A 55,941-nucleotide genomic window follows, 5' to 3' on the forward strand; every position below is an offset into this window, starting at 1 on the left:
CCACACGAAGACGATCACCAAAGAGCCGTTGACTTCGGAGCGCACTAGCGCACCCACCGCTGTGCCGAGTCCCAGGTATATGAGGGCAAACATGACGGTGGCTGTCACTGTGCGGCCCACGTCAACGATGTCGGTACGAAGCGCCAGCGCCAGAAGTGAACCGGCAACCGCCACGCCCGCCAACGCCAGAGACGACGCCAGCCTGGCCAGCACGACCCTCGTCGGGGAGGAATCCGTGGCAGCCAGTCGTCGATCTGCCTGACGGGACCCGCTGACGTGGAAGAACCCCGCCACGCCAGCCAGAAATGCTGAGGCCCAGCCGGCGGTCACCGCCTCCAACTGTCCGAGGCTGGCTTGCCCACCCAGGATCCGGGCGAACTCGGCAATCGTGTCCGCTGTCAAGGTCACAAACACCAGGGGCACGACGCCCAGTAGCACCAAATTTATTGGACGGCGGGCATACTCGACCAGATACCGCCACGTCAACGACACAGTGAATGGGGTCGTCATCGTAAGATCGTCCTGCCGTCGACCAGGTCGTAGATGCGGTCGAAGCGCTCGGCGTCAGTGATGAAATGGCTGATGATCAACAGACTGCGCCCGGACTCGCGCCGGTCTCGGGTCAACTGCCAGAACCGCTGGTAGGTGTCCCAGTCGAACCCGGCGTAGGGCTCATCCAGTAGCAGCAGGTCAGGGTCCGGAAGCAGCGCCAAGCCGAGGTTGAGCTTGGCCCGAGTCCCCCCGGACAGCGCCTCAACGCGAGCGTGCCTCCACGCGACAAAGCCCAACGTGGTGTAGATGTCGTCTTTGGACCGCTCGATCTCGTCGTCGTCCATGCGGTAGGCCCGACCGAACAGGTCGAAGTGCTCGTCGCAGGTCAGCCTCTCGTACAGGATCGGCTCCTGCGGACAGAATCCGATGGGCCCAGTGTGGCTAATGGTGCCGCTATCTCGGGGTAAAGCACCCACTAAAATTTTCATCAGAGTTGATTTCCCCGACCCATTTTCGCCCACTAGACCCACGATCTCGCCAGGTCGAAGCTCGATGTCCGCGCCGCGCAGCACGCGTCGGGTGCGCCGTCGTGGCCACCACCCGGTTCGGTAGGACTTAGCCACACCGTGAGCGGCCAACACCACCGTCTCCCCAATAGGGCTTTCAGGCAGGCCGGTAATTGGATCCTGGTCCGTCACATCTGCTCCTCATTCAAATACTGGTAATGATCTCGCAAAAAGATGAAGTTTGGAGTCACCTCCGATGAAGGTTCAATAAACATTCTGAAAGAGCACTCCGGGATTATGGCGGTGGCATTCTTCACATTCATACTTTGAGGGAGGCTCTGCCCAACTCCGGCCGTAACACCGCATACAGTCACATTGGATGCGAGCTAGAAAATCGCGGGCCACCCACCGCGGCGAGGAGGCTACCGATGTCCGACAGAACAGAAGAGGCGATGACCTTCCAGGCAGTGCATACATGGATCGCGTCCTCTCCCGCCGCCGGTGCAGCCACCGCTGCCGAAGTAGGGGTCACCGACGCGATGAGGTGCTCTGAGCTACACCACACCCTGGTGAGGTTGCCCCTCGGTCGCGGTACGGGTGGCACAAATCGGCAGAATTCCCACTGGGCAGGCAAGGACCACCCGCTCGCCGGCCTGCCCGCCAGCGGGCTCGTCGATCCGCTCGTCAACCTATTGCTTCGCTCGCAGCTCCTTGCGTGGGCCAAACCCAGCGGGCTCTTCGCGACCCTTCCCCTTGAAAGCGTCACCTCTCCCCTCCCGCGCCGATTGAGTTCTTGTAGCTCAAGACCCCCGGACCGGATGGCCAGCCCGAGCGACAAATCGGCAGACAGTCAACCGCGGGGGCGTCGATGACCTCCCCGCGAGCCGAAGGCGGATCCCCTGCGTTAACCGGCAAACCGTCCCCGCTTCGGATGTTATGGATCACCGCCGCCCTGGCTGCCTGCTTCCTCGGTATCAAATGGGGACTGCGCGATGCGCCGCTGCTGTGGTTTGCGGCCCTGCGAACGGCACCTACTACATCGGCGACCGATACGAATCGCTCATCATGGATTCATCGACGTTTGGTGTGCCGGTCGACTCGGCCGACGGCTACCGGCTTTCAGTCAACTGGGCCACCCAGATGTCCTACAGCGGGATCTACGTCCATGCCGCCCCATGGTCCGTTGAACAACAGGGCTTCACCAACGTCAGTAACGGCTGTATCAATGTCACCGACGCCTACGCCAAGTCGTTCCAGCACAGCAGCAACCGGGGCGACGTGGTCAAGGTCATCAATACCGTCGGACCGACGCTTCCCGGGACCGACGGGCTGGGCGACTGGAACATCCCGTGGGAAACCTGGCGTGCTGTAAATGCCGACCTAGCCTAAGAGGCCCTCGGCCAGGGTTCCGAACAATTGGTTGCGGATACAGACATGGCCGGGTGTTGGCCTGCGTTAATACGCGTCGCCCGTCTCTATGACGAACTGCTCGACTGCGGCAGCAAGGGCCTGGTTCGCGCTGCACCGCCAGCACGGTGAGCTCGTCTCCGCGCTTCCAAAGACCTTGCCGCCACGGCTCTTGCGCCCGCCTACTGGTCAATCCATACGGCGTCCGGGCGATCAGAGTGCAGGCGGAGTGAGCCGCGGACACAAGCGAACATCACCCTTGACCATTACCCCTACGGGGTATAGGTTCATTGGTGTTCGGATTGATCCGAGCCATCGGATGTCTCAACGAACTACACCCGTCAACGGAAGGAGCCGTCATGGCTACCAGCACCAAGGAGTACACCGTCCAGGGCATGACCTGCGGACACTGTGAGTCGTCGGTCAAGGAGGAAGTCGGCGAAATCGCGGGCGTCTCCATGGTGGAGGCCTCGAGCAAGACCGGAACGGTGTCGGTCTCCGGCGAGGGCTTCACCGACGAGCAGGTCGTCGCCGCCGTCAAGGAAGCCGGCTACACCGTCACCTCTTGACGCGAAGCGATCTCGCCAGCCCCAGCAGCTGGCGAGATCCCTGGCCCCGAGCACACCACCCGTTCACCGTGAAGGATTGATCCTCGATGACCCAGACTCAACCCTCCCAGATGCACCCCGCGGTGGATCTGATCGACATAGATCTGGGCGTCACGGGCATGACCTGCACTTCGTGCTCGGGGCGGGTCGAGCGCAAGCTCAACAAGCTCGACGGGGTGGACGCCACGGTCAACTTCGCCACCGAGTCCGCGTCCATCTCCTTCGACCCGAGCAAGGTCGACACGGACGCGCTCATCGAGACCGTGCGCGGTGCGGGATACGACGCGTTCACGATGAAGAATGACGACGACCAGGCTGTGGACGCAACTTCCGCAGGTGGCGGCGCCGGTCCCCGAGACCAGATCGAGGAGGCCAGGGAACGCGAGACCGCAGACCTCAAACACCGTCTGATTGTCTCGGCTGCACTCACGGTCCCGGTGGTCTTGCTGAGCATGATCCCGGCACTGCAGTTCACCAATTGGCAGTGGGCCGTGCTGACCATGGCCACCCCCATCTTCTTCTGGGGAGGCGCACCCTTCCACAAGGCCACCCTCGCCAACCTGCGGCACGGCTCGTTCACCATGGACACCCTGGTCTCCATGGGCACGGCGGCCGCCTACCTCTGGTCACTGTGGGCACTGTTCCTCGGCAACGCCGGCATGCCCGGCATGACCATGGAAGTGCATCTGCTGCCCACAAACTCCACGATGGACGAGATCTATCTGGAGACCGCCGCCGTGGTGATCTCCTTCCTGCTGCTGGGCCGCTGGTTTGAAACCAAGGCCAAGGGGCAGTCCTCCGCCGCACTCAAGGCGCTCCTCGACATGGGAGCCAAGGACGCCGCCGTCCTCCGCGACGGCGTCGAGGTCCGCATCCCCGTGGGTCAGTTGAAGGTCGGCGACATCGTCGTGGTGCGCCCGGGCGAAAAGATCGCCACCGACGGTCGCGTCACCGAGGGTTCGTCCGCGATCGACGAGTCCATGCTCACCGGCGAATCCGTCCCGGTTGAGGTCACGTCCGGCTCCACGGTGACCGGCGCAACCATGAACACCTCGGGAAGACTGCTGATCGAGGTCACCCGCACCGGCGAGAACACCACACTGTCCCAGATGGCCAAGCTGGTCACCGAGGCGCAGTCCAAGAAGGCCCCGGTCCAACGACTGGTCGACCGCATCTCGCAGGTCTTCGTGCCCATCGTGATCGTCATCGCGATCATCACCCTGCTCGTGCACTTGTTTGTGGTGGGAGCGGGACTGGCCACCGCGTTCACCGCCGCCGTGGCCGTGCTCATCATCGCCTGCCCGTGCGCACTGGGCCTGGCCACTCCCACCGCACTCCTGGTCGGTACCGGCCGCGGCGCCCAGATGGGACTGCTCATCAAGGGGCCCGAGGTCCTAGAGTCCACCCGGCGCGTCGACACCATCGTCATGGACAAGACCGGCACCGTCACCTCCGGAGTGATGTCCGTCAGCCAGGTCACCACTGCCGCCGGATTCGACCGGACGGATCTGCTGGTCAAGGCCGCTGCGGTGGAGGCCGCGTCCGAGCACCCGATCGCCCAGGCCATCGCCCGCGAGGGTGCAAAGAGTCTGGCGGGCGAGGGCCCCGTGGCCGACAGGGAGGCCGGATCCGCCATTCTGCCGGAGGTCACCGGGTTCACCAATACTGCAGGCCGTGGCGTCACGGGCACCGTCGACGGTGCCGTGGTGACCATTGGTCGCCCTGAGGGCTCCCTGCCGGCGGACCTGCGGACCGCGTTCGACGATGCCCAGAAGCAGGGCGGCACCCCTGTGGTCGCCCAGATCGACGGCACCGTCGCGGGCGTGATCACCGTCCGCGACACCGTCAAGCCCACCTCCGCCGAGGCGGTAGCCGGACTCAAAGCTCTCGGATTGACCCCGTGGCTGCTCACCGGCGACAACGCCGGAGCCGCACGTGTCGTGGCCAGCGAGGTCGGCATTGATCCGGCCAACGTGATCGCCGAGGTCATGCCCCACGACAAGGTCGCCCAGATCGAGAAACTGCAGGCCAAGGGCAAGAACGTCGCCATGGTCGGCGACGGCGTCAACGACGCGGCAGCTCTCGCCCGGGCCGAGCTCGGACTGGCGATGGGCGCCGGCACGGACGTGGCGATCGAAGCCTCCGACATCACTCTGATGAACGACGACCTGCGATCCGCCGTGGACGCGATCAGGCTGTCACGCCGGACCCTGGGCACCATCAAGGGCAACCTATTCTGGGCGTTCGCCTACAACCTCGCACTGATCCCCGTCGCTGCGATCGGACTGCTCAACCCCATACTCGCAGGCGTCGCAATGGCGTTCTCGAGTGTGTTCGTGGTGACCAACTCCCTACGCCTGCGCGGGTTCACCTCAAGCCACGCGACCCCCAACCACGACCAGACCAGGAGCCAGTCATGACGGATACCCCGGACCTCGCCATCGACCCTGCAGCCGAGCACGATGCCGAAGCCGCTGGCTGCGAGACCCACAGTCACCACGGCTACATGAAGGAAAAGGACCGCTACAAGGCCCGGCTCAAGCGGATCGAGGGCCAGGTGCGGGGCATCCACCGCATGATCGATGAGGAGCAGTACTGCATCGACATCCTCACCCAGGTCAGCGCCATCAATTCCGCACTGCGCAACGTCGCCCTCGGCCTGCTCGACGACCACATGCGCCACTGCGTCGCCGACGCAGTGAACGAGTCCGACGAGGCCGCAGAGATCAAATTCAAGGAAGTGGCCGACGCCATCGCCCGCTTCTCCCGCTAAGCGGGGGCGGGTAGGTGCATGGGAGGCCCCGGCAAGGTCGCGAGCAGGATGCTTCGCGGATGTAGCCGAGCCCCGAAATTCGGTGAACACGCCTCACCAACATACCCCGTTGGGGTATAGTTTGCGGGTGGGAAAGCCAATGAACTCGCACGGCAGAAACCAGGAGAGAACATGACATCTGATCGAATTCAGGATCCGGTCGACGCCGCCGGTTAGCTCGACGAACTCGCGGGCCCTATACCGGGCTGGCAACCCGGTTGTTCCAATCGTGCCAGGCCATCACCGCAGGTCGTCACCGAAAAAGCCTTCGGGTTCGAGCAATGTGGCTACGAAGTCGGGCCAAAGGCAGCTCACCCTGGCCCACGCCCTTGGGCGCCCGAAAGACCAGCAGCGGCGGAGGGTGCTTCCATCGTTCCGAGCGCCCTAGAAGGGAGCCGCCATCATCGTGGCGCCAGCCCGAACCACTCCCCTGACGAACATCTTGAGCAAACCTTCACACAATCTCCACCACAATCCGCTGGCTCACCCACGATCCTGACTGTCGGCCGGACCCCAGAACGCCAGGACGTGCGTCATCACCGACGGGAACGGCGATCCTGGGATGGGCGGTGTCACGAACGTGGTCGGCCGAGCACAGATGTCAGCACGATTCGATACCCTGCGGCGGTATCGGCTCGTGGCCCGGAGCAACTGCTACTTGGCCCCACGGGAAGAGATGTCCATGACCCCTAGAACACATCATGCGCTAGGGCTCACCGCTGTCAGGGAATCATGTTCTTGCTGTTTACTCCCTCGAAACTCCTGCATATCGAAGCTGCCGGACGCATGCCGCTCGAAGATCACGCCAACCAGGTGGCAATGGACAAGACGGAAGGGACCAAATGAATCAGTCGCACGATCATCATGACCACGCCCACAGTCACGGATCCGGCGGAGCCGCGGCCGGGCACCTCAACGAGCGAGACACGGCGGTAGCTGAGCACCATCACCCGGACGGGCCCCAGGAGACGACGGGCCACGCCCATGCGGGGCAGCATCACGCTGGCCATGAAGACCATGGCGGTCATGCGGGGCACGGAGACCATGTCGGGCAGTTCCGACGGCTGTTCTGGATCATGCTCGTTTTGGCGGTGCCGGTGGTCGGCTTCAATGACATGTTCGCCGACCTCATCGGTTACCAGCTGCCCGACGCCGGATGGGTGTGGTGGGTCTCCCCCGCCCTGGGCACAGTGATTTATCTCTGGGGTGGTCGGCCGTTCCTTACTGGCGCGGTGTCTGAGGTTCGCGCTCGGCAGCCCGGCATGATGCTGCTCATCGGCTTGGCGATCACCGTGGCGTTCATCGCCTCCTGGGGCGCAAGCCTGAGCTTGTTGGATCATGAGCTGAACTTCTGGTGGGAACTGGCGCTGCTGGTGGTCATCATGCTGCTGGGCCACTGGATTGAGATGCGTTCCCTGGCGCACACCACCTCTGCACTCGATTCTCTGGCGGCGCTGCTGCCTGATGAGGCCGAGAAGGTCGACGGCGACGACGTGGTCACCGTCGCACCGGCCGATCTGCTGGTCGGCGACGTCGTAATTGTCCGCCCCGGTGCTTCTGTGCCCGCCGACGGCAGGATCATCGACGGCTCGGCCAGCATGGACGAGTCCATGGTGACCGGCGAATCCAAGGCGGTCCGGCGTGAGATCGGCGAGCAGGTGGTCGCCGGCACGGTGGCCACCGACTCCGGCTTACGCGTCGAGGTCTCCGCAATCGGTGACGACACTGCCCTGGCCGGAATTCAGAAGCTGGTGGCCGACGCGCAGGCATCCTCCTCGCGGGCCCAGCGCATCGCTGACACCGCGGCCGGCTGGTTGTTCTGGTTCGCCCTCGCATCGGCCGTGATCACCGCTGTCATCTGGAGTGTTCTGGGGATGCCGGATGCGGGGGTGGTGCGCACGATCACCGTGCTGGTGATCGCCTGCCCGCACGCGCTGGGTTTGGCGATTCCGTTGGTGGTCTCGATCGCCACCGAACGCGCCGCCCGCGGCGGGGTGCTGATCAAGGACCGCCTCGCGCTCGAATCGATGCGCACCGTCGACGCCGTCCTGTTCGACAAGACCGGCACCCTGACCAAGGGCGAACCCACCGTCACCGGAATCGAACCGATCGAGGGACACACCCAAGACGAGGTACTCGCCCTCGCCGCGGCGGCCGAGAGCGACAGCGAGCACCCGCTCGCCAGAGCAGTGGTCGGGGCCGCAAGGGCCCGCGAACTGACCGTGGCGAAGGCGACCGACTTCTCCTCCTCGCCAGCTGTGGGCGTGAAGGCCACGGTGGAGGGCACCGTGGTCGAGGTCGGCGGCCCCTATCTCCTCGACCAGCACGATCGCGACGAACTCCCCGTCGCCGATCAGTGGCGTACCGAGGGCGCGATCATCCTGCACGTCCTCGCCGATAGCCGGGTGATCGGCGCGCTGCGGTTGGCCGATGAGATCCGGCCCGAGTCCCGTGACGCCGTCGACGCGCTCCATGCTGCCGGTGCGCAGGTCGTCATGATCACCGGCGATGCTCAGGCCGTCGCTGACACCGTCTCCGCCGAGCTCGGCATCGACCGGGTCTTCGCCGGGGTCCGGCCCGAAGACAAGGCCGCCAAGGTCGCCCAACTCCAGCACGAGGGCCGCAAGGTCGCCATGGTCGGCGACGGGGTCAACGACGCGCCCGCACTGGCCCAAGCCGATGTGGGCATCGCCATCGGCGCCGGGACCGACGTGGCGATCGGCTCCGCCGGCGTCATCCTGGCCTCATCGGATCCCCGCTCTGTGCTCTCGGTCATCGAACTCTCCCGGGCGAGCTACCGCAAGATGAAGCAGAACCTGTGGTGGGCCGCCGGCTACAACCTCGCCGCCGTGCCCCTGGCCGCAGGTGTCCTGGCCCCGGTCGGATTCGTGCTGCCCATGAGCGTCGGCGCCATCCTCATGTCGCTATCGACAGTCGTTGTCGCTCTCAACGCCCAGCTGCTACGCCGCCTCGACCTGAGTCCAGAATCCGTCACAAGAGCGATGGAGCGATGATAAACACGATGACCATCAGACACCACTCGCGGCGACGAGTCGCGTCCGCGTTCCTTGCTGCCGCCGCGTTAACTTTCGCCGGCTGCTCGACCGGGCCGTCCGAGAACGCTTCGACAGAACCACCCAACCCGTCGTTGGAGTCCTACGGCCTCGCCGGTCTCGACGCGCCCCAGATCATCAACAAACTCGACACCATGCCGGTGGCCGATAGGCCGGATGATCTGATCGCCTCGGTGCAGCCGACCGAACTGGTCTTGACCAGTAGCGATGAGGGCCTGGCAACGATGCCGATGCCAGATGACCAGTTCTATCTGTCAGTGGCGCCCTACAACACCAGCACCCACCCCTGCCAGTTCCACAGCCTGACCACCTGCCGCGGTGAGATGGCCACCGAGGAGGTGCACGTCACCGTCACCGATACCGCCACCGGAGACATCCTCATCGACGAACCACGCACCACCTACGACAACGGCTTCCTCGGATTCTGGCTACCGCGAGACATCACTGCCACGCTCACCATCGACTACGACGACAAGTCGGCCACTGTTCCGATCGCCACCGGAGACCAGGACCTCACCTGCCTGACCACCATGAGACTCACCTGACAACCCCCCTCCCCGCATCAACAACCCCCCGCCGGGTCGCGGCCCCCGGCCGGCAGGGAAGGCGGTGCGTCCCGCATGGACCACAGCACCGCCAGTCAGAGGTAGCGGCAGATCGTCTCGGCTTGGCAGGTCGCAGGGTCCACTGTGCGGCTGGCGGACTGGAGCTGGGCGACTGCCTGACGCAGCTGCAAGAGATCGGCTATCTGCTGGTCGATCTCGTCCAGTCGAGTCACCAGGAGCGTGTCGACGTGAGCGCAAGGTGCCTGTCCGTCATCGCGAATCCGGAGGATCTCACCGATGCGGGCAAGCGATAGTCCCGCGCTCTGGCCCCGCCGGATGAAATCGAGCCGGGAGATCACGTGCTCGGGGTAGTCACGGTAGCCGTTGAGGGTTCGTTGTGGGGGCGGGAGCAGGCCCACGGATTCGTAGTAGCGAAGGGTTTTCGGAGTGGTGCCCGCCGTGGCAGCCAGTTCGCCGATCCTCATTGGAATTACCGCTCCTTCGAGACCGCCTGGGTTGACCTTCCAGTGCGCTGGAAGGTCCATCCTAATGAGCGAAGAAAGAGAGGGGCCATCTGATGGAACCGGGTTTCGAATTCGATTTGGCGGTGGTGGGCTCCGGCGGGGCAGCCATGACGGCCGCTATCACCGCTCGCCAGGCCGGCAGGACGGTGCTGGTGATCGAGCACGGCACCATCGGCGGCACCTGCGTGAACATCGGGTGCGTCCCGTCCAAGGCGCTGCTGGCCGCTGCCGGCACCCGCCAGGTCGCACTGACCAATCCCTTCCCCGGGGTCCCCACCCTCGCCCGGGGCGTTGATCTGGGAGCGCTGGTCAAGCAGAAGGACCAGCTGGTCACTCGACTGCGAGAGACCAAGTACGCCGACGTCGCGAACGCCCATGGCTTCGAGATCCGCCGTGGGGAGGCTTCCTTCCTCGATCCCGACACTCTGGTGATGGATGGGGATCCGGTGGCGGCCGGTTCGGTGGTACTGGCCACCGGAGCAGAACCGGCACTACCGAAGGAGGTGACCGGGCTGGACGAGGTGGAGCATCTGACCTCGACCACCGCCATGGAATTAACTGAACTGCCCGACTCCATGATCGTCATTGGCGGTGGCTACGTCGGTATCGAACAGGCCCAACTCTTCGCCCATCTGGGCACCCGGGTGACCATCATCGGCAGGATCACCCCTGCTGCCGAGCCGGAGATGGTCGCCATCCTTCGCCAGGCCCTGGCTCAGGACGGGATCACGGTGATCGAGGAGCACGCCACCTCTGTCGACCGGCAGAACGCACAGGTCACAGTCCGTACCGCTTCGGGCCGCAGCCACTGCGCAGAACGGCTACTAGTGGCCACCGGGCGTCGCCCGTCCACAGACCGCCTCAACCTGCCAGCCGCAGGCATCACCACCGACCCGGACGGATTCATCCTCGTCGACGAGCATCAGCGCACCACCAACCGGCGCGTCTTCGCCGCCGGTGACGCCACCTCGGCACCCCAGTTCGTCTACGTCGCTGCTGCCACCGGGAAAGCCGCCGCGGCCAACGCCCTTCGCACCGATCCGCAGGGCCCAGGCGAGGTCGTCGACTACACCGGACTGCCAGCGGTGATCTTCTCCCGCCCCCACCTGGCCACCGCCGGGCTCACCGAGGCCGCAGCCCGGGCCGCCGGGCACCGCTGCCAATCCCGGGTGATGAGCTTCGAAGACCTGCCGCGCGCCTTAGTCGACCAGGACACCCGCGGGGCGATCAAAATGGTCGCCGAAACAGAAACCGGAAGAATCCTCGGACTCAGCGCAATCGGAGACCACGCCGGAGAAATCATGCTCGCCGCGACCTACGCCATCACAGCCGGGATGACCACCCGCCAGATTGCCGACACCTGGGCCCCCTATCTGACCACCTCCGAAGCCCTGCGCCTGGTCGCAGGCACCTTCCACACCGAACTACCCACCTCCTGCTGCGCCTGAACACCGCCTCCACATGAGGGGGCTTGGTCATTCGCGATCGAGGTATCCTGCCGCCTGGGCTTCGAGTCGAGGAGGATGACGTCATGCCAAAGGACGTTAATCCCGCTACTGAACCACCCCACCAAGGCGAACAAGGCGCCCGGGCGCGAACTGCTCTGGTCGTCTCGGTCACGCTGCTGGTCGCGGCGGACCTCGGAGTTAAAACTTGGGCGGGCGGAGCACTGGCCGACGGCCATACGGTGGACCTAGGACTAATGCAGCTGCGCCTGGGCTTCAACTCCGGGGTGGCGTTCAGCCTCGGCGATGGCCTCCCCGCCGGCGTCGTTCTCGCCATCACTGGACTCATCATCGGTGCGCTGGCGATCTTCACCTGGCGGGCCACCCGCACCGCAACGCGCACAGTACGACTGGCGCTGGCCCTGATCCTGGGCGGAGCTGTGGCCAACTTCATCGATCGCGCCACCGACGGGCTGGTGACTGACTACCTACACACCGGTTGGTTCCCTACCTTCAACCTCGCCGATGTCTTCATCACCGGTGGCGCCGTGGTGCTGATCGTGGCCACCCTCACCGGTCGCGACAAGGCCGAGGCCTTGGAGATGCCAGCAGCTTCGGCCCGGCAAGCCAGGGGACCTCATGACCACTGAGGTGGCCGTAGCAGCGTTGGCTCTATATTTGTTCGGCCTGGTGGCCGCTGTCGGGGTGCGCTCCTAGCGCCACCATCAGAGCACCGGTTCCACCGCTTGCGCGGCCTGAGCGGTGCGCGCCCGGATCAGTCGGGAGGTGGGGTGAGATCTGGTGGCGGGTCAGCGACGATCACGACGCGCGATGTCAGGACCTGCGCGCCTTCCGCGACAGAGAGTCCGAGTTGCACCGATATTCTGCGGCAGATGCCTGGCAGCGGCTGACCCGGCAGGTCTATCCCCTGCCCGCAGAGCGCGAGCCCGCTTGGTCGGCAGCCAGTCGATGACGTCGCGCTCGCCTCTAGTTCGGTCGTACCTGTCCGACTAGGTGACGACGCGGCCGTACCCGGCCGATGCGGCCCGGCTCTGTCTCTTCCACCGCACGCCACGACCGGTGGGCCGGACCGAAGCGCCACATTATAGACTCTTGGCTAGCCGTTGCAGTCCGAACTGCGCCGTAACTTTTCCACGCCGGTGCGGCGCTCCGTTTGGAGATAGGGGTTGTCTCGGTTCAAGTGCGTGGAGCTAGATGGATGCGAGTGAGCTATGCGTAGGACCCCCTTCGTCGCGGTGATCGCCGCGGTCGCCCTGGGCCTGGCCGGGTGCACCTCGGAGAACACCGAGACCGAGACGGAGACGACCGCAGCCGCGACCGCTGGCGCGGCGCCCATTGTGGTGGAGGATGCGTGGGTCAAGGCCACTGACGTCAATGGGGGTACTGACCACGGCGAGGTCACTGGTGACCCCGGTTCCGGTGATTCGAACGCGCACGGCGACGGCGGCGCGATGGCACCGGTGTTTGGAATCGTGCGAAATCAATCCGATGCGGATGTCCGCCTGGTCGAGGTGACCTCCGCGGTTTCCGGTGAGGCCGAGTTGCACGAGACCGTCTCGGGGGCGGCGGGTGGCTCGATGATGCGGGCGCGAGAGGGCGGCTTTGTCATCCCGGCGGGCGGAGAGCTTGTGTTCGAGCCTGGCGGGAATCACATCATGCTGATGGGAGTGCACGAAGCGATCCGCACGGGCCAGGAAGTCACCGTGACCCTCACATTGGAGAACGGCGATACGAGCGAGATCGTCGCCTCGGCACGGTCGTTCGAGGGGGGCAATGAGCAGTACCAGGGCGGGGAGTGACGGGACATGGGCGACCAAAACCATCGCTCGGCGTTGAATCGCAGATCCTTCCTGGTCGGCGGGGCCGCCGTCGCCGGAGGTGCGGCGGGGTGGGGAGTTGGTGAGCGTACCGCCACTGCTCGGACCCCTGATCGCGACGCGGTGGCCAACTCCCGGGCCGTCGGCGCGGCCACCGAGCCCTTCTATGGTGACCGTCAGTCCGGCGTCACCACGGCGCCGCAGGCGCATGCGGCGTATGTGGCATTCGATCTGCGAGAGGGTGTTCGCGGCACCGACCTCATCGGCGTACTGCGAGCCTGGACCCAGGACGCGGCCCGGCTCACGCAGGGGCGCGGCGGTCTCGCCGACCTGCAACACGAGTTGGCTGAAGGACCGTCCCGGTTGACGGTCACCATCGGTTTCGGCACGGAGCTGCTCGGCAAGGTCGGGCTTGGCCGCCGCACCCCGGAGTGGTTGCAGCCGCTGCCGGACTTCCCACAGATCGACCGGCTCGAGGACCGGTGGTCCGGCGGCGATCTGCTGTTGCAGGTCTGTGCCGACGACCCGCTCACCGTCGCACACTCGGCCCGAATTCTGTCCTCAGGTGTTCGCGACGCGGTCACTCAGCGGTGGGCGCAGCGAGGGTTCCGCCGTGCCGTGGGCACCGACCCGTCCGGGCAGACACAACGCAACCTCTTCGGTCAGATTGACGGCACCGCCAATCCCTCACCGGCCGATGCCGACTACGACCAGTTGCTCTATTCCGATGGCGCCGACCGGCGATGGATGCGGGGCGGCACCTCCCTGGTGCTGCGCCGTATCCGGATGACGATGGACACCTGGGAGGAGATCGAACGGAGCTCCCGTGAGCTCTCGATCGGACGGAAACTCGACTCGGGCGCGCCACTGACCGGTACTACAGAACACGACCCCGCTGATTTCGAGGCAATGGACCGCACCGGGTTGACCGTCATCCCCACCGAGCCACACATCGCCCGGGCCCGGCCACGGGTCCGGGCCGAGACGATCCTGCGACGACCGTACAACTATGACGATGTCCCGGAGTCCGGCCAGATCAGCAACTCCGGTCTGTTGTTCGCTTCCTACCAGGCCGACCCGGTACGCCAGTTCGTGCCGATCCAGCAGCGACTGGCAGAGCAGGACATGCTCAACACCTGGACGGTTCCGATCGGCTCCGCCGTGTTCGCGATCCCACCGGGGTGCCACGAGGGCGGCTACGTCGGAGAGAGCGCATTGGAGGGATAGCCGCACGCAACCACCGGGGGTCATGGTCACCGCCTCACCGCCGAAGCAACGGCTGCCCGATTATCATCCAGTGATCACGTCGGGGCACGCATGAGTTAGAAAGCGGACAATCTGTTGAGTAAGAATCTGAAGCTCTCGCTAGCGCTGATCACGGCTGCGCTGGTCGTCCTGGTGGTGGCCTTACTGGCTGCCGGGAACGATTCCGGCTCCGAGCAGGCACGTCCTGATGACAGTCCGGGCACCGGAGTGTTGGTGCGTGAGGACAGTCCCCGACTGTCTGAGGGCGGTGACGCCGTCTTCGTTGAGTTCCTCGATTTCGAATGCGAAGCCTGCATCGCGCTCTATCCGACAATTGAGGACCTCCGCGAGCAGTACGGAGACCGGGTGACGTTCGTGGTGCGCCACATGCCCCTGCACGACAACTCTATGGCGGCGGCCCTGGCCGCCGAGGCCGCCGCCGAGCAAGGCCGGTTCGAGGCCATGTACCGCAAGTTGTTTGACACTCCCGAGCAGTGGGGCCACCAACAAACCCCGCAAATGGACACATTTTTCGGCTATGCCGAGGAACTGGGGTTAGATATGGAGCGCTTCGAGAGCGCATACAACGACCCGGCCACCCTCGAGCGCATCGAGCAGAGCAAGCAGGACGGTCAGAGCCTCGGGGTCAGTGGCACGCCGACCTTCTTCCTGGACGGGGAGCGCCTCGAGCCGACCAGCGTCACCGATCTCGAGAACAGCATCAATGCTGCCCTCGAATAGCTCAGCCACCCCGGTCGCACACTCCACCAACGCCGGCCCGGATCAGTACCCCCACCGCAGGCTCGCGGTGGTGCTGATCGTTGGTGGGCTCATCGGCCTGGTCGCGGCGGTAGTGCTGCTGGTGGAGAAGATCGCGCTGATCGAGAACCCGGGCTACGTCCCGTCCTGCAGCATCAACCCTGTCCTGTCCTGCGGGTCGGTGATGACCACCGCGCAGGCCGAGGCCTTTGGCATCCCCAATCCGATCATCGGCATCGCCGGATTCGCCGCCACCACGGCCCTGGGTGCTGCGCTCCTGGCGGGGGGAGCATTTCAGCGCTGGCTGTGGGCCAGCATCCAAGTAGGCGTCACCTTCGCGGTGGTGTTCATCCACTGGCTCATCTACCAAAGCTTGTACAGCATCGGTGCCCTGTGCCCGTACTGCATGATCGTCTGGGCGGTGACCATACCGATCTTCTGGTACTGCACCCTGTGCAATCTTCAGCCACTACGCCGCAGCGATTCGGCGGGTCTTGCGCGCCTCATCGCCGTAGTTACCGAATACCGGGGCGCGATACTTACCGCCTGGTACCTACTTGTCCTGCTGCTCATCACGCACCGCTTCTGGGACTACTGGACCACCCTCGTCTAGAAACGCTCGCCGAACAGCAGATCGCGTTCCGCGAGTCAGTCCTCGGCTCACTCGGGGGCGGCACACCGCAGTCTGCGCAGGCGCTCCCAGATCAAAGCAGCGCACGCCGGATGGCTCTCGGACCCGGTCCCCCGCCCGCTGTCCAACTCCTCGTACAGCTATCGACTGCTGTCGCAGACGATCAGGCGCGGTTGCCTCCACGCGAGCTGCGTCGATACTCGGATGCGAACCGGTCACCGTAGCGATCACGCATGGCCGCCGCTACGAGCCGGTCTGAGTCCGCGGCCTCGTCCGATGGACCATCGTCTCCAACCGTGGCCGCGGGAGGGCCCGACGGGGCCTGCGACGCTGTGGTGTCCTGCCCGGGACCTGCTGCCCGGTTCCCGCCCTTGCGTGGCCGCGCCGCGGCGGCATCGTTGTCCTCGTCGTCCAGACGACGGCGCTGACGTATCTCGCTCCACACGAAGTAGCCCAGGCCGATGGGAGCGAGGACCCCGAAGGCCATCCACTGCAGTCCGTACGACAAGTACGGACCCGACTCGGTGGACGGCACTGGCATCGGTTCCAAAGACCCGGGCTGCCCACCGGCGAGCTGGAGATAATAGGGCGACAAGTCGGTGCCGAGGAGGTCCCCGATGACGGGGGGGGTCGATGTTGCGCACCATGTTCCAATCGTGCAGAACGATGGGTTGGGCGGGAGCATCCATCGGGATCCTGAGGCGGGCGATGATGGTCAGCTGGCCCGTCGGCGCGGACGGGAAGTCCGGGACCGCGTTGTCGTCGCCGACGCGGACCCATCCGCGGTTGACGAGCAGGGAGTCACCACTGTCGGTGCGGAATGCACGAAGTGCCTGGTACACGAGTTCACCGTCGACGGACTGCATCCGCAACAGGACATCCTCCATGGGCAGGTAACTTCCGCGCGCAGTAACCAGATGCCACTCGGAATCACCGAGAGATCCCTCCCGCCGGATCACTTCGTCCAACGGAACCGGCCCTGCCACGCTGCTCTCAACGAGCTGGCATTGCGTGCCTTGAGATCCTCGTACTTGTTCAACTGCCAGGGGGCAAGCATCGTGAAGCACAGGTAGGCGAAGAGGCTGATGAACAGAAGGGTGATCAACCATCCCGGCTTGAGCATGCGAGAGAACCGTTTCACCTGCCAAACAGTAATCGTGCCGGCTGTCCGATCACCCTGCGCATCACCACGGCGACGGGAGCCGGCTGCACGGGCCTGTCGGAAAACTGGGCTGACCGGGGGGCGCGCACCTCATTTACGACCTGTCCGGTGCCCTGGTGGTCCGTGATCAGCGTCGTCAGGTTTTCGACCTCCCGCCGATCGAACATGCTCGCCATCGAGCACCGCGCCCAGCGGCGCGCATGTTCATGCGGAGTAGTGACTACCGCTGCGTTCCCGGCCGAGGCCAGAGCCCCGGTGTGTTACGGGCCCGGCGTGGCTGCGCTGGGCGCCTACCTACTGGGCCGCCAGCACCTTCCGGTTGACCGGCGTTCCGCAGAATTCGGTGGTTCTGAAGCCATTCCGGGGTGTTCGCAACGCTGTGCCCTGCACGGGCATGTTGAGGTCTAGCAATTCGTGTCGACTCTGCCCGTGTCACCTAACCCCCCAAGCAGAAACGCGGGACTCATGACCGAATGGGACACTTGAAGAGCGCCCTGGAGTCTCGCCCCCAGCAGCGTCCGGGACCGTAGCCTGATTAGGCGTCGTTGGAGCCGATGACTGCTCGCAGAGCAACGGGCGTGCCAGCCTAGCTGCAATCAGATACCGACCTAGGAGATCAGCAATGATCGCATTGACCACGTGGACGGGCGGCATCCTCACCGCCACCGGACTCATCGCCTACTTCACCACCGGGATGGAGAGTGCCACCTCGCTGATACCGGCGTTTATCGGTGTGCTGCTGCTCATCGCGGCGTTCATCGCGAGCCGCGTCCCGAACGCCAGCCGAGGGGTGATGATCGCAGCGCTCGTCATCGCCGTGCTCGGGGCACTGGGATCTCTCATGCCGCTTGCCGACCTCGGCGCGTTGTTCGCCGGAGATGCAGAGCGGCCTGCTGCGGTAATCGTCAGCGGGATCATGCTGATCGTGCTCGTCGTGTACTTCGTGGCGGGCCTTCGTCAGATCCTGACCACTCGCGAAACGGGGCCAAAAGCAAATTGACAAAGACCCCGGCCTTTCGCGGTGGGGTGAACATCGGGAGGAAGATTCCCGCGGATCGTGAATCGGGGCGCTCGCCTCGCACCGCGGCTGACGCGGGTTGCCGGGGTCGAGAGCGTTCAGGACGTAGTCGGGGGCGCGGGGATCGGCCACGGCAACGTGCTCGGAGAGGTTCTGCTCGCAGCCGTCCTGGACCACCACGTTGGTCGCCATCGAACCGGGGGCCAGGCCCGACGTGTACGGCAGGACGACCTCGACGTACCGGGTAGCCCGTTGAGGTACCGCACGCCCGGCGCGTACGGAGTCCCGTCGGCCCACAACTCCTGCAGCACGAGCGAGCCCGGCAGCATCTGCGTGAGGAGCACCGCAACCAACTCGACGCCGCCGGTGGAGGCGGTAAGCATCTGGTCCGGTCACCGGCCTGCTGATCGAATCCCGTACGACTCAGCTCAATGACCGCGATATCAAGACGGTCCGCGGAACCCCGGTTTTCGCTCCCAGCCGGGACACGCTTCCACGTCGCGCACGCGGCCGGAAACCAGGAACCACTCCTGCCAGCGTTCCGGAGAATTCTCCGGTTCTGGAGTCATTTCGGAGTGGGCGCAACGCCGTGACCTGCAGGGGCTTGTTTGAGATCTAGTAAGTCGGGGATTCCCCGAAGAAATGCACTACCGCGCGGGGTTGCAACGCCGGCCCGGAAATTGGCGAACACCAGCACGCGCTCCCCCGCGGGGAGGCGGTCGGCACGCCCGAAGTGGACGGTGCTAGACGAGGACTCCTTGGGCCGCGAGCCACGGCACCGGGTCGACCCACTGACCGGCGGCGGTCTGTACGCGAAAGTGCAGGTGGGGGCCGGTGGAGTCTCCGCGGTTGCCGACGGTTCCGATCACTTCACCGGCGTTGACCCGCTGGCCGACGCTGACGTAGTTCTGGTCGTTGTGGCCATATTCCAGCAGTTCGCCGTCATCTGTGCGGATGCGGATCCAGATGCCGTACCCGGCGGCGGGGCCAGCGGCTTCGACAACGCCGCTCTTGGCGGCGTAGAGCGGCGTACCAATCGGCGCACCGAAATCAGTGCCGTTATGGAAGCTGCCCCAACGCGAGCCGAACCCCGAGGTGATCACGGCCTCCGTAGGGGCATGTGCGCCGCCGATCTGCGGGCTACCGGCGCTGTCGCCGAGGGAACCGAGCCCGAGCCCGGCGGCGTACTGCCGGACCTCACTTGGGGCGAGGCCGAACTGCTCCCCGATCCTCTGGATCTCGGCGGGGCCGATGCCGAACTGCTCGGCCGCGGCCTGGATCGCCTCGACGACCTGGGCCTGATCGATCGCGACGGGTTGAGCGGCGGCGGCTGGCGCGAAAGCCAGACCAAGGCCGCCCGAGAGGGCTACGCCGACGACGGCGCTACCAACAAACCGCGACACCGTCGCGGTTTCGCTGGCCACACGATGGCGGCCGCCGGCCAAAGTCGCGCTGCGCACGCCCAAACGCTCGGTGAGCTCTGCGACGGTCACGGTCCGGGTGGAGTCGATCATGGGGCTGTCTCCATCGTTCGGGGTGATGTGTTCCCGCGACGTCTATGCGATGCGGGTGACCGATTTCGTCGGCAACACGACCCAATATAACAACTCGGTATCGATCGTGTCACCCCTCAGCGCGTAATTCGTGATCATCGCCAGCCCCAGTGCGCCCAGATCGACTCCCGGTCGGGGAGAAGTCGTCTCCACCTCGGAAGCTCAGCCAGCGCCTAACCCTGGCGGAGCTGTCACCTCACTGGTCCTCTCTGTGACGGTCGTCTCGGCCGTGCATCTGCCTTGCGACCCGGTTGGTCAGCCACTACCTTTAACCGGGGTCAGGTCACGAAACGATTACGGTTAGACGACGACGGGATTCGGTAGCAGTGGAGAAGCGAGCAGGACCGAAGCACGCCTCTCAGTCGACCAGCCCCCCGCGGCGCCGCCGCGGAGCCCATCGCCGGCCTTCACCGAACAACCACCGCAGTATCGCCGCGGTCGTGGCCCTGGCCGCGGGTGCCTCTATTGCCGCGGCGGCGCCCACCAGTGATCAGCAGATCGTCCTCCTCGCGACCGACGAGCCCCCGGCCGGTAGCACCGATGACGCACACTCCAAAGATGCCCAAGCCGCGACCCCCTCGGCTCCGCTCCCCCTCACCTCCGATGACGCGAACGTGTCAGGCGAGCCGGGACCCACCGCCGCGGGTTTCGTCGCCAGTCTGCAGAGGGGCACCGAACTCAACTACGAGCGTGAGATTGCCGAGGAGCAGGCGCGGCGTCCCATTGTGGCCCTCCCGGCAGTGGGCATCTCAACGTCCTCCTTCGGCCCCCGATGGGGCACGTCCCATTCGGGTCTCGATGTCGCCAACGCCATCGGCACACCGCTGTTCGCCGCGACCGACGGAATCGTCATCGATTCAGGCCCGGCCTCCGGTTTCGGCATCTGGATTCGGATCATGTCGCCGGACGGCTTCATGACCGTCTACGGCCACAATGAGAGCAATACCGTTCAGGTCGGTGACACTGTCGTCGCTGGTCAGCAAATCGGCGTGATGGGCAACCGCGGCTTCTCCACCGGCCCACACGTGCACTTCGAGGTATGGGCCGACGGCGGCTCGCGGGCTGTCGATCCGTCGGCATGGCTGGCAGAACGGGGCATCATGGTCAACTCGGGGTCAAGCAGCAGCGCCCTATGACGCCGGAACTCTGACGGCGCAGGCTGGCCGACAAGGCCCTGGCTCCCCCACACTGGGCTTCTAACTGTGACGAACAACTGACAAGACGACGCCCACCGGCACACTCACTGCGAGGCTGGCAATGACAATCCGGTAGAGCACGAGATACCACGTACGCGGGCGCGCGTGACGCACAGTGGCCAGGAACAACGTGAGCGATATCAGCAACAGCACACCGCCCGCGGCCACCACGATCACGGAGCCGGTCAGGGTGCCACCGAGTACCGCACTGTTGGCCAAGTTGTAGGCGAGAAGCTGGACAACACGCAGGCGACCGAACAGTGTGCCGCCAGTAAGCAGTGCCTGTCCGACGCCCAGCCCTACCTGGGCCACCCCCGCAACTAGCACCAGGTAGGCCGCCACCCAGGAACCCTCATCGAAACCGGTGGGACCGGTGACCGCGGCGACAAGGCCGCCCGCGATGATGGCGGTGAGGCCGACGAGCACGAATTCTCGCATCGCCCGCCAGTGCGAGCGTGTGAACTCGGCCTGATTACGTGCGCTGTGACTCAGTTCGTCGCCCATTCTCTGTTTCCCCTCGCCGTGATCGGTGTCGTGGTCCTGGTAGCGGGGTTGCTCGCCACTGAGGTGGAGACCACCGGGTTGTCGCACCCGCCGGTTGGTGGGGTTGGGGATGTTGCGGCGGGCGGCCATCTCGTTCACGGGCTCGCTCCTATCGCCGACGTGCCTGGGGGACGAACAAGGGGGTGTGAGGGAACCATCCTCGACGACGAGGGTCCGCTTGTCCCCTACTTCCGGTCGGTCTGGGACATCTCGCGGAGCATGTCGTTATAGGCCTTGAGCTCGGCGTCGTCGTCCCGCTCGGCCTGCCGCTCCCCCCTCCGCGCCTCACGCATGTCCGTCTGGAACCACTGCCAGGCCAGGGCGAGCATGACGATGAACAGCGGGATCTCCCCCGCCGCCCACGCCACCCCGCCGCCGACCTGCTGGCTCTGCAGCAGATCCGGGACCCAGGGCAGCCCGATCCCCGAGTACCAGCTCTCGGCCAGCACGGTCTTGTAGTTCATGAGCACGATGCCGAAGAAGGCGTGGAACGGTAGCGAACCGAGCAGCACCATGAGCTTGTAGAAGGGCGAGAAGTGCCGCGGCGCCGCGTCCACGCCGATGATCACCCAGTAGAACAGGTAGCCGCTGATGAGGAAGTGCACGTTCATGAACATGTGGCCCAGGTGCTCGGAGGCCAGCGTCTCGTAGAACCCTCCGAAGTAGATCAGGTAGAACCCGGCCACGAACTGCACCGAGGCGACGATCGGGTGGGTGAGGAATCGGGAGAGCGGGTTGTTGATGAACTCCACGATCCACTCGCGTGGTCCCGGCGGGTTGCCGCGGCCCGCCGCCGGGAGCGCCCGCAGTGCCAGTGTCAGCGGCCCGCCTAGGGCGAGCAGGACCGGAACGAGCATCGAGATGAGCATGTGCCCGACCATGTGGCTGGCGAAGTCGGCCATCATGTACATCCCCATACCGGAGCTGGTGGTCAGGAACAGCAGCACGCACCCGAGCACCCACGCCACGGTTCGTCCCACCGGCCAGGAGTCGCCGCGTCGGCGCAGGGTGATCAGCCCCCACACGTAGAGCCCGAGCAGGATCACCGAGGCCAGACCCAGCACCAGGTCGAAGCGCCACAGACCGAACACCGTCTCGAAGGAGAACGGCCCCGGCAACTCAAAACCCAGCAGCGACTCCTGCCGGGTGGGCACATAGAGCGGTGCCGGGGGCGGGGTGCGGCCGAGCGAGACCGACAGACCCAGGGTGCCCGCCATGATCACCGTTTCGACCAGTCCGATGCGCAGCAGCGTGCCGCGGTCCACCGGGGCGTTGGCCGACGTTCCCTCGATGCGGTTGATGATGCGCCGGCGCACCGCCAGCCCGAACACCGCCAACAGTGCCAGGCACAACGCTTTGGCCACAATCAGCAGCCCGTAGGTCGAAGACAACAGGTCGGCGGGGTGCAGACGGACCAGCCCGTTGATGATCCCGGTCAGCCCGAGCGCGACGATCGCCACCGTGGCCACCACCGAATAGCGGCGCAATGAAAGCGCTACCCGGCCCCCGCCACGCATCGCGTGGGCGATCACCGCGACGAGCCCACCGACGTAGAACGCGGCAGCGAACAGGTGGATAATCAGCGAGTTGGCGGCGATGTCGTGGGCGGTGCCGCCCGAGGCGTGGCCCGTCGCGGCAACGGGCAGGAGCGAGAGCACCGTGACCCCCAGCCAGATGACCGACCAGCGCCAGCTCACGGTGAGCCGCTGCCCGATCCCGGCGACCAGTGCAATGATCGCGGCCCAGCGCCACGAGGACGCCACCTCGATCTGAGTGATCGCCACGATCCACTGGTCCGGCGGCAGGGACTGCCAGAGCGTGCGCCCGGACACATCCGACAGGGTCAGCGGGATGAGCAGGGCCGCCGCGATCGCCCACGCGATGTTGATCCACGAGGAGATCTGCTGTGCGCGGTAGCCGTCCACGTCGAGGGTCTTGTCTTTCTGCGGCGGGGTGAAGAACGCGGCGAACAGCGCCATTCCCACCGCCACCGATGCCAGCAGCTCGGCGATCGCGCGGACCGCCGGGAGCCCGGCGGTGGTGAGCAGGCCCGGGTTCGGGACGCCGAGGAGCTCGAGTGCCAGGTCCGTGGACATTCGCGAGAGCGGGACCACCACACCTGCCGCCACGACCGCGAGCAGCACCACGACCGGCACCACACCGCGGGTACGCAGCGGTCTGGCGGTGGCGGAAGCTTTGGACGAGGGTGCCTTCGACGACGGCGACATGATCCCTATCGTAGGAAGCGGGTATCCCGGGGTCCGATTCGCGCCTGCTCTGCGCACCCCCGTGACCGGCGACGTTTCATGCGGGCCGTCCACCTGCCGGCGGACTACCGGGCCTGCTCGCATGCGCCCACTCGGCCGCCGCTCTCTCGGACTCCGGGCCTCAGCTGATCAGACAGTCTCGGGTTCGGGCGGTGATCGCGTGGGTCGGCCAGCCTGCCGAGGCCTTCAGGGTCGTACCTTCACCCGCATTGGTGGCCGTCTCCGCGCCCGCCGATCCCTTTCCTGCCGCCGCGCCGAGCAAGTCCGCTGGCCGGACCCGCACTACCCATCGTGCAGAAATGTGAACCGTTCATCTCCGGCTCGTAGCGGGTCAAGCGTGTCGGACTGCGGGAGATTCACGGTCACGCACGGCGGCAGTCTCCAGTTGAATGGTGGCATGGTCAATGGAGACGGGGAAATGCTCCTTGACGCAGGTGAGGATCTCCTCCAGGATCTGCGGGGCGTGACCGGATTCGAAGCACTGATCATCGATCACGACATGCGCGGAGATGACCGGCAGGCCGGTCCCAATCATGGATGCGTGCAAGTCGTGCACGTCCCGAACATGGTCCAGCTCCAGTATGTGATCCCGAACCTCATCCAGATCGAGCCCCGTAGGCGCGTACTCCATCAGCACCCGAACCGTCTGCCGCAGAAGCGTGAACGCGCGCGGGATGATCAAGGCGGCGATGAACAGCGCGGCAATGGTGTCGGCTCGCTGGAAACCGGTGGTGTTGATGACGATCGCCGCAACGATCACCCCCACCGACCCCAAAGCGTCGTTGAGCACCTCCAGAAATGCCGCCCGCATGTTGAAGTTGTCGCCTCGCCTGGAGGCCAGCACCACAATGGCGGCGATATTGGCGATCAGGCCGATCACGCCGAACACCAGCAGTTCGGTACCGGGCACGTCCGCCGGCTCGAAGAGTCTGCGGACGCCTTCGATCGCGGCATAGCTACCGACGACGATCAGCAGGACAGCTTGCCCTAGTGCGGCGATGACTTCGATCCGGGCGAATCCCCAGGTCCGTTTACTGCTCGGTGGACGCAGCATCATCGTCGCGGCTATGACCGCAACCAACAATCCCGACGCATCAGCCAATGCATGAGCGGTGTCGGTCAACAACGCGAGACTGCCAGTGACCACGCTGCCCACCGCTTGGGCCACCACGATGATCGCGGTGATGCAGAACGCGATCAGCAGCCGACGACGCGTCCCGCGATCGGCCTGGGGAGAAGTACTTCCATGGTCGTGACCGTGGCTATGCCCCATCTCGACTCACTCCTGCCCGAGGTCAAGGTCGGGGTGGTCCTGGTGATCGCGCAGCGACGGCGACACCCCGGACGCACTCAACAGCGCATCGGCGGCTTCCACCAGGTCCGCCAGCCGGGCCGGCTCAGCCAGCGAGAACCACGAGGAGCGCCCCTCGATCCGCATTCTGACTAACCCGCAATCCCGCAGGCAAGCCAGGTGCTTGCTCACCGTGGACTGTGCCAGATGCATGTGATCGACCAGATCCCGAACCCGATGCTCACCACTGACCAGATGCTCCAACAACGCCAGTCGAGTTGGTTCTGCCAGAGCATGGAACAACGCTGCATAGGTGTTTCGATCCTCGAACGTCACTGAATCGGGCACCCCATAATTGATCGCCATAGAGCGATGTTAGCACGAACCGTCGATAAGTTCGGGTGGGTCTCGGCCATCGGTGTACGCATTGTTCTTGCTCAGTCGTGCCTGGCAGCTGATGCCCTCCCGTCGATGCCGGGGCGCAGCGCAAGGCCGTCCGGTCGATACCGAGTGTTGTGATGGTTGCCGTCGTTTTTTTCCGGCGGTGTGCGGTGCGGGGCACGCGGGCACAGTGTCAATGAGGGAGCGGTGCCAGCTGGTGCATGTGCCGGCTGTCGTCGCGGTCGGCAGTTCTTGGGCTCGAGGGTCGCTCGAGCTGCCTGGTGCGTGCGGCACGCAGGCCATTGAGTATCACGAAGACTTCGGCGACCTCGTGGACCAGGACGACCGCTGCGAGTCCCAGAATTCCGGTGATCGCCAGTGGAAGCAGAACGATGATGATCGCCAAGGACAGGATGATGTTCTGATTGATGACGCGACGACCGCGGCGGGCGTGGTCTATGGCGCGCGGGATCAGTCGCAAGTCATCGCCGGTGAACGCGACATCCGCCGACTCGACCGCTGCGTCGGAGCCGGTGGCCCCCATGGCGATTCCGATGTCCGCCGAGGCGAGCGCGGGGGCGTCGTTGACACCGTCGCCGATCATCGCCACTGGCCCCCGGCCGTCGGCACGCAACTCGGCGATTGCCTGCGCCTTGTCCTGCGGACGCAGCTCGGCACGCACGTCGGTGATCCCCGCCTCGACGGCCAGTGCATCAGCGGTGCGGGCGTTGTCGCCGGTAAGCATCGTCACGCCCATACCCCTCGACGCCAGCGACGTCATGGCCTCGCCGGCCTCTGGACGCAGCTCGTCGCGCACCCCGATGGCCCCGACCGGGTGGTCGTCGCGGTGGACGACCACCACGGTGATGCCGCGGGCCTCCATCGCGTGAACGTGATCTGCCAGAGGACCTGGGTCGAGCCAGCGCGGGCTGCCGACGGCGATGTGCGCGCCATCGATAAGGCCGGCGATTCCCGCGCCCGCGGACTCGGTGACCGCCGATGCGGCGGGGACCTCGGTAGCTGCGGCGGTGATCGCTGCGGCCAGCGGGTGGGTGCTGTGGGTTTCCAGAGCGGCCGCCCAGCTCAGGACCTCGTCCTGGGCAGCGTTGCCAGTGGTGAGGACCTGCGTGACGGTGGGCTGGTTTCGGGTCAAGGTGCCGGTCTTGTCCACTGCCACATGCCGGAGGTAGCCCATGCGCTCGAACGCGGCACCGGATTTGATGATCACCCCGAACTTGCTGGCCGCACCGATCGCGGAGACGACCGTAATCGGCACCGAGATCGCCAGTGCGCACGGCGAAGCGGCGACCAGTACCACCAGTGCTCGCTCGATCCACAGTCCGGAATCTCCGAAGATCGAGCCGATCAGGGCGACCAGAGCAGCCAGGATGAGAACACCCGGCACCAGCGGGCGGGCCAGGCGGTCGGCGATACGTGCCCGCTCCCCCTTCTCTGTCTGTGCCTGCTCAACCAGTTCGACCACTGTGGTCAAGGAATTGTCTGTCCCTGCGGCGGTGGCCTCGACCTCCAGGACGCCGGAGGTGTTGATCGAGCCGGCCAACACCGCGTCACCGGGCCCGACCTCGACGGGAATGGATTCACCCGTGATCGCCGAGACATCCAGGCTGCTCTGCCCGACACGAACGATCCCGTCGGTGGCCAAACGTTCGCCGGCGACCAGACGCAGCACATCGCCGCGTTCCAGAGACTCCACGGGAACAGTGCGGGCGATCCCGGTGGCGCCGAGGACGGTGGCACTGGACGGAATCAGCGCCAACAAGGCCCGCAGGCCCGAACGGGCCTTGTCCATCGCCCGATCCTCCAGCGCCTCGACGATGGAGTACAAGAAGGCCAGGGCCGCGGCCTCCTCGATGAACCCGAGCGCGACCGCACCGGTGGCGCTGATCGTCATCAATAAGCCGATACTCAACCGACCCCGGGACAACAGACCCCGCACAGCGCCTGGAACGAACTGCGAGGCGCCCAGGACTAGCGCGGTCCAGAACAGCCACGTCGCCGCAGTCTCCGCTTCGTCACTGCGGACAAACCACTCGAGGATTAAACCGAGCAGGAGGGTGAGGCCAGAGAACACCGGAATGAGCACGGCACTGGTGCGCCACCACGAAGCCGCCTCATCAGGGACGGTCACCGGTCCGGCCGGCTCACACCCACACGCAGACGCAGACGTCGTCACCGCCGACCCCCCTCCGAACCGCAGCAACCCTCGACCGGACACCGCGGCTCCAGACAGGGTGCGTTCTCGTCGACGGCAAGAGTCGTCTCGACCAAGGCGTTCAACGCGCGTGCCAGATGGGCGTCGACGATCTCGTACCGGTTCTGTCGACCCTCAAGTTCGGCGATGACGATCCCGCAACCCCTGAGGCAGGCGAGATGATTCGACACATTCGACCGAGTCAACCCCAACTCCCGGGCAATCTCGGCGGGATACACCGGCCCGTCCAGCAACCTCAGGAGAATCCGAGACCGAGTCGGATCGGCCATGGCGCGACCAAGCCGGTTCATCACACCTTGACGCGAAGAAAGAGTCAGCATGCACTGAACCGTACAGTGTTGAGTGACCCGTCCTGGTGCTGGCGACCAAGGCCAGGAGGCGACGACACCGCCGGGCCACCTCAAGTCAGTGGGACACACGCGTGCCGGTCCACCCCCGAAAACGCCCGCCTGACCGCGGCGTTCGGGCCGTTTCGCAGGGCGGATACCGGCTGTGGCACGATCAGACAGCGGGACGATCGCGCCAGTGTCGGTTATGTAACTGGCGTCAGAGAGCCACCCCGCGCGGCACCGCCGGTTCGGAGCCGAGGGGTCAATGACCCGTCGCAGACCGGAGTGAAAAGGCATGGGCAGTATCCGAACCATTGGTTTCCGCGCGCGACTGTGGGCGGCCCTGGGGGCGGGCGCACTAGCCCTCGCTGGGTGCGGGAGCGGCACCGATGCGGTCGCGCAGGGCGGAACGTTCGAGTTCGTCAGTCCGGATGGACAGCTGGAGATCCATTACCCCGAGGAAGAACGGAAGCCGGTTGCCGAACTCGCCGGCCCGGATCTGCTGGAACCAGACCAGACCGTCGGGCTCGCCGACTTCAAAGGCAACGTGGTGATCCTTAATACGTGGGGCCAGTGGTGCGCACCCTGTCGCACCGAGGTCGACGATCTCCAGCGTCTCCAGGAGGAGTTCGAACCGCAGGGAGCAACCGTGCTCGGGATCAACGTGCGTGATCCCAATCGCGACAAGCCGGTCGACTTCGTGCGCGACAACGGCCTCACCTACCCGTCGATCTGGGACCCGACCAACGCGGCCATAGGTGCCCTCCGAGGCTTCCCCACCTCTGTTGTACCGGCGCCCCTCGTGCTTGACCGGCAACACCGCGTGGCCGCGGTATACCTGGCGGCAGTCACCGATTATCAACTCCGGCCGGTCATAGCCGAACTGGTAGCCGATGAAAGCGCCCTGTCGTGACAAGCGCGTCCGAACTCATCCTCGCCGGGACCACATCAATGGAGCCGCTACTTCTCGCGCAGGGCATCGGTTCCGCCTTCCAACAGACAGCGGCTAGCGGGCCCCTCCTGCTCGCACTCGGCGCCTGCCTCCTCGCCGGACTCGTCTCGTTCGCCTCACCGTGTGTGGTCCCGCTCATTCCCGGCTACCTCGCCTACCTGGCCAGCGTCGTCGGCGCCGAGCGGCCACCGGTCACCGTTGCGCAGGCCGAACAGCGCCACAGCGAGTCCCGAACGATCACCCTCGAAGAAAAGAAGACCAGACAAACCTCGCGCTACCGAGTCGTCGGGGCATCATTACTCTTCGTCGGCGGATTTACCGTCGTGTTCGTTGCGCTCAGCGCGATGGTGCTCGGCACCGTGCAGTACCTCGCACCGCATGAGACGCTGCTTCAGCGCATCGGCGGGGTCATCACCATCCTCATGGGTCTGGTCTTCATCGGCTTCGTTCCGGTATTGCAACGAGATACCCGATTCCAGCCGAAGGCTGTCTCTACCTGGGTCGGAGCGCCTCTCCTCGGTGGAGTCTTCGCCCTCGGCTGGACCCCCTGCCTAGGACCCACCCTCGCTGCCGCACTGTCCGTCGCCGCCGGAAGCGGCTTCACCGGCACGCGCGGCGTCATGCTCATCATCGCCTACTGCCTCGGCCTGGGACTGCCATTCATCCTCGTCGCCTGGAGTTCCACCTGGGCCATCCGAACCGTCGGCTGGCTCCAACGCAACACTCGACGAATTCAAATCATTGGTGGCGTCTTGCTCATCGCAGTGGGTATCGCACTGTTCAGTGGTGTGTGGGCGCTCTTCATCAGCTGGCTACGGGACTTCGCAATCACCGGGACGACGTTGCCGATCTAGCACTTCCTGCGGCCACTAGCTGACAACAAACCCGACGCCCACCGCGTACTGGCAGCACGGCGCCGGCCACGAAATTTGCCGTGCTTATCCGGGAGGCTGTGGGTCCACGCCGGTAACCAGGTCTTATGTAAAGTTGTAGTTTGCGTATAGCGTCAGATGAATCATCCCTGCATGAGCGTCTCTCCTGTGTAGTTCTGCGATCTCCGGCCGGGCCTGCGGAATCAGCGACTGCTGTGCGCGATCGGCGTCGGGCCGCGGTGTAGAAGAGCGCCACCGAGTCGTGCAACGTCGAGGTACCACTCGGCGCGAAACGATGCCGCCGAGCCCCTCCTATGCGGCGCCAGACCCGTAGCAATGCGGGAACTTTGGTCTCTGGGCGATATCGATTGTGACTCGAACCAACATTGTTACGACCGTTCACCAGCGGTGATACTCCTGGGGCGGATGGGAACACGAAGGTTCAATGTGAGCGGCGTCACATCGGAGTTTGATTCTCCCCGTACAGTTTTCCGCCCCTCAGGAGGTCTCGCATGAGATCGCGACCAAGAAGTCCCCCGCTTGCTGCGGCTCGTCGCAACAGCGGCCACAGCCACCATGGTGATCGCGGCCCCAACCCTGGTGGCAGGGGCTCAACCAGCCACCACCGCCCGCAGTGAGGCACCGGCAACGACGTCACCACCGGTGCCGACTGCACCGTCCACGAATCCGAGCCCCTCCTCCCCCGCCGCAGGCCCTCCGTCTCAGGACACGCCACCCGAGCAGCGCCGAGACCAGGCAACCCCCTCACCGAGGTTCCACACAACGGCCTGCGCAGCCTTCTGGAACCCGAACTTCGGTCGCAACTTCACCGTCTGCGGCCGCATCCTGGACAAGTACCACCAGCTCGGTGGCCCGGGAGGGTTCCTCGGCCCGCCGACATCAGACGAACTCACCAACGCTGACGGCATCGGAAAGCGCACCTCATTCCAAGGCGACGCCACCATCTACTGGCACCCCGACACCGACGCCCACCCGGTCGGCGGCGCCATCGGAAGCAAATGGGCCCAATTCGGATACGACCCCGGACCACTCGGCTACCCGATCACCGACGAAATCACCAACCCCGACGGAATCGGGAAACGACAAGCATTCCAACACGACTCCAGCATCTACTGGCACCCCAACACAGGAGCCCACCAGATTGGCGGACAAATCGGCGCACGCTGGGGAGAACTCGAATGGGAAGCCAGCTACCTCGGATACCCCACGACCGACGAACTATCCACCCCGAACGGAGCAGCTCGTTTTAACCACTTCGAGAACGGGTCTGTCTATTGGGCTCAGCCAACTGGCGGGCACGACCTGACGAGAGAGATGATGGCGATTTGGGGAGCGTACGGATTCGAGACTGGACTGATGGGACTTCCTGCAGGAAACAACATCCCAGACTCCGACATTTCCGTACTAGCGCGGGGACAACAGGCGGCGCCAAGACTACGAATCCCTGGCGAACCACAAGAGCAGGTCTTCCAAAACGCAATCGGTCGATTCGGGACGGACGGAGAAGCATATGTACGAGGCAGGTAAAACCAAGCAAATTGGACGGAGAGCCCGCCTTCCTCTCGTCATCGCCTCGATAGCGGCACTCATTTTATCGGTGGCAGCGACAGGACCCGAAGCTATCGCCCAGACGTCCACCGAGGCTATACAACCAAGTGGGACAGTGGGCGATGAAGGCAACGTAACTCCGTCAGATCCCGATACGATAAACGAGGAACCACCACAAATGGTGGCAGCCGCTGCGCCTCCGTGGTCGTACACGGGAGAGCAAATGGCCACGAGCCGAATTGCTAGGTGTGACACTTGGAAAACGCCCCAAGGTGGAACATACTCATCCAGTATTCTCCGACGAGGGTACTGGTTCGATGGGGCAACGGGAGACCAACCGTTTGGCTACGATAAGGCACGGGGTAAGCACTGGGTATGGAACAGAAACATATGGAAGGCGACGGTAGGAAACGCGGGGGGCTGTAACGAGTCTCAGTCGAATCCCACCGCTGGAGTATTCACAAACTGGTTCGACCGCTTGACATGTCGTGTCATTAACTCAATTCCCGTCGATTGCAGTCAATGGGAAAGTAAGCGGGTTCGCTCTATCGAAGTGCGATCAACCACCCAGAACACCCCGCCTGGCAGCGAGATGCTAGGCAATCTCAGTATCTACTGTGAGAATACGCCGCCTAGCGACCAACTGTGTCCGATTTGGGTAGGCTACGCAGTCCCTCCACATCCTGACGATACTCCGCCACCGTACAACTAACTAGGTAACCCGTCGGGGCATCGCAGTTGAGCGATGCCCCGACACCGGCGTTGCCCAGGTTACGCTTTTGTGCGACAGATATTGAATCCTAAAGTTACCATTACATTAGAGCGGCAAAGTTATGAACCAAGACGGGCCAACCGAGAACCACTGGACTGACACGTTTTCAGAAAATGAGCACTCGCGGGCTTTTCCATTCATCACCCAATGCCATCGCGAATTGCAGTCGCGGTACTGCGACGACGCCAACCGAGATATGCCGTCGCGCTTCCTTTGTTACTTGCTGAACGAGATTCGCACTAACACATTAACCGAATGCTGGTGCGTAGGCGTACGCGACGCTGGAGTACTTGGCGATGGCAGCGCATGGATCAAATATAGTTTTGGCGAATTGAAATTTGCTATTGCTCTTCGAATTGACGCCTCCGTTATCAAGGCGCACACCGACCACTTAGCGAGGTATGCAAGCGAACTTGCAGCTTTCACAATTGGAGAGCCGGGCATCAACTTGGCAAATTCAGAAATCGTGGACGGCACCTACTGGTTTAGGGTGGACAGATAGTTAACCGTTCTGTGTACGCTATTCAGGGCAGTTGGTGGGCAGTTCGGCGAGGGCGTCTGGGTATGCGCCGTGGCCGTTCAGGGCGAAGCCCGCGAGGCCAACGACGTCGCGGCGCCAGCGCAGGAGCCCGAGGAGTAACGGCTCCCCTACTTGGTTGGCTGCGTGGCGGCTGGAGCGTGCTCGCCGACGGCGACTCCCCCATCCGTTCGGACTTGGGTCGGGGAACGCCGGAAACACGTAACGTTTCCTGTTCCCGGATGCTGTGGATCTGAGTGCGGTGACGACGGACGCAACGCTGGCATTGCTGCCGCCCAGAACTGCACCCGTTCTGGGCGGCCACTAATTGATCCGACAGACATTGCGGAAAAGCGACACCGCCCGGGACGCCCGGGCCAAGGGGCGCACCGCCGAGGAGTCCGCTCGAGAAGGGCCTACTCCGCGGTCATCGGGTCATAGTTTTCGTGATCGGCCGGGGTTGTGCGATCGTCCTCGAGTTCTCCTTGTAAGGCAGAGCGGAGCCAATCATGATCGACCTCGGCGTCGACTGCGTCCGCGAGAACCGCGACCTGCTCGGCCACGGGGAGCTGAGAGACGTCAGGCGCCAGGTCCCCCGTGTACTCCTCGGTCACGTGACTGGACTCGGAGGACAGGTTCTCGGTCGCTGCCCGCGCCGTCGGAGAGGAACTCAGGGAGCCGGACCCTCCACCGAAGAGGCTGACCTCCCATTGCCTCGTGCCGTAGTAGAGCGTCTGGCCATTCACCTGCGGCCACGCTGACAGCAGCATTTGCGCACGGCCCAAGTTGCTGTACGGATGGATCGCCGGCGCGTAAAGGGCTGGCTGCTCGACTCCGGTGACCTGAATGGCGGGCATCGTCCATAGGCCTTCCGGGCGAGGAGCGGTCCGGGTGACGGCGCCAAGGATGCCGTCGCAGTACGAGAGCACGACTCGTCCGTCGATGACTTGAGCGGAGAGCTCGCCGATGGCGTTGTTAGGAACCGTGGGGGTGAGGATCGGGGTCGTGAAACCACCGCGGCGCCATGCCCATGTTCCGCCGCCGTCTCGACCCCAGAACTCATAGGTTGAACGGTTCCACATGCTGCGCCAGTCCACGCGCACGAGATGGATGCCGCCGCCGTTCCAACGGCCCTCGTTGGTGCCGTAGATGTAAACCCAAGGTTCGCCGGGGAGCATGAGCATCGTGTTGTTCTGGAAGTGACTCCACTCCCCCACGTTAGGGAAGTCGAAGTTCTCGCGATTGACCTCCAGATCCCACGTGCGTTCCCAGTTCTCGGCGTGGGCATCGGTCGAGGTCCACATGCGCGAGTGGAAGGTCGCCCAGCTCCCGCCGGGCGAGATCGGATCCCAGGACCGGATCGCGAAAGTTGTCATCATGTACCGGCCGTCGGGCAGGTGGATCAGGTCGTTCGGAATGTTGGTGAAGCCGTCCGGGAGCTCGCCAGCATGGACCGTTCCGCGGTGCTGATAGTTGATCATCTCTTTGGCGTAGGCGCCGCCGATGGCGTTGTCCCACCGGATGCCGTTCTCAATGTCTGGGTTGGACTGGCGAAACCCGACTGGAGACCTCCAGCCGCTGCCGCCGACGTGGTCGACGAAGGTGTCGCCGAAGATCGTGATCGTGTACCCGTGGTTGGTGATCGCCGGGAACCCGAGATCGGTTGCTGAGGCGCCCCAACGCCCAGTTTCGTTCGGGCCTGTCAGCTCTTTGACCAGTCGTGCCATCGTCATGCCTCCTGTGTCGAGAAGTCGCCTTGGCGACGAAGTGAGCAACGTCAGTTTGCGTCGTTCACATCCACCGTGCCATGCGGGTACGACACGAAACTGAACGATTAGTTCACGAAGGAGGTGAATCTCGTTAGAGTCCGGGGATCATGCCCGGGTACAGGAAGACGTTGGACGCTGGAGTAGACGATCCAAGGCCCAGAATGGGGCGCAGCTTGTGTGGGTTCCCGGCTTGGTCGGCCTGCCAGCAGTTGTCGTACCCGCGGAACCCGGTACACACGATCTTCGTGGTCGTGCCAAACGGCGAGATGATTCTCGGCAGGCCGATGAAGGGATTGTAGAACTCCAGACGGTCAGGGGTGAGCGCAAAGCTGGTCACGTCGACTGGCCGGACGGGAGATCCCTGCCCGGGATCAACGGGCCAGGCGTCCTGAGCGTTCGCTTGTCCCACACCGACAAGCATTGATGCAGTGGCCAATGTGACGGCGGCGAGCGTGGCAAGGGTGCGGCGCATAGTCAATTCCTTGCTGGGAGGGACGGTCTCAACCCGGTTATCGTCGCAGAAGTCGTATGCGTTAACAACGGAGCAAGCTGGCGTTCTCAGGCGCTCAGCGCTACTGGGAACTTGAGGGTGCACCCATCCAGGTGAACCGGTGACCGGTCGGATGGCCAGTTGCACCGCCTCAGGCCTGAAAGCGTAGGTGCCACTCGATGGCGTCGCCCACCACCAGAGTCGTGACGTGGCCGTCCTCGGCCACGAACCGGACGCTGACTCGGGAAAGTGGAGCATCGGACATGCGCCGAGCGTAGCCGCGCCAACGTGCACTTCTCGAAGAGAGCCGTGCCCCCAACATCTCCACCGGCGGGCGTCTCCTCTCTCTCCCCCGCCCCCGATTCCTAAGAACTGCGTAGGCCGTCCCAGTTCCTTGGTTTTGGGACGTTGCGCGGTTTCTTTCATCAATAGGCCGGTCCGGGACGAAGCAGACTGGACCGGCACCGCTGGCGTCGAGGATGACGAAGAAGGTGACCACCGTCATTTTCACCTCCTACCAGCCGAAGGCGATGGTCCAGGCTGTACCGGGTGAGCTCAGCTGGGCGCGAAACCGCCAACCTCGATAGATACCCACACGGGCACGATCAGCAAGACCACGACACTGAAGCCGGCTACGGCCGATCCGGTCAGGAGCCGTCCGCGCCGCCACCTCCACAACAGCAGCCCGCTGGCCGCGTACACCGCTACAACGGGAACTGCCCACGAAAGCCAATAACCCACCGTCGGACCGGGCACTCCAGGCGCTCGATCCTGCGTCGGCACCGCCGACAGTTCTGGAACCGCGAACACGCCGCGGAAAGTCTGGACCGCCCAGGTAACCGTGTACCAACCGACAACGAGGCCCACGAGCAGGCCGACCGCCGGCAGGAGGGAAACTAGCAACCCACGAAGAACGCTCTCGCCCGATCGGCCAGCGGCCGCCGAGCCCGCATCGGCATCTCCGCTGGCCATCCGATCACCATAGTTGCCCGCCTTCATTAGAGGCTTGCAGCTCATCGACAATCGCGCGGTAGGGCCTCATCCACCAAGCCTCGCCGAGCCCGAGCGTCCGACGAGCGGAAGAATGGGCCGTCACGAAAATCTGTGCGGGAGGCCGTGCACTGAAACGGGAGACCTCGCGCGCCCGGGGCTGGTGCACGAGTAGGTGACTGTTCCAGTTCCTGGGTTCTGGGTTCTGGGACGACGCGGCCTCGCCGTTGCCTATGTGTACTACGGCGGTGATGCGGCAGGATCGACAGATGCAACGAAACCCGGCCCTCACGACGCTCCTGGTGGCCAGCTCCGCGATCATGCTTACCTCATGTGGGAACTACGTGAACGTCGAACTGAGCGGGCGAACGGGTGTGTCCCACGACGGAAATGGCAACCTGTCGTTTCACGTCAACACCTGTGAGAACTCGACAGAACGAGTCGATATCGTCGCCGGACGCGAGGGCCTCGCAGGCGACGAAGAGAATCCCGTCATCGGCTCTTACACCCTCGACGAACCCGTCGGTGGATCATTCGTGATTCGCGATCAGGCCCCTTCCCCTTGGGCGGTGGATCAACAGCTCGACCTGCCGGAGGATCCTTCACACTTCTTCATCGTCTCGGCGCGGCCCGAAGACAAGGGAGGCCCCGCCTTCATTAGGCCTGAGAAGTACTTCTCCAGCGCGGCCGTCACGTACGACGAACTCATGGCCGCACGGGCGGGCGCCGTCGTGACCGGCATCGACGATGGCCTGACCTCTGTCACTCAGGAGGAATTCGACGCCGCGTGCCCCAGTGAGTAGTGCTACCTCTCGAAGGCTGACTCGGATGCCTAACTCGGCCAGTTCCGACACCGGGCCCAGGCCTCGTACCCCCTGATGGCGCGGTGCTTACCGCGAGGTCGCCCGCCTCGCGCCGGCGATTCGGTGAAGAGCCCAGAGGATCAACCCCACGACCGGCAGCAGCAACGGCACCACGAACCATAAAAACGACTCGGGCCACGACGCTCCCCGCCGCCGCTCCGTGACGGCGATCGGGACCGGGATCAGCAGCCACGCCAAGCCGGCGAGCAGCCACATGATGTCGTAGGCCAGGGGGACCGCTGCAATCGCACCGTCTGCCGCGAAAATCGTCATGTCCGATCAGAGTCCCGTGACGGAGTAGTCACGCTCGATGCTTGCCGTAACTGCACCCCACTGGCTGCCTTGAACTCGGTCCTGATGCCTGCGGAACGAAGCGGCGTCGTCAAAGACCTCCTCGACACGCCAGACCAGACTGTCCTCGGTCGGGATCACTAAGAATGACCTGCAGCCCGGCTCGGCTCGCGTCAGCTCGACATGACGCGGTAGGTGGGTAGCGACAAGGGTGGCTTCGCGCTCGTCGCGACAGATTAGTCGGCCTTCGAGATGAACTTCGCTCACCGATCCAGTCTCGGACACTTCCTTGCAGGTTGGTCCCTGAACAGCGCAGACAGGCCGATCATCGATGGCTACGAAGGCCGACGTTGCAGGGCGCGGTACAGCGTGGACCGGCCGACTCCGAGATCGCGGGCGATCGCCGACGGCCCCTCCCCCGCCTCGATGCGGGCGCGGGCCTTGCCGATTTGTTCGTCGGTCAGGACGCGTTTGCGCCCTTTGTACTTTCCCTTCGTCTTGGCGATGGCGATGCCTTCAGCCTGGCGTTCACGAATAATGGCCCGCTCGAACTCGGCGAACGCCCCCAGCAGCGACAGCATCAGATCCGCTCGAGGATCCTGGGCGCCGGCGGCATAGGTGGCCCGCTCGTGAACGAACTCCACACTCGCGCCCTTCGCGGTGATCTCGCCGACGATCTGCTTGAGATCAACCAGGGAACGGGCGAGACGGTCCATCGAGGCGACAACCAGCTCGTCCCCGTCTCGCAGGTACCTGATGCACTCTTCGAGCTTCACGCGATCGGCGCGCGAGCGAGCCGACTGCTTCTCCACGTAGACCTGATCGCACTCCCCCACCGCCTCGAGCTGACGCGCCTCATTCTGATCCGCGGCCGACACCCGCACGTACGCCACTCGCTGCCCACGAGGACGCGAGGCCCGGCGAGCCGGCTTCGAAGCCGGCTTCGGTTTTGGCGTTACCTCGACGACGTTCTCCGAGTCCGTCGACTCCACCCGAAAGTTCCAACCCAACTCGTCCCGACGCCGGAACCGAGTCCGCTCCTTCCCGCGGCTGACGATGAGCACCTCCTCGCCACCATCACCCGAACGGTTCAAGAGCGTCCCGATTCGATCAGCCATGAGGAGACCCTTTCGCCCGGAATATGTATCAATAGATCTTAGACCCGACGGGAAGACGTGTCATATGTGTCGAACTAGACCCTGCGACACAGCAACAATGGTTGGCGGGTTGTCGTCCCACACGGGTGTACCCCAGATGGACAGCCTGCTCTCCCTGTAAGGCTGCGGGCAGCTCGGGCCAGGGATTCTGTAGGGAACACCGCCCTATCGGGGCGCTAGGGGTCATGGCGGGGCCGTCAGGAGGGCCCGCCGGGGATGCCTCGACCACGATGACGGCGAACCTCGACGCCGCGAACGAGCGGGCCGAGCGGATCATCGCCGCGACAGCGAAGGTTGAGGCGCGCCAGCTCTGGAGCGCCGCCGCCGCGATGCTCCTCGCGCTCGTGCCGCTCGCGATGCTGGTCGCGGGCGTCTGGATGGCCGCAGCGGGCCTCATCACGGGTGCTCAGTGGGCGCTGGACGTGGACGGGAGCGTGTGGCTCGGCATCGGGCGGTGGCTCGTAGTCGGCGCTGGCCTCGCCGGGGCCGGCTACGCCCTCTTCGCCTCCGCCCGCTGGGTCGTCGGCCTCGCGGAGACGTGGAAGGGCCGCGGGATGCCGTCATGGCCCCGCTGGCGGAGGTGACCCCAGCTCCCGAGGGCAAGCGCGCGGAGCGCGTGCGGCAGAACTCCCCAGAGTGACAATAGGTCAGCCACTACTGTATAGTTCAGTGCATGCTGACTATTGCTTCTCGCGTCGACGTCATGAACCGGCTGGGCCGGGCCATGGCGGACCCGACGCGCTCCCGGATCCTGATGACCCTGCTGGACGGGCCGAGCTACCCGGCCGTGCTCTCGCGCGAGCTGGAGCTGACGCGCTCGAACGTGTCGAACCACCTGACGTGCCTGCGCGACTGCGGGATCGTGGTCGCCGAGCCCGAGGGTCGGCAGACGCGCTACGAGATCGCCGACCCGCACCTCGCGGCGGCGCTCACGGCGCTGGTGGACGTGACGCTGGCCGTGGACGAGCACGCGCCGTGCGTGGACGCCGAGTGCACTGTGCCGGGCTGCTGCGGGACGGGAGCGGGCGCGTGAGCGCGGCGTGCGGCTGCGACGAGCCGGAGACCCGGGTCGGCGAGGAGGCCGAGGAGGAGCGGGAGCGTCCGTGGTGGCGTGACCGCGGGATCATGGTCCCGGTGCTCTCCGGCGTCGCCTTCGGCACGGGCCTGGTCCTGGAATGGACAGGGGCAGAGGTCCCGGCGCTGGTGGCGTTCTGGATCGGCCTGCTGCTGGGCGCGTCGACGTTCACGCCCGGCGCGATCCGCAAGCTGTTCAAGGGCAAGCTGGGCATCGGCCTGCTAATGACGATCAGCGCGGTCGGCGCGGTGATTCTCGGCTACGTCGAGGAGGCCGCCGCCTTGGCGTTCCTGTACTCCATCGCCGAAGCGCTGGAGGACAAGGCCATGGACCGCGCCCGCGGCGGGCTGAGGGCTCTCCTCAAGCTCGTCCCGGAGACCGCGACCATCCGGCGGGACGGCGCGCCCGCGGAGGTCGCCGCGAAGGACCTCCAGGTCGGGCTGCTCATGCTGGTGCGCCCCGGTGAGCGGATCGCGACCGACGGCATCGTCCGCACAGGCCGGTCGAGCCTGGACACCTCCGCGATCACCGGCGAGTCGATCCCGGTCGAGGTCGAGCCCGGCGACGCGGTGTCGGCCGGGGCGATCAACACCGCCGGTGCCCTGGAGGTCGAGACGACCGCGGCGGGCACGGACAACTCGCTGACCACGATCGTGGAGCTGGTCGAGCAGGCGCAGGCCGAGAAGGGCGACCGCGCCCGCCTGGCCGACCGCATCGCCCGGCCGCTCGTGCCTGGCGTGCTGATCCTCGCCGCTCTTGTCGCGGTCATCGGCTCGCTGCTGGGCGACCCCGAGCTGTGGATCACCCGCGCCCTCGTGGTGCTCGTCGCCGCGTCGCCGTGCGCGCTGGCGATCTCGGTCCCGCTGACCGTCGTCGCCGCGATCGGCTCGGCGAGCAGATTCGGCGTGATCATCAAGTCCGGCGCGGTCTTCGAACGGTTCGGCGTGATCCGCCACGTCGCCGTCGACAAGACCGGCACCCTCACCCGCAACGAGCCCGCCGTCACCGCCGTGCTCACCACGGACGGCGTGGACGAGGCGCAGGCGTTGGCGTGGGCGGCGTCGCTGGAGCAGCACAGCACCCACCCGCTGGCCGCCGCGATCACCGCCGCCTCGCCCGGAGCTCCCGCCGCCCTGGAGGTCACCGAGCAGGCCGGGCACGGCATCGAAGGCACCCTCGACGGGGCCCGGGTCACCGTCGGCAGCCCTCGCTGGCTGGACGCGGGGACGCTTAAGGACCAGGTCGCGGGACTGGAGGAGCAGGGCATGACCGTCGTGATCGTGCACCGCGACGGGGTCCCGGTCGCCGCGATCGGGGTCCGTGACGAGCTGCGCCCCGAGGTTCCCGAGGTCGTGCGCACCCTCGCGGCCCAGGGCGTCGGGGTGACCATGCTCACCGGCGACAACGCCCGCACCGCCCGCGCGCTGGCCGCGCAGGCAGGGATCGAAAACGTGCGCGCGGAGCTGCGTCCCGAGGACAAGGCCGCCGCCATCAGCGAGCTGAGCAGGCACGGCTCGGTCGCGATGATCGGCGACGGCATCAACGACGCCCCCGCCCTGGCCGCCGCGGACATCGGCATCGCCATGGGCGCGACCGGCTCCGACGCCGCGATCGAGTCCGCCGACGTCGCCTTCACCGGCCACGACCTGCGACTCCTCCCGCGCGCGTTCGACCACGCCCGCCGCGGCAGGCACATCATCAACCAGAACATCATCCTGTCCCTGCTGATCATTACCGCGCTGCTGCCGCTGGCCCTGTTCGGCGTACTCGGCCTCGCAGCGGTGGTGCTCGTGCACGAGATCGCCGAGGTGATAGTGATCCTCAACGGGCTCCGCGCCGCCAGGACGAGGAAGTAGGAGGGATCATCGAGTGCTATAACTCCGACATGTGCTATGGCGATCCGGTAGGCGCCGCGGGCGCCCCAGTCGGGTTCGCCGAGGCCGGCGACGACGCGGTGCCAGCGCAGCAGCTCGAGGAAGTGCGCCTCGCCTGTCTGGTCGGCCGCGTGTCGGATTCGGTCCACCAGCTCGTCCACGCCGGCACCGTAGCCGGGGCCTCCGACACCGGTTGTCAGTGCAGGTCGCGGGCGGCGATGAGGCCGGAGATGAAGTCGGCGGCCCTGTCTGCTTCGGCGTCGGTGAGGTCGTATGCGATCCCCGCAACGAGAGTGCGGGAGGGGCCGAGCGGTTGAAGGCCGAGACTCACTCGAGTGGTGGCCGACAGGGCTGCGCGGTCGGCGATGTACGCAGCGGTGCAACCCAGAGCATCGGCGATGGCTGCGAACTGCTCGCGGTTCATTGTCGGAGGGTGAGCCGGACGGCCTCGGGCGGCGGGGACCTGGCCCCGTTCACAAATGCTCATGTGGCTCCCGCTTACGCCGACGGCGAGCGCCAGCCTGAGCTGCGTCAGCCCGGCTTCCAGACGAACGGTGCGGATGGCCCGCCCCAGTGACCTCGCCTCAGTTGGCGTCATTGCCCCTCCCCCTCCGTGTCGGGTCGGATCTCAGCTACGACCGACCAGTGCCCGTCCTCCTGGGCGGCCGACACCACGGACGCCTCGGCCCCGTCGAGGAGTCCGAGGTTTTGCAGGCGACGGTCGAGGTCGATGTGAGCGTGCAACTCACTCGGCCCGGTCCCGATGAGGTACATGGTCGCCATCGTGCCCGGTGCTACGACTGTGCGGGCACCGCTCCTGCCGGGTACGCAGATCTGCAAGCACCCAACAGTTCTAAAATAGTCACATAACGCTCCTGGCGGCGGCGGGCACGATCGAGGAGCGGGCCGGGACGGTGATGCTGTCCCGTCTCATCGCCTCGGCCACGAGCACAGATGCGGACGCCTCCACCTTCTCCGAGGTGGCCCGGGTATTCGGTATCGAGTGGATTCCCGCCGTCCGAGTGGCGGACGAGCTCGGTTAGGCGCGCTGACAGCCGGGCGCTGCTCCTGCGAACCGTAAGCCACGTGAGCACGGCTCTGTTCGAGCCGCAGAGTCCGTACTCCTCACCGGCAGGCCGCTGCGGCCGTGGATGTCGTCACCCTTCGCGGCGCGCGCACCACAACCGACTTCGCAGTCCGCCACCTACCGACCTCACGCCCCGAACCACGCCCGGCTGAGTTCGGCGTACCGCCCGTCCGCGCGGAGCAGCTCGTCGTTCGTGCCGGATTCGACGATCCGGCCGTGGTCCATCACCAGGATCCTGTCGGCGGCCGCGGCCTGACTCAGCCGGTGCGCCACCACCAGTCCGGCCCGGTCGCGGAGCACCGCTGCGGCGGCCGCGTCCAGGCGGCGGGCTCCGGCGGACCCGGCCTCGGCCGTGGCCTCGTCGAGGATCACCACGTCCGGGCCGGCCAGCTCGACGCGGGCCAGGGCGATCATCTGACTCTGCATGGGATCGAGCGCGTGCCCGCCCTCGCCGATGAGGGTGTCGATGCCGTCGGGCAGGGCGTCGACCCAGTCCGCGCCGACGGTCCGCAGCGCGGCGCGGACCTCGGCGAGGCCGGCCTCGGGCCGGGTCGCGCGAACGTTCTCGGCCACGGTGGCGGCGAAGGTGTGGACCTCCTGCGAGACCATCGTGACGTGCCGCCGCAGCTCGACCGGGTCCACGTCGGCTAGCGGGACCCCGCCCAGTCGCGCACTCCCCCGCGTCGGGATCACCGACCCGGCGGCGACCAGAGCCAGGGTGCTCTTGCCGGCGCCCGTGGACCCGACCACCGCGACCACCTCGCCGGGCGCGAGCGTCAGGTCGACGTCGAAGAGTGCCGGAGCGCCCTGGCCGTAGGAGTGGGTGACGCCGGTGAGTTCGAGCGGGCCGGGCCCGGCGGCGGTGGAGTGCAGCGTGGCGGAGCGCTCGGGCACCTCCATGGTGATGACTCCGACCATCCGCACCAGCGAGGCACCGGCGGACTGGACCTGATCGACCATGCCGACCAGCGCGCCGATCGGGTTGAACAGGCGATGGAACAGCAACGCGGCGGTGGTCACGGCGCCGGCGGTGATGACGCCGGCGTCCACGAGGAAGAACCCCACGACCAGCAGCAGCCCGAGGACGGTGACCTCGGCGCGGTTGTTGCGACTGAAGGCGCGGGTGACGAAGTGGAACACCTCGATGGACAGGTCCCGGGCGCGGGCGGACGCGGCGGTGATCCGCTCCAGCTCGGAGTCCTGGGCGTCGTAGGCGTGCAGGGTGCGGGACCCGGAGATGCCCCCGAGGAGACGGCTGGCCCGGGTGCCGAAGGCGGCGCGCTCGGCGGCATAGATGGGGCCGGACCGGGGCAGGTACCAGCGCAGGGTCGTCCAGTACATCGGCAGCGCGAGCAGCCCCACCAGCCCGAGCCGCCAGTCGACCGTGGCCAGCCCCACCCCGGACACGATCACCGTGAACGCCGACTGCACGACGAGCGGGATCACGGCGGTCGCGGCCTGGCTGATCTCGCGGGCGTCTTCGGCGACGCGGGAGACGAGGTCACCGGTCTCGGTCGTCTCCATCTGCGCCGCGCCCAGGCGCAGGGAGCGGTCCATCACCATCTCGCGCAGACGGGCGACGGTCGGTTCGGTGAGCCGGGCGAGCCAGGCCTGGCCGGCCCAGGTGCAGCCGGCGCCCACGATGCCGGCCATGGCGATCGCGCCCGCGCCGATCCACACGGCGGTGTAGTCCTCGCTGCCGGGCAGGTCATCGACGAGCCGGCCGATCACCCACGGCGCGACGAGGCCCGCCACGGATCCGATCAGCCCGGCCAGGCACACCAGCGCCAGGTACCCGCGCCGCTGCCGGAGCAGCGGCCACAGGACGGCCAGGGACTCGCGGCCCGTCGCCAGCGGCAACGCGCCGGGGGACCCCGCCGCGCCCGAGCCGTCCGGGCCGTCCGCGGCGGTGGCGGTGGTGGTGTTCGTCATCCCGCGGGTCGTCCCCGTCTCGGTTGTGCTCATCGGTCGACCGCCGTCCGGTAGGAGGCCGACGCGTCGCGCAGCTCGAGGTGGGTGCCCGAGCGCGCCTCGCCGCTGCGGGGCAGGTGGACCACCCGATCGGCGGTCGCGAGGAACGGCGGCGACGACGTGACGATCAGCGTGGCCTGCCGCGGCCGACTCGTCCGCAGTCGGCGGACGGCCTGGGCGATCTCCCACTCGGTGACGGCGTCGACCGCACTGGTCGGTTCGTGGAGCACCAGCACGTCCGGGTCCGCGTGGAGGGCGCGGGCGAGCGCGATCCGCTGCCGCTGACCGCCGGAGAGGTTCCGGCCGCCCTCCTGCACCGCGTGGTCGAGCCCGTCGGGCAGGTGCTCGATGATCTCCGCGACGGCCGAGGCGCGCAGGACCTCACGGGTAATCGGGGTGGCGGCCTCGCCACCGGCACCGGACTCACCGAGCTCGTCGTCGTCCCCCGGGCCGCCATGTCCCGAACCGCCGCCCCCCGGGCCACCGAGCTCGTCGTCGTCCCCCGCGCCGACGTGCTTCATCGCGATGTTGGAACGGATGGTGCCGACGAACAGGTCCACTCGGTGCGGCGCGGCGACGAGATGCTCGGCGATGGCGGGTGCCAGGTGACTGCGTCGGTGCCCGCCCACCAGGACGGCGTCGGCCCCGTCGCCGTGCCCGGCGATCGCCAGGGTGACGGCGTTCGCGGCGGCGGGCTGATCGGCCACGAGCGCGACGACCTCACCTTCGGCCACCTCCAGGTCGAGCGGGCGGCCGTCGGGCAGTGCCAGCCCCCGCACCTCCAACCGCGTCCCCGCGGGGACCTCGTCGCCGGAGTCGTCGACCGGCGCCGACCCCAGCAGGTCGACGAGCCGCTGCGCCGCGCCGTGGGACCGGGCGGAGATCGACACCATCTGGGTGATCATCCGGACCGGCTCCTCGAAGAAGACGGCCACGCCCACCACGGAGACGAGCGTGCCGATCTCCATCTCCCCCGCCAGGACCCGGTAACCGGCGGCCAGCAGGACCAGCGCCAGGACCACGGCCATCCCGAGCGAGCCGATCCCCTGGACCCGCCCCGTCCGCTCGGCGGTGACGATCCCCGCCGCGGCCGCCTCCTCGGACGCCGTGCGGTACTGCTCTGCGGCCCAGCGCTCCCCGCCGCCGGCCTTGAGCACACGCAGGCCCGCCATGATGTCGGTCGCGCGGCTGCTCGCCCGCCCGATCGCGGCCTGCTGGGCGGTGCTGTGCCGGGAGATGGCGCGGCTGGGCAGGGCGACCAGCACCAGGCTGAGCGGGACGCCGATGAGCACGATGAGCCCGACCAGCCAGTCGGTCCACAACAGGTAGACCGAGATCCCCACGATGCTGATCACCGCGGACCCGCCCAGCGCGATCTGCCGGAAGACCAACGCGGCCACGTCGGCGTCGGCCGAGCACACCGAGAGCACGTCACCGGAGCTCGCACCGTCCATCGCGCGCCGCCGGGTCAGCGGCACCCGCGTCACCTCGACCCGCAGATCGTGCGCCTCCTCCTGCAGGGCCCGGTTGCTCATCCGCGCGCCGAACCGGTAGCCGAGGCTGAGCACGGTGAACAGCGCGATGAGCCCGACGACCGACCACAGCAGGGCCCACCGGTCGAGCGGGATGATCGCGACGTCGACGATCACGCCGATCGCGATGGGCACCAGCGCCTCACACAGCTGCCACAGGGTCATGAGCACCAGGCCGGGGACCACCAGGTGCCGGCGGCGCCGGACCGCGCGCAGCAGGAGCCCGTTGGCGGTGGTCGGCGCATCCGCCGTGGTCGGGGCGCCCGCGGACTGCCGGCGCGTCGACATCGGTGCTGACATGGGTGTGGGACTCCCGCCGTTGGTGATCGCCTGCAAACTCGGCCGACTCAGCAGCGTAGTTCGCGGCGCGCCCACAGCGGCGCCCACACCTCACCTGTCGGATTGCGCCTCACCTGCGGGGCCCCGTAGGTCAGGCGCATCCCGATGGGTGAGGCAGCACGCAGCGTGGCGTCGCCTACTGCGCCCCCTTACGGCGCGGTCGTCCCCACCGAGTAGGCGGCCGCCGCGTCGCGCACGTCCATGACGTACTCGCGCGACGCGTTGTAGGCGAGCACGGCCCGCTGCCAGTTCTCGGCCTGCGAGAGGTCTCCCCCGTTGGTGCACAGCAGGCGCGCGGCGGACACGGCGGCGTCGTCGATCTGGTTCGGATCGGCGCGCCCGTCTCCGTTGGCGTCGACGCCGTACTTGCGCCACGATTCGGGGATGAACTGCATGGGCCCGACGGCCCGGTCGTTCTCGGTGTCGCCGTCCAGCTCGCCGCCGTCAGTGTCGGGAATGTCGGCGAAGCCGGGCGAGCCGTCGAGTTTGATGCCGATGATCGGCGGGAGCGCGTAGCCGTCGTCACTCAATGACGCCCCGCGGTACCGGCCGTGCCGCGTCTCCACGTGCCCGATCCCGGCGAGCGTCGTCCAGGCGAGGTTGCACTCGGGACGGGTCTGCCGCATGGTCTCGGCGGCGTTGCCGTAGGCAGCGAGTGCGGCGACAGGGATATTCATCGGCTCGTTGAGGCCCGCCGCCCACTCGCGCAGCTGGTCGGAGGTGCGGCCGGGCGCGTTGATGTCGACGCTCGGCACCGGGGCCCCGGCGGCGGGCGGGATGCCCGGGGGGATGGGCGTCGGCGCCTCGCGGGTGGGCCCGTAGGAGCACGACGACGACAACACGGCAACGGCGACCAGGCCCGCGAGACTCGCGGTGGCGCGGGGGGTCAGGGTGGGCATCGCGCTCAAGTCTGCCCGAGCGGGGCCCGGCAGCGCGTCGGGGTATCCCCCGATTCCCGGCGGGCCGGCGCCTCGCGCGTCCGGGCAGCCGCGGGCGCCGAGGTAAGCGGCGGGCCCGCCGCGGTCAGCTGCGGGCGCCGAAGCCCCCGGCCAGCGTGGTGAGCTCGTCGAGCAGCGCGTCCCGGCTAATGGCGGGACGGTCCAGCACCCACCGCACGGCGATGTTCTCCACGGCCATGACGATCACCCACGCGCGGGCCGCCGGGTCCCCGGTCGTGGCGCCGGCGGCCGCGAGGTAGACCGCCAGGAGTTCGCGGACCCGCTGCTCCAGGGCGTGCTGCGCCGCCCGGTGCCGCACCGCGGGCAGCTCCTCCCACATGATGCGCAGCAGTCCGGCGTCGGCCTCGAGCGCGGTGAGCAGGGCGTCGGCGATCGACCGGGCCGTCGCCGGGCTCTTCACGTCGACCGGGCCCGTGGCCGAGAGCGATGCCGCGACCCGGTCGGAAATCTCCGCCGACCACCGGTCCATGACCACCGCGACCAGCGCGGACTTGTCCGGGAAGTACTGGTACAGCGAGCCGGGGCTGACCTCCGCCTCGTCGGCGACGCGGTTGGTGGTGAACGACTCGTAGCCGTCGCGCACGAGCACAACGCGAGCAGCCTCCACGATCCGCTCCACCATCGCGCGGGATCTCGCCTGCTTGGGCACCCTTCTCATAGACGCGAATTGTATGCGAGTAAAAACTCGCGTCATAGTCATGTCATGACCGTGACGCCCGAAAAGACAGCACCCGTGATGCCGTACCCCCAGCGCTTCCGCGAGGGCGAGGGGCGTGGCCGTCGCCTCGGACGCGCCCTCAAGTCCATCGCCGGCGTGGGCCACCTCGACGAGAAGCTCATGGACCGGATCGGTCGCGACTACTTCGAGCGCGACGATCTGGGCGATCAGCTCGCCCGCGCCATGCGGCTGCGGTCCGGCGAGCCCGGCGCGGTGACCCGCCGCCAGCTCGATGAGGCGCTGCACTCCGGCTCGGCCGGCCTGCCCGACGACGCGCCTCAGATCCTGCGGGACTACATCGCGCACCTCGAGGGCACCCCGGACTGGGTCGACTGGGAGAAGATCGAGCGGGGACAGACGGCCTACCTGCGGTTCGGCCAGAACGCCGCCGACATTCTGTTACAGCTGTCCCTCATCGGCGGCTACCGGTTCGGCGGCCCCACCGACCTGCTGGTGGCGACCGGCGGCCTGACCGGCGAGACGACGCTGCGTCGCCTGGCCGAGACCAGCCACTGGACCATGTCCCTGTCCATCCCGGACGGGCTGCGGCCGGGTGGTGAAGCGTGGCGACTGACCGGCCACGTGCGGGCCATGCACGCGGTGGTCAACAACGCCATGGAGCCGCGCTGGGACAGCCAGCGCTGGGGCCTGCCCATTAACCAGAGCGACCTGGCCTCGACCCTCGGCCTGTTCGACGCCGTGGTTCTGCTCGGAGTGCGAACCCTCGGTGTGCCGGTGAGCCGTAAGGACTCGGACGCGGTGATGCACATGTGGCGCTACGTCGGATGGCTGATGGGCGTGGCCGACCACTACCTGGTCGAGGGTGAGCGCGAACGCCACCGCGTCAACTACCACATCCTGCTGTCCCAGGCCGGCATCTCCGAGGCCGGGCCGAAGCTCACGCAGGCACTGGTGGAGTCCCAACGACGCCGCCACCGCAGCGGACCGCTGCCCCGACTGCGCGCCCGGGTGGGGCACGAGCGGCTGCTGAGCATGCTCACCGTGCTGCTCGGCCCTGAATCGATGCGGGAGTTCGGCTTGCCGGTCCGCCCGCCGTGGGCGCACGCCTACCTCGTCCCGCTCAACACCCTGCGCTACCGCACGCCGTGGGGCCGGGCCCGGCTCGAGTCGTGGGGCGAGAAGGTCCGGGCCCGCGAGCGCAAGGAGACCTTCGGCGACTCCCGGCCCGACATCGGCCGCCCCGCCACCACCTGACGCCGGACTCCCCCTGAGGGGCCCGCCCCGACCCGCGCCCGGCTGCCCTCCCGCCTGCCTGCTGCCTGCCTGCCTGCCGAGCAGAGGATTTCGCGCGTATCGCCCGAGAGACGGGTGCACGAATTCCTCTTGTCGGCGGGCTATGGCGGCGAGGAGGCCAGACAGCCGCCTGGTGGCTCAACGTCAGTTCAGTGTGCGCTGTACTGTTCAGCACATGCTGACGCATGCCACGCGCCTCGACGTGATGCACCGGCTCGGCCGGGCGATGGCCGACCCCACCCGGTCCCGGATCCTGCTGTGCCTGTTCGAGGGGCCCAGGTACCCGGCCGACCTCGCCCGGGAACTCGAACTGACCCGGCCCAACGTCTCCAACCACCTCGGGTGCCTGCGGGACTGCGGGATCGTCGTGGCCGCGGCCGAGGGTCGGCAGATGCGCTACGAGATCGCCGACCCACACCTCGAGGCCGCACTCACCGCGCTGCTCGACGTCACGCTCGCCGTGGACCGCGATGCCGAGTGCGCGGTCTCCGACTGCCCCACGTGCGCCGGCGCGCCCGGTGCCCGGCCCGGGGCACGGCCGGCGACGGGCACCACGACGGTGCGGGCGTCATGACCTCCGCGTGCGGCTGCGAGGCGCCGGCGCCCGCCGACCCCGAGGAGAAGGACCGACCGTGGTGGAAGGACCCGGCGGTCCTCATCCCGGCCGCGTCCGGCGTCGCGTTCATCTCGGGCCTCGCGGCAGAGTGGTGGGGGGCAGAGTGGTCGGGAGCCGGACCGGCCGGCCAGGCCCTGTTCTGGATCGGCCTGCTGCTCGGCGGGTCGACGTTCGCCCCGGCAGCGATCCGCGGGCTGCTCACCAGCGGCCGGCTCGGCATCGGCCTGCTCATGACCATCAGCGCCGTGGGCGCCGCGATCCTCGGGTACGTCGAGGAGGCCGCGGCGCTGGCGTTCCTCTACTCCATCGCCGAGGCGCTCGAGGACAAGGCGATGGATCGCGCCCGCTCCGGCCTGCGCTCCCTCCTGCGACTCGTCCCGGACACCGCCACCGTCCGCCGGGGCGCCGGAACCGCCGAGATCCCCACCGCCGACCTGCGCGTCGGCGAGACGCTCGTCATCCGCCCGGGCGAGCGCGTCGCCACCGACGGGATCGTGGCCCGCGGCCACAGCAGCGTCGACGCCTCCGCGGTCACGGGCGAGTCGATCCCCGTCGAGGTCGCACCGGGCGACCGCGTCCTCGCCGGTTCGATCAACACCTCCGGCCACCTCGACCTCACCACCACCGCCCCGGGCACCGACAACACGCTCACCACGATCGTCGGCCTCGTCGAGCGTGCCCAGACCGAAAAAGGGCGACCGGGCCCGCCTCGCCGACCGGATCGCCCGCCCGCTGATCCCCGGGGTCCTCGTGCTGGCCCTGCTCGTCGCGGGCCTCGGCTCGCTGCTCGGCGACCCGGAACTGTGGATCACCCGCGCGCTGATCGTCCTGGTCGCAGCCTCGCCGTGCGCCCTGGCGATCTCGGTGCCCGTCACCGTGGTCTCCGCGATCGGCGCGGCCAGCCGGTTCGGTGTCGTCGTGAAGTCCGGGGCGGCGTTCGAACGGCTCGGCACCATCCGTCACCTCGCGATGGACAAGACCGGGACCCTCACCCGCAACGACCCGTCGGCCGTCCGCGTCCTCACCACCCCGGGCACCAGCGAGTTCGAGGTGCTATCCCTGGCCGCGGCCGTCGAGCGCCACAGCACCCACCCGCTGGCGGCCGCCATCACCTCCGCCGCCCTCGCCGGAGCCGCCCGGCAGGACCCGGCAGGCTCGCGGGTCTCCGGGCCGGGAACCAAAGACGCCGAGCACGTCGAGGAGGCCGCCGGGCACGGGATCTGCGGCACCGTCGACGGACACCTCGTCACCGTGGGCTCACCACGCCGGCTCGCCGCCGGGGAGCTCACCGGTCAGATCACGGCCCTGGAGCACGAGGGCATGACCGTGGTGGTGGTCCACCGCGACGGCCGCCCGATCGGCACCATCGGCATCCGCGACGAACTGCGGCCGGAGGCCCTGGTCGTCGTCGCCACCCTGGCCGACCACCACATCGGCGTGAGCATGCTGACCGGCGACAACCCGCGCACCGCGGCCGCGCTCGGCGCACAGGCCGGCATCGGTGACATCCGCGCCGACCTCACCCCCGCGGACAAGGCCGTCGCGATCGCCGAGCTCACCCGCACCCGCCCCACGGCGATGATCGGCGACGGCATCAACGACGCCCCGGCATTGGCCACCGCGGACGTCGGCATCGCGATGGGCGCGACCGGATCCGACGCCGCCATCGAGTCCGCGGACGTGGCCTTCACCGGCACCGACCTGCGCCTCCTCCCCCGGGCCCTCGCGCATGCCCGCCGGGGCAGCCGGATCATCAACCAGAACATCGTCCTCTCACTGATCCTCATCACGACCCTGGTCCCACTGGCGATCACCGGCGTCCTCGGGCTCGCCGCGGTGGTCCTGGTCCACGAGATCGCCGAGGTCATCGTGATCCTCAACGGGCTGCGGGCGGCGCGGATGCCGTCGACACCTGCGGCTACGGCGCCGGTGCGTGAGGCCCGAACGCCTCAGATCGCCAAATGAGCCGATAGCGGCTAATTTGCCGGTTTTAGGTGTTTTCACCTTACGTCGGCGGTGTGTGGCACGATCGCCTCATGTACGTGGTGACCATCGACCAACGCCGCAGCCGCAGCAGCGCCGACCGGGTACCCGCCCTGATCGACGCACTGGCGGACATCCCGACCGCGGCCGCGTTCGAGCGCACGGCCGGAGACGAGGTCCAGGGCCTGCTCGACGACCCTGCCGCGGTGCGGTCGGCGCTGCTCGTCGCCCTGCGCGAAGGTGACTGGCACTGCGGTGTCGGGGCGGGAGACGTCGACGACGAGTCCTACTCCTCCGGGACCAGGGCCGGTCGCGGGGACGCCTACCTCGCCGCCCGCGACGCCGTCGACGCCGCGAAGGGCCTCCCCGGCTCGGTGGCCATACGGGTGTCGAGCGACCCCGGATCGCAGGACGACCGCGGCTCGGCGACGGCGTGGGCCGCCGACTGCGAGGCGGTGTGGGCACTGGTCGCGCCACTCGTGCTCGGGCGCACCGAGGCGCAGTGGCGGGTGGTGGACGCCGTTGACCACTCCCCCACCCAGGTCGCCGCCGCCGAGGAGCTGGGCATCACGCCCGCCTCGGTCACCGGAGCGCTGCGGCTGTCGCAGATCCGCGAGGAGCGCGCCGCGTACCCGGTGCTCGACCGGCTGCTCGCCGGCGCGCACGACGCGGCCGTGGGCGGGGCCGGCAGCCCGGCGAGCGGCCAGCGCGGGAAGGCCGCGGACGGCGGGCGCGGGAAGGCCGACCGATGAGCAGCTGGCCAGACTGGATCCTCGTCGCGATCGTCGTGACGCTGAGCCTGATCGCCTCCGCCGCGCTCGGCTCGCCCATCGCGTCGCTCGTCCTGCGCTCGGCGCGGGTGCCAGAACCCCCGACCATCGAGGTCAGCGGCGACACGCGGACTCCGGTGATGCGCCGCCGCGACGACCCCGCCCCAGCTGTCCGCGAGGTCCTGCGCGGGGGGATGTGGATCGGGATCCTCGAACGCGTCGGACTCACCGCGGCCATCCTCGCCGGCCGCTTCGAGCTCGCCGCGGTGGTCGTGGCCATCAAGGCCCTCGGCCGATACCCCGAGATCCGCGAGAACCCCGCGGTGAGCGAGCGGTTCATCATCGGCACGCTCGCCTCACTTCTCGTCGCCGCGGCGTGCGGGGCGCTCGGACTCGCGATTCTGCATACCCTGGGCTGAGCACGGTCCCGATCCCCGAGGAGAGGACACCCGCCATGACCCGCACGAAGCTCTTGGTCTCCGCCGCCGTGACCGCGTCCGCGCTGGCCCTGACCGCCTGCGCCGGAGGCGGAGACGACACCGCGACCGCGACTGACCCGGCCGGCACCTCCGCCGACGCCAGCGCGGAGTCCGGCACGAACGCCCCGCCCGAACCCGGCGCCGACGCTCCCGCCGATGAGGGTGAGCGCTCGGCCGCCGATGTCATGTTCGTGCGGATGATGATCCCGCACCATGAGCAGGCGATCGAGATGAGCGACATCATCCTGGCCAAATCCGACATCCCCGCCGACATCACCGCCCTCGCCGAGAAGATCAAGGCCGAACAGGCTCCCGAGATCGATCAGATGACGGCCTGGCTCGACCAGTGGGGACAACCGCCCGGCCCGCGCGACGGCCACCGAGGTCACGGCGGCGGCGGCATGCCCGTGATGGGCAACGACATGTCGATGATGGACGGCATGCTCTCCGCCGACGAGCTCCAGCAGTTGTTCGACGCCGAGGGCACCGACGCCGCGCGGTTGTACCTGGAGCAGATGATCGCCCACCACGAGGGCGCCATCGACATGGCACAAGGGGAGGTATCGGACGGTACCTATCAGCCGACCGTCGACCTGGCCCGGTCGATCATCGACACCCAGCAGCAGGAGATCGCGCGCATGCGTGAGATGCTCGCGGCGATGTGAGGCCTGACAGGCCACGCGGCACCCGGCAGCGTGATACCCGACAAGGAGCCCGCCCAGCAATGACCACCACCCCTCGACTGCGTCGCCGGGCCCTGGCCGCGGCCCTCACCGCGAGCTGGCTCACCCTCACCGCCTGCGGCGCCACCCAACCCGGCCAGGCGGACCAGAGCCCCAGCGGGCAGAACCAGAGCGCGCAGAACCAGGGCGGACAAGTCCAAAGCGGACAGAACCAGAGCGAGTCGAGACAGGCCGCGGCGACCGAGGTCCTCGACCGGTACGGGCTGGCCGATATGGACGCCCGCGGGGTGATCGAGCACCTCGACACCATGCCCGTCGCCGAGCGCCCCGCCACCCTCCTCGCCTCGGTCCAGCCGACCGAGCTCGTCCTCACCGACACCGCCGGCGGCTCCATCGCGACCCTGCCGATGCCGGACGATCACTTCTACCTCGCCGTCGCGCCCTACGAGGACCAGACCCACGACTGTCTCTTCCACAGTCTGACCACCTGCCTCGGCGAGATGGCCGGCGAGCCCGTCGACATCACCGTGACCGACGAGGCGGGGCAGACGGTCGTCGACGAGACCCGCACGGCCTACGACAACGGGTTCGTCGGCCTGTGGCTCCCCCGCGACCTCACCGGCACCCTCACAGTCGAGCACGACGGGAAGTCCTCGACAGTGCCGATCGCCACCGGCGACGACGACCTCACCTGTCTGACCACGGCGCACCTGACGTAAGAGCCCGACGCCGCACCCGACCCGCACCCGCCAGGAGCCCGCCCATGGTCACCGTCCGAACCGCCACACGCGCCGACGCGCCCGCGATCGCCCGCATCCTCAGCGAGGCGTTCCGCGACGACCCCGCATGGTCGGTCACGCTGCCCGAGGACGAGACCCGGCACACAAAACTCACCGCGTACTACCTCCGCCGGGTGCGGCGACACCCCCAGTGGGTCGACGTCGCGATGGACGACGGCCGCGTCGTCGGCGCGGTCCTGTGGCAGCCCCCTGCCGCGCCCGGCGCTCTGGGCACCGCCCGGCGAGCGATCTCCGGTGCGGCCCTGTGGACGCTGGGCCGGCTCCCCCTGGGCCGCGGCGCGCGGCACACCCTCCAGATCGAGGCCTACCGGCCCACCGAACCGCACTGGTACATCCGCGATATCGGAACCGGTCCCCTGGCCCGCGGCAAGGGCGTCGGATCGGCACTGCTGGAGCACCGCCTGAGGGTCGTCGACCACTCCGCGAACCCGCTAGCGTTCCTCGAATCCACCACCCCGGCGAGCCGTCGCCTCTACGAGCGGTTCGGGTTCGAGGCAGTGGGCTCCGTGCCGACGCTTCCCGGACAGTCCTCGACCGCCATGGTCCGTCGGCCCGTCGACAGCGCGGACCAGTCCGACCGGCCCGACGGAAGCGCGGAGTAGACCCGCCGGGCGGCACCTCCTCCGCGCACGCGACGAACGCCTCAGTACGCTCACGGCCATGACGGCAGACTTCGTGACCCCCATCACAGACACCCTCGGCCGCGCGCGCCAGAACATCATCTACCGCTCCGGCGTCTCCGGGATCACCCCCGCGGTACCGACCAGCGCCGAGAAGCTCGAAGCCGCCGCCCGCCGCGCGCTCCTGCGACGACCCGGCGGGAAGAAGGCCTGGGCCTACGTCTACGGAGGAGCCGGCTCGGGGCAGACGATGGCCGCCAACCGCGAGGCCTTCGACCGCCGGCGACTGGTGCCGCGCATGCTCCGCAACACCTCCCGGCGCGACATCACCACCACGGTGCTCGGGCAGACGCTCCCCGCGCCCGTCCTGGTGGCCCCGATCGGCGCCGCCGGACTCATCCGTCGCGACGCCGACGTCATGGTCGGCCGGGCCGCCGCCAGGCGCGGACTGCCCTACATCTTCTCCTCGCAGGGCTCCTCGCCCATGGAGGCCACGGCCGCGGCGATGCAGGACAGCCCCCGCTGGTTCCAGCTGTACTGGAGCAGCGACGAGCAGCTGGTCGACAGCTTCATCGCCCGGGCCGAGGCGATCGACGCCGGCGCCCTGGTCGTCACCCTCGACACCACCACCCTCGGGTGGCGGCCGTGGGACCTCGACCTCGGTTCGCTGCCGTTCACCCGCGGCGTCGGGATAGCGCAGTACACCTCGGACCCGCGTTTCCGGCAGTTGGTCGCGGAGCGGGTCGAGCGCGAGGCCGCGGCGGGCGCCGATGCCGATGCCGATGCCGCTGCCGTCAAGGTCACCCCGCAGGCGGCGCTGACGCTGCTCGAGATGGCGCGCAACCACCCGGGCTCGACGCGGGAGAACCTGCGCGCCCCCGAGACCCGCGCCGCCGTGCAGACGTTCCTCGACACGTTCTCCAACCCGGCACTGAGCTGGGACCACCTGGCGACCCTGCGGGACCGGACGAGGCTGCCGATCGTCCTCAAGGGCGTCCTGCACCCCGATGACGCCCGGCAGGCGTTCGATGCCGGTGTCGACGCGGTCATGGTGTCCAACCACGGCGGTCGCCAGGTCGA

The 55,941-nt window shown here is 67.1% G+C and carries 55 protein-coding genes and 3 pseudogenes (2 of these 58 cut by a window edge); 32 read left to right on the top strand and 26 right to left on the bottom strand.

Going from position 1 to position 55,941, the window contains the following annotated elements; all coding sequences use genetic code 11:
* Both AB5G72_RS11495 and AB5G72_RS11500 read right to left on the bottom strand, forming a co-directional pair.
* Positions 1–510 carry the 5' portion of an ABC transporter permease gene (locus AB5G72_RS11495; RefSeq protein WP_096907172.1) on the bottom strand. It extends 1,011 nt beyond the left edge of the window, so the window shows 510 of its 1,521 coding nt (coding positions 1–510); it begins with the start codon at positions 508–510; the stop codon falls past the left edge of the window.
* A complete protein-coding gene (locus AB5G72_RS11500; RefSeq protein WP_096907171.1) occupies positions 507–1,190 on the bottom strand; it encodes an ATP-binding cassette domain-containing protein in 684 nt (227 codons plus the stop codon). The genes AB5G72_RS11495 and AB5G72_RS11500 overlap by 4 nt, the downstream gene beginning before the upstream one ends.
* A gap of 831 nt (positions 1,191–2,021) precedes the next feature.
* On the opposite strand from AB5G72_RS11500, the pseudogene AB5G72_RS11505 reads away from it, so the two are divergent.
* From AB5G72_RS11505 to AB5G72_RS11520, 4 genes and pseudogenes are all read left to right on the top strand, one after another.
* Positions 2,022–2,387, top strand: a pseudogene (locus tag AB5G72_RS11505) (L,D-transpeptidase); the annotation flags it as partial.
* Between the two features lie 377 nt (positions 2,388–2,764).
* Entirely contained in the window at positions 2,765–2,974 is a 210-nt protein-coding gene (locus AB5G72_RS11510) for a heavy-metal-associated domain-containing protein (RefSeq protein WP_007625927.1), read from the top strand.
* 86 nt (positions 2,975–3,060) lie between these two features.
* Positions 3,061–5,433, top strand: a complete 2,373-nt coding sequence (locus tag AB5G72_RS11515; protein WP_067718071.1) for a heavy metal translocating P-type ATPase — start codon at positions 3,061–3,063, stop codon at positions 5,431–5,433.
* Positions 5,430–5,786: a metal-sensitive transcriptional regulator gene (locus AB5G72_RS11520; RefSeq protein WP_017838595.1), complete on the top strand. Its 357-nt coding sequence runs from the start codon at positions 5,430–5,432 to the stop codon at positions 5,784–5,786. The genes AB5G72_RS11515 and AB5G72_RS11520 overlap by 4 nt, the downstream gene beginning before the upstream one ends.
* A gap of 839 nt (positions 5,787–6,625) precedes the next feature.
* Here the strand turns inward: AB5G72_RS11520 and AB5G72_RS11525 are convergent.
* Positions 6,626–6,853, bottom strand: coding sequence for a hypothetical protein (locus AB5G72_RS11525; protein ID WP_241737405.1), 228 nt, complete (start codon positions 6,851–6,853; stop codon positions 6,626–6,628).
* Positions 6,854–6,901: 48 nt separating this feature from the next.
* Here AB5G72_RS11525 and AB5G72_RS11530 point away from each other — a divergent pair, with 48 nt between their 5' ends.
* Both AB5G72_RS11530 and AB5G72_RS11535 read left to right on the top strand, forming a co-directional pair.
* Positions 6,902–8,839 (top strand): heavy metal translocating P-type ATPase, encoded by a 1,938-nt coding sequence (locus tag AB5G72_RS11530; RefSeq protein WP_440219917.1) that lies wholly within the window; start codon positions 6,902–6,904, stop codon positions 8,837–8,839.
* An 8-nt stretch (positions 8,840–8,847) separates the two neighbouring features.
* Positions 8,848–9,444, top strand: coding sequence for a CueP family metal-binding protein (locus AB5G72_RS11535; RefSeq protein WP_173674812.1), 597 nt, complete (start codon positions 8,848–8,850; stop codon positions 9,442–9,444).
* A 95-nt stretch (positions 9,445–9,539) separates the two neighbouring features.
* On the opposite strand, the gene AB5G72_RS11540 is transcribed toward AB5G72_RS11535, so the two are convergent.
* Positions 9,540–9,929 carry a heavy metal-responsive transcriptional regulator gene (locus AB5G72_RS11540; protein ID WP_061230215.1) on the bottom strand — a complete coding sequence of 130 codons (390 nt, stop codon included), beginning with the start codon at positions 9,927–9,929 and terminating at the stop codon, positions 9,540–9,542.
* A 92-nt stretch (positions 9,930–10,021) separates the two neighbouring features.
* Here AB5G72_RS11540 and merA point away from each other — a divergent pair, with 92 nt between their 5' ends.
* From merA to AB5G72_RS11570, 6 genes are all read left to right on the top strand, one after another.
* On the top strand, positions 10,022–11,416 hold the full coding sequence (gene merA, locus AB5G72_RS11545; protein ID WP_440219918.1) for a mercury(II) reductase: 1,395 nt from the start codon (positions 10,022–10,024) through the stop codon (positions 11,414–11,416).
* Positions 11,417–11,499: 83 nt separating this feature from the next.
* Positions 11,500–12,063 carry a signal peptidase II gene (gene lspA, locus AB5G72_RS11550; protein WP_154828172.1) on the top strand — a complete coding sequence of 188 codons (564 nt, stop codon included), beginning with the start codon at positions 11,500–11,502 and terminating at the stop codon, positions 12,061–12,063.
* A gap of 582 nt (positions 12,064–12,645) precedes the next feature.
* The gene (locus tag AB5G72_RS11555; RefSeq protein WP_096907166.1) at positions 12,646–13,233 is read left to right on the top strand and encodes a copper chaperone PCu(A)C; all 588 of its coding nucleotides are present in this window, start codon (positions 12,646–12,648) and stop codon (positions 13,231–13,233) included.
* 6 nt (positions 13,234–13,239) lie between these two features.
* A complete protein-coding gene (locus AB5G72_RS11560; protein ID WP_440219919.1) occupies positions 13,240–14,478 on the top strand; it encodes a Dyp-type peroxidase in 1,239 nt (412 codons plus the stop codon).
* Positions 14,479–14,592: 114 nt separating this feature from the next.
* Positions 14,593–15,237, top strand: coding sequence for a DsbA family protein (locus AB5G72_RS11565; protein ID WP_017838589.1), 645 nt, complete (start codon positions 14,593–14,595; stop codon positions 15,235–15,237).
* A complete protein-coding gene (locus AB5G72_RS11570) occupies positions 15,221–15,868 on the top strand; it encodes a vitamin K epoxide reductase family protein (protein WP_017838588.1) in 648 nt (215 codons plus the stop codon). Before AB5G72_RS11565 ends, AB5G72_RS11570 begins: the two co-directional genes overlap by 17 nt.
* 181 nt (positions 15,869–16,049) lie before the next feature.
* On the opposite strand, the gene AB5G72_RS11575 is transcribed toward AB5G72_RS11570, so the two are convergent.
* The 4 genes and pseudogenes from AB5G72_RS11575 to AB5G72_RS11590 form a co-directional block, all read right to left on the bottom strand.
* Positions 16,050–16,427, bottom strand: a complete 378-nt coding sequence (locus AB5G72_RS11575) for a hypothetical protein (RefSeq protein ID WP_268092360.1) — start codon at positions 16,425–16,427, stop codon at positions 16,050–16,052.
* A gap of 142 nt (positions 16,428–16,569) precedes the next feature.
* Positions 16,570–16,872, bottom strand: a pseudogene (locus AB5G72_RS11580) (SURF1 family protein); the annotation flags it as partial.
* Positions 16,842–17,009, bottom strand: a complete 168-nt coding sequence (locus AB5G72_RS11585) for a hypothetical protein (protein ID WP_159981201.1) — start codon at positions 17,007–17,009, stop codon at positions 16,842–16,844. The pseudogene AB5G72_RS11580 and the gene AB5G72_RS11585, both read right to left, overlap by 31 nt.
* Before the next feature lie 14 nt (positions 17,010–17,023).
* Positions 17,024–17,224 (bottom strand): hypothetical protein, encoded by a 201-nt coding sequence (locus tag AB5G72_RS11590; RefSeq protein ID WP_017838586.1) that lies wholly within the window; start codon positions 17,222–17,224, stop codon positions 17,024–17,026.
* A 446-nt stretch (positions 17,225–17,670) separates the two neighbouring features.
* Between AB5G72_RS11590 and AB5G72_RS11595 the strand changes: the two genes are divergently transcribed.
* Positions 17,671–18,048 (top strand): hypothetical protein, encoded by a 378-nt coding sequence (locus AB5G72_RS11595; RefSeq protein WP_017838585.1) that lies wholly within the window; start codon positions 17,671–17,673, stop codon positions 18,046–18,048.
* Positions 18,049–18,809: 761 nt separating this feature from the next.
* Here AB5G72_RS11595 and AB5G72_RS11600 read toward each other — a convergent pair.
* Entirely contained in the window at positions 18,810–19,580 is a 771-nt protein-coding gene (locus AB5G72_RS11600; protein WP_440219920.1) for a M23 family metallopeptidase, read from the bottom strand.
* A 479-nt stretch (positions 19,581–20,059) separates the two neighbouring features.
* Between AB5G72_RS11600 and AB5G72_RS11605 the strand changes: the two genes are divergently transcribed.
* Entirely contained in the window at positions 20,060–20,755 is a 696-nt protein-coding gene (locus AB5G72_RS11605; RefSeq protein WP_440219921.1) for a M23 family metallopeptidase, read from the top strand.
* A 60-nt stretch (positions 20,756–20,815) separates the two neighbouring features.
* On the opposite strand, the gene AB5G72_RS11610 is transcribed toward AB5G72_RS11605, so the two are convergent.
* From AB5G72_RS11610 to cmtR (AB5G72_RS11635), 6 genes are all read right to left on the bottom strand, one after another.
* A complete protein-coding gene (locus tag AB5G72_RS11610; RefSeq protein WP_017838581.1) occupies positions 20,816–21,457 on the bottom strand; it encodes a hypothetical protein in 642 nt (213 codons plus the stop codon).
* An 86-nt stretch (positions 21,458–21,543) separates the two neighbouring features.
* Positions 21,544–23,586: a cytochrome c oxidase assembly protein gene (locus AB5G72_RS11615; protein ID WP_268099851.1), complete on the bottom strand. Its 2,043-nt coding sequence runs from the start codon at positions 23,584–23,586 to the stop codon at positions 21,544–21,546.
* A 370-nt stretch (positions 23,587–23,956) separates the two neighbouring features.
* On the bottom strand, positions 23,957–24,898 hold the full coding sequence (locus AB5G72_RS11620) for a cation diffusion facilitator family transporter (RefSeq protein WP_017838579.1): 942 nt from the start codon (positions 24,896–24,898) through the stop codon (positions 23,957–23,959).
* Positions 24,899–24,904: 6 nt separating this feature from the next.
* Positions 24,905–25,282 (bottom strand): ArsR/SmtB family transcription factor, encoded by a 378-nt coding sequence (locus AB5G72_RS11625; protein ID WP_042330374.1) that lies wholly within the window; start codon positions 25,280–25,282, stop codon positions 24,905–24,907.
* Positions 25,283–25,490: 208 nt separating this feature from the next.
* A complete protein-coding gene (locus tag AB5G72_RS11630) occupies positions 25,491–27,446 on the bottom strand; it encodes a heavy metal translocating P-type ATPase (protein ID WP_440219922.1) in 1,956 nt (651 codons plus the stop codon).
* 41 nt (positions 27,447–27,487) lie between these two features.
* The gene (gene cmtR, locus AB5G72_RS11635) at positions 27,488–27,850 is read right to left on the bottom strand and encodes a Cd(II)/Pb(II)-sensing metalloregulatory transcriptional regulator CmtR (protein ID WP_154828176.1); all 363 of its coding nucleotides are present in this window, start codon (positions 27,848–27,850) and stop codon (positions 27,488–27,490) included.
* Positions 27,851–28,154: 304 nt separating this feature from the next.
* Between cmtR (AB5G72_RS11635) and AB5G72_RS11640 the strand changes: the two genes are divergently transcribed.
* The 4 genes from AB5G72_RS11640 (at position 28,155) to AB5G72_RS11655 (ending at position 32,526) form a co-directional block, all read left to right on the top strand.
* Positions 28,155–28,772: a TlpA disulfide reductase family protein gene (locus AB5G72_RS11640; protein ID WP_154828178.1), complete on the top strand. Its 618-nt coding sequence runs from the start codon at positions 28,155–28,157 to the stop codon at positions 28,770–28,772.
* 38 nt (positions 28,773–28,810) lie between these two features.
* Positions 28,811–29,665, top strand: a complete 855-nt coding sequence (locus tag AB5G72_RS11645; RefSeq protein WP_182608840.1) for a cytochrome c biogenesis CcdA family protein — start codon at positions 28,811–28,813, stop codon at positions 29,663–29,665.
* A 558-nt stretch (positions 29,666–30,223) separates the two neighbouring features.
* A complete protein-coding gene (locus AB5G72_RS11650; RefSeq protein WP_152428098.1) occupies positions 30,224–31,231 on the top strand; it encodes an LGFP repeat-containing protein in 1,008 nt (335 codons plus the stop codon).
* A gap of 854 nt (positions 31,232–32,085) precedes the next feature.
* The gene (locus tag AB5G72_RS11655) at positions 32,086–32,526 is read left to right on the top strand and encodes a hypothetical protein (RefSeq protein WP_143337767.1); all 441 of its coding nucleotides are present in this window, start codon (positions 32,086–32,088) and stop codon (positions 32,524–32,526) included.
* Between the two features lie 431 nt (positions 32,527–32,957).
* Here the strand turns inward: AB5G72_RS11655 and AB5G72_RS11660 are convergent, their stop codons facing one another.
* Positions 32,958–34,274, bottom strand: coding sequence for a DUF4185 domain-containing protein (locus AB5G72_RS11660; RefSeq protein ID WP_440219923.1), 1,317 nt, complete (start codon positions 34,272–34,274; stop codon positions 32,958–32,960).
* 127 nt (positions 34,275–34,401) lie between these two features.
* Positions 34,402–34,782 (bottom strand): hypothetical protein, encoded by a 381-nt coding sequence (locus AB5G72_RS11665; RefSeq protein WP_017838560.1) that lies wholly within the window; start codon positions 34,780–34,782, stop codon positions 34,402–34,404.
* Positions 34,783–36,134: 1,352 nt separating this feature from the next.
* Between AB5G72_RS11665 and AB5G72_RS11670 the strand changes: the two genes are divergently transcribed.
* Positions 36,135–36,593, top strand: a complete 459-nt coding sequence (locus AB5G72_RS11670) for a hypothetical protein (protein ID WP_244294121.1) — start codon at positions 36,135–36,137, stop codon at positions 36,591–36,593.
* A gap of 87 nt (positions 36,594–36,680) precedes the next feature.
* Here the strand turns inward: AB5G72_RS11670 and AB5G72_RS11675 are convergent, their stop codons facing one another.
* The 3 genes from AB5G72_RS11675 to AB5G72_RS11685 form a co-directional block, all read right to left on the bottom strand.
* Positions 36,681–36,926 carry a hypothetical protein gene (locus AB5G72_RS11675; RefSeq protein WP_017838556.1) on the bottom strand — a complete coding sequence of 82 codons (246 nt, stop codon included), beginning with the start codon at positions 36,924–36,926 and terminating at the stop codon, positions 36,681–36,683.
* Between the two features lie 6 nt (positions 36,927–36,932).
* Positions 36,933–37,211, bottom strand: coding sequence for a putative quinol monooxygenase (locus tag AB5G72_RS11680; protein WP_031265402.1), 279 nt, complete (start codon positions 37,209–37,211; stop codon positions 36,933–36,935).
* 68 nt (positions 37,212–37,279) lie between these two features.
* A complete protein-coding gene (locus AB5G72_RS11685; protein ID WP_096907153.1) occupies positions 37,280–38,062 on the bottom strand; it encodes a recombinase family protein in 783 nt (260 codons plus the stop codon).
* Between the two features lie 269 nt (positions 38,063–38,331).
* On the opposite strand from AB5G72_RS11685, the gene AB5G72_RS11690 reads away from it, so the two are divergent.
* From AB5G72_RS11690 to AB5G72_RS11700, 3 genes are all read left to right on the top strand, one after another.
* Positions 38,332–38,685: a hypothetical protein gene (locus AB5G72_RS11690; protein WP_017838553.1), complete on the top strand. Its 354-nt coding sequence runs from the start codon at positions 38,332–38,334 to the stop codon at positions 38,683–38,685.
* An 89-nt stretch (positions 38,686–38,774) separates the two neighbouring features.
* On the top strand, positions 38,775–39,134 hold the full coding sequence (gene cmtR / locus AB5G72_RS11695) for a Cd(II)/Pb(II)-sensing metalloregulatory transcriptional regulator CmtR (RefSeq protein WP_154828184.1): 360 nt from the start codon (positions 38,775–38,777) through the stop codon (positions 39,132–39,134).
* Entirely contained in the window at positions 39,131–41,032 is a 1,902-nt protein-coding gene (locus tag AB5G72_RS11700; RefSeq protein ID WP_031265396.1) for a heavy metal translocating P-type ATPase, read from the top strand. The genes cmtR (AB5G72_RS11695) and AB5G72_RS11700 overlap by 4 nt, the downstream gene beginning before the upstream one ends.
* A 214-nt stretch (positions 41,033–41,246) precedes the next feature.
* On the opposite strand, the gene AB5G72_RS11705 is transcribed toward AB5G72_RS11700, so the two are convergent.
* The gene (locus AB5G72_RS11705) at positions 41,247–41,648 is read right to left on the bottom strand and encodes a helix-turn-helix domain-containing protein (RefSeq protein ID WP_007633541.1); all 402 of its coding nucleotides are present in this window, start codon (positions 41,646–41,648) and stop codon (positions 41,247–41,249) included.
* Complete coding sequence (locus AB5G72_RS11710; protein WP_017838548.1) at positions 41,645–41,833, bottom strand: hypothetical protein; 189 nt, start codon at positions 41,831–41,833, stop codon at positions 41,645–41,647. Before AB5G72_RS11710 ends, AB5G72_RS11705 begins: the two co-directional genes overlap by 4 nt.
* A gap of 131 nt (positions 41,834–41,964) precedes the next feature.
* Here AB5G72_RS11710 and AB5G72_RS11715 point away from each other — a divergent pair, with 131 nt between their 5' ends.
* The gene (locus AB5G72_RS11715) at positions 41,965–42,093 is read left to right on the top strand and encodes a hypothetical protein (protein WP_276507514.1); all 129 of its coding nucleotides are present in this window, start codon (positions 41,965–41,967) and stop codon (positions 42,091–42,093) included.
* A 170-nt stretch (positions 42,094–42,263) separates the two neighbouring features.
* On the opposite strand, the gene AB5G72_RS11720 is transcribed toward AB5G72_RS11715, so the two are convergent.
* The 4 genes from AB5G72_RS11720 to AB5G72_RS11735 all read right to left on the bottom strand — a co-directional run bounded on the left by AB5G72_RS11720 (position 42,264) and on the right by AB5G72_RS11735 (position 47,596).
* The gene (locus tag AB5G72_RS11720) at positions 42,264–44,102 is read right to left on the bottom strand and encodes an ABC transporter ATP-binding protein (protein ID WP_440219924.1); all 1,839 of its coding nucleotides are present in this window, start codon (positions 44,100–44,102) and stop codon (positions 42,264–42,266) included.
* Positions 44,099–45,940 carry an ABC transporter ATP-binding protein gene (locus AB5G72_RS11725; protein WP_440219925.1) on the bottom strand — a complete coding sequence of 614 codons (1,842 nt, stop codon included), beginning with the start codon at positions 45,938–45,940 and terminating at the stop codon, positions 44,099–44,101. The genes AB5G72_RS11720 and AB5G72_RS11725 overlap by 4 nt, the downstream gene beginning before the upstream one ends.
* 188 nt (positions 45,941–46,128) lie before the next feature.
* A complete protein-coding gene (locus AB5G72_RS11730; RefSeq protein ID WP_067713423.1) occupies positions 46,129–46,878 on the bottom strand; it encodes a lytic transglycosylase domain-containing protein in 750 nt (249 codons plus the stop codon).
* A 124-nt stretch (positions 46,879–47,002) separates the two neighbouring features.
* Entirely contained in the window at positions 47,003–47,596 is a 594-nt protein-coding gene (locus tag AB5G72_RS11735) for a TetR/AcrR family transcriptional regulator (RefSeq protein ID WP_440219926.1), read from the bottom strand.
* A 45-nt stretch (positions 47,597–47,641) separates the two neighbouring features.
* On the opposite strand from AB5G72_RS11735, the gene AB5G72_RS11740 reads away from it, so the two are divergent.
* The 9 genes and pseudogenes from AB5G72_RS11740 to AB5G72_RS11780 form a co-directional block, all read left to right on the top strand.
* Positions 47,642–48,871: an oxygenase MpaB family protein gene (locus AB5G72_RS11740; protein WP_440219927.1), complete on the top strand. Its 1,230-nt coding sequence runs from the start codon at positions 47,642–47,644 to the stop codon at positions 48,869–48,871.
* Between the two features lie 214 nt (positions 48,872–49,085).
* Positions 49,086–49,484 (top strand): Cd(II)/Pb(II)-sensing metalloregulatory transcriptional regulator CmtR, encoded by a 399-nt coding sequence (gene cmtR / locus AB5G72_RS11745; protein ID WP_440219928.1) that lies wholly within the window; start codon positions 49,086–49,088, stop codon positions 49,482–49,484.
* A pseudogene (locus tag AB5G72_RS11750) lies at positions 49,481–51,491 on the top strand (heavy metal translocating P-type ATPase). Before cmtR (AB5G72_RS11745) ends, AB5G72_RS11750 begins: the two are co-directional and overlap by 4 nt.
* Before the next feature lie 71 nt (positions 51,492–51,562).
* Positions 51,563–52,261: a hypothetical protein gene (locus AB5G72_RS11755; RefSeq protein WP_440219929.1), complete on the top strand. Its 699-nt coding sequence runs from the start codon at positions 51,563–51,565 to the stop codon at positions 52,259–52,261.
* Entirely contained in the window at positions 52,258–52,698 is a 441-nt protein-coding gene (locus tag AB5G72_RS11760; RefSeq protein ID WP_440219930.1) for a hypothetical protein, read from the top strand. The genes AB5G72_RS11755 and AB5G72_RS11760 overlap by 4 nt, the downstream gene beginning before the upstream one ends.
* 35 nt (positions 52,699–52,733) lie before the next feature.
* Positions 52,734–53,423 carry a DUF305 domain-containing protein gene (locus AB5G72_RS11765; protein ID WP_440219931.1) on the top strand — a complete coding sequence of 230 codons (690 nt, stop codon included), beginning with the start codon at positions 52,734–52,736 and terminating at the stop codon, positions 53,421–53,423.
* Between the two features lie 59 nt (positions 53,424–53,482).
* Complete coding sequence (locus AB5G72_RS11770) at positions 53,483–54,160, top strand: CueP family metal-binding protein (protein ID WP_440219932.1); 678 nt, start codon at positions 53,483–53,485, stop codon at positions 54,158–54,160.
* Between the two features lie 44 nt (positions 54,161–54,204).
* Positions 54,205–54,843 (top strand): N-acetyltransferase family protein, encoded by a 639-nt coding sequence (locus AB5G72_RS11775; RefSeq protein WP_440219933.1) that lies wholly within the window; start codon positions 54,205–54,207, stop codon positions 54,841–54,843.
* 58 nt (positions 54,844–54,901) lie between these two features.
* Positions 54,902–55,941, top strand: partial view of an alpha-hydroxy-acid oxidizing protein gene (locus AB5G72_RS11780; RefSeq protein ID WP_440219934.1) — the 5' portion only. It continues 289 nt past the right edge of the window; the window shows 1,040 of its 1,329 coding nt (coding positions 1–1,040); its start codon is at positions 54,902–54,904; its stop codon lies off the right edge, out of view.

This window comes from Dietzia sp. MNB45 (assembly GCF_051994785.1).
GTDB lineage: Bacteria > Actinomycetota > Actinomycetes > Mycobacteriales > Mycobacteriaceae > Dietzia > Dietzia kunjamensis.

What these genes read in the sequence shown, in the direction of transcription:
- AB5G72_RS11775 (WP_440219933.1), top strand. Translation starts at nt 54,205, where the DNA reads ATGGTCACCGTCCGAACCGCCACACGCGCCGACGCGCCCGCGATCGCC.
- AB5G72_RS11640 (WP_154828178.1), top strand. Translation starts at nt 28,155, where the DNA reads ATGGGCAGTATCCGAACCATTGGTTTCCGCGCGCGACTGTGGGCGGCC.
- AB5G72_RS11710 (WP_017838548.1), bottom strand. Translation starts at nt 41,833, where the DNA reads ATGGCGACCATGTACCTCATCGGGACCGGGCCGAGTGAGTTGCACGCT.
- AB5G72_RS11600 (WP_440219920.1), bottom strand. Translation starts at nt 19,580, where the DNA reads ATGATCGACTCCACCCGGACCGTGACCGTCGCAGAGCTCACCGAGCGT.
- AB5G72_RS11555 (WP_096907166.1), top strand. Translation starts at nt 12,646, where the DNA reads ATGCGTAGGACCCCCTTCGTCGCGGTGATCGCCGCGGTCGCCCTGGGC.
- AB5G72_RS11655 (WP_143337767.1), top strand. Translation starts at nt 32,086, where the DNA reads ATGAACCAAGACGGGCCAACCGAGAACCACTGGACTGACACGTTTTCA.
- AB5G72_RS11620 (WP_017838579.1), bottom strand. Translation starts at nt 24,898, where the DNA reads ATGGGGCATAGCCACGGTCACGACCATGGAAGTACTTCTCCCCAGGCC.
- AB5G72_RS11515 (WP_067718071.1), top strand. Translation starts at nt 3,061, where the DNA reads ATGACCCAGACTCAACCCTCCCAGATGCACCCCGCGGTGGATCTGATC.
- AB5G72_RS11730 (WP_067713423.1), bottom strand. Translation starts at nt 46,878, where the DNA reads ATGCCCACCCTGACCCCCCGCGCCACCGCGAGTCTCGCGGGCCTGGTC.
- AB5G72_RS11665 (WP_017838560.1), bottom strand. Translation starts at nt 34,782, where the DNA reads ATGCGCCGCACCCTTGCCACGCTCGCCGCCGTCACATTGGCCACTGCA.
- AB5G72_RS11735 (WP_440219926.1), bottom strand. Translation starts at nt 47,596, where the DNA reads ATGAGAAGGGTGCCCAAGCAGGCGAGATCCCGCGCGATGGTGGAGCGG.
- AB5G72_RS11585 (WP_159981201.1), bottom strand. Translation starts at nt 17,009, where the DNA reads ATGCTCAAGCCGGGATGGTTGATCACCCTTCTGTTCATCAGCCTCTTC.
- AB5G72_RS11755 (WP_440219929.1), top strand. Translation starts at nt 51,563, where the DNA reads ATGTACGTGGTGACCATCGACCAACGCCGCAGCCGCAGCAGCGCCGAC.
- AB5G72_RS11675 (WP_017838556.1), bottom strand. Translation starts at nt 36,926, where the DNA reads ATGACGATTTTCGCGGCAGACGGTGCGATTGCAGCGGTCCCCCTGGCC.
- AB5G72_RS11625 (WP_042330374.1), bottom strand. Translation starts at nt 25,282, where the DNA reads ATGGCGATCAATTATGGGGTGCCCGATTCAGTGACGTTCGAGGATCGA.
- cmtR (WP_154828184.1), top strand. Translation starts at nt 38,775, where the DNA reads ATGCTGACTATTGCTTCTCGCGTCGACGTCATGAACCGGCTGGGCCGG.
- AB5G72_RS11510 (WP_007625927.1), top strand. Translation starts at nt 2,765, where the DNA reads ATGGCTACCAGCACCAAGGAGTACACCGTCCAGGGCATGACCTGCGGA.
- cmtR (WP_154828176.1), bottom strand. Translation starts at nt 27,850, where the DNA reads ATGCTGACTCTTTCTTCGCGTCAAGGTGTGATGAACCGGCTTGGTCGC.
- AB5G72_RS11725 (WP_440219925.1), bottom strand. Translation starts at nt 45,940, where the DNA reads ATGTCAGCACCGATGTCGACGCGCCGGCAGTCCGCGGGCGCCCCGACC.
- AB5G72_RS11685 (WP_096907153.1), bottom strand. Translation starts at nt 38,062, where the DNA reads ATGGCTGATCGAATCGGGACGCTCTTGAACCGTTCGGGTGATGGTGGC.
- AB5G72_RS11720 (WP_440219924.1), bottom strand. Translation starts at nt 44,102, where the DNA reads ATGAGCACAACCGAGACGGGGACGACCCGCGGGATGACGAACACCACC.
- AB5G72_RS11740 (WP_440219927.1), top strand. Translation starts at nt 47,642, where the DNA reads ATGACCGTGACGCCCGAAAAGACAGCACCCGTGATGCCGTACCCCCAG.
- AB5G72_RS11760 (WP_440219930.1), top strand. Translation starts at nt 52,258, where the DNA reads ATGAGCAGCTGGCCAGACTGGATCCTCGTCGCGATCGTCGTGACGCTG.
- AB5G72_RS11690 (WP_017838553.1), top strand. Translation starts at nt 38,332, where the DNA reads ATGACGGCGAACCTCGACGCCGCGAACGAGCGGGCCGAGCGGATCATC.
- AB5G72_RS11615 (WP_268099851.1), bottom strand. Translation starts at nt 23,586, where the DNA reads ATGTCGCCGTCGTCGAAGGCACCCTCGTCCAAAGCTTCCGCCACCGCC.
- lspA (WP_154828172.1), top strand. Translation starts at nt 11,500, where the DNA reads ATGCCAAAGGACGTTAATCCCGCTACTGAACCACCCCACCAAGGCGAA.
- AB5G72_RS11520 (WP_017838595.1), top strand. Translation starts at nt 5,430, where the DNA reads ATGACGGATACCCCGGACCTCGCCATCGACCCTGCAGCCGAGCACGAT.
- AB5G72_RS11590 (WP_017838586.1), bottom strand. Translation starts at nt 17,224, where the DNA reads ATGGCGAGCATGTTCGATCGGCGGGAGGTCGAAAACCTGACGACGCTG.
- AB5G72_RS11770 (WP_440219932.1), top strand. Translation starts at nt 53,483, where the DNA reads ATGACCACCACCCCTCGACTGCGTCGCCGGGCCCTGGCCGCGGCCCTC.
- AB5G72_RS11575 (WP_268092360.1), bottom strand. Translation starts at nt 16,427, where the DNA reads ATGCCAGTGCCGTCCACCGAGTCGGGTCCGTACTTGTCGTACGGACTG.
- AB5G72_RS11705 (WP_007633541.1), bottom strand. Translation starts at nt 41,648, where the DNA reads ATGACGCCAACTGAGGCGAGGTCACTGGGGCGGGCCATCCGCACCGTT.
- AB5G72_RS11525 (WP_241737405.1), bottom strand. Translation starts at nt 6,853, where the DNA reads ATGACCGCCATGGTCTTCATGGCCAGCGTGATGCTGCCCCGCATGGGC.
- AB5G72_RS11530 (WP_440219917.1), top strand. Translation starts at nt 6,902, where the DNA reads ATGCTCGTTTTGGCGGTGCCGGTGGTCGGCTTCAATGACATGTTCGCC.
- AB5G72_RS11645 (WP_182608840.1), top strand. Translation starts at nt 28,811, where the DNA reads ATGGAGCCGCTACTTCTCGCGCAGGGCATCGGTTCCGCCTTCCAACAG.
- AB5G72_RS11540 (WP_061230215.1), bottom strand. Translation starts at nt 9,929, where the DNA reads ATGAGGATCGGCGAACTGGCTGCCACGGCGGGCACCACTCCGAAAACC.
- merA (WP_440219918.1), top strand. Translation starts at nt 10,022, where the DNA reads ATGGAACCGGGTTTCGAATTCGATTTGGCGGTGGTGGGCTCCGGCGGG.
- AB5G72_RS11660 (WP_440219923.1), bottom strand. Translation starts at nt 34,274, where the DNA reads ATGACGATGGCACGACTGGTCAAAGAGCTGACAGGCCCGAACGAAACT.
- AB5G72_RS11595 (WP_017838585.1), top strand. Translation starts at nt 17,671, where the DNA reads ATGATCGCATTGACCACGTGGACGGGCGGCATCCTCACCGCCACCGGA.
- AB5G72_RS11560 (WP_440219919.1), top strand. Translation starts at nt 13,240, where the DNA reads ATGGGCGACCAAAACCATCGCTCGGCGTTGAATCGCAGATCCTTCCTG.
- AB5G72_RS11570 (WP_017838588.1), top strand. Translation starts at nt 15,221, where the DNA reads ATGCTGCCCTCGAATAGCTCAGCCACCCCGGTCGCACACTCCACCAAC.
- cmtR (WP_440219928.1), top strand. Translation starts at nt 49,086, where the DNA reads ATGCTGACGCATGCCACGCGCCTCGACGTGATGCACCGGCTCGGCCGG.
- AB5G72_RS11535 (WP_173674812.1), top strand. Translation starts at nt 8,848, where the DNA reads ATGACCATCAGACACCACTCGCGGCGACGAGTCGCGTCCGCGTTCCTT.
- AB5G72_RS11765 (WP_440219931.1), top strand. Translation starts at nt 52,734, where the DNA reads ATGACCCGCACGAAGCTCTTGGTCTCCGCCGCCGTGACCGCGTCCGCG.